Source organism: Paenibacillus sp. Marseille-Q4541 (assembly GCF_018310695.1).
Classification (GTDB): Bacteria; Bacillota; Bacilli; order Paenibacillales; family Paenibacillaceae; genus Paenibacillus.
This window is the reverse complement of the sequence record NZ_JAGXCY010000030.1, coordinates 1-53408: the sequence shown is the minus strand read 5'-3', so window position 1 is coordinate 53408 and position 53408 is coordinate 1. Positions and strand designations below refer to the sequence as shown.

The following is a 53408-nucleotide window of genomic DNA, read 5'->3' as shown; positions in this document are numbered from 1 at the left end:
CTATAAGATTCGGCAGTATAATCTTTCTCGTATAGATAATTATTATAAAACTGATCTATCTTCTCTCTATAAGTTATTAATTGGGGTATTCTAGCTGCAAAAAAATGGATACCCATCATTGTTTCCCAAATATTTAAATCACCATGATTTAATTTACGGAACTTAACATCTAAAGAATTCATTACGTCTTCCAGTTCCTGTTCTTCAGGTAAACCATTTTCAAAGTGTTCTTCCAGCCATCTGAAGTTGTGACCAAATAAAATTTTGAATATTGAGTTGACTCTTTGTTCCGACTCACTAACTCGTTTCGATTTAAATGGAGCTGTTATTATGAAGAAGTTTGAACTTACTCTATTAATCTCAGATATGAATGACTTCCTCTTCGAAGCAGGAATATGTTCATATACATCAAGAGCGACTACTACATCAAAGCTCTTGTCAGGAAATTCCATTTTTGTAGCATCACCCAGAAAATAATTTGGGTTAGAAAGCAATCTTTCAGGGAGTTCTACATCTAAATACTTTATGTCATCATTTGGTAAAAATTTTTCTAAATTCTGATGCTCGTTCGCACCAACCTCTAATATTTTCAAGCAGCTTGTTCCATCCCTCATGCTTTGAATAGCATCAGCAACATTTTTATAACGCTGATATTGATCAAATAATAAATCATTCATTTTACCACATCCCATTTATGATCAATATATACAAAACCTTCCGATATATATTTGTTAGATATTTGGAAAGTCACAATATTCTCCTTATAATGTAGACAAACTATTCCTTCATTATTGAAAAGACCGACATCAACACAAAACGCCCCCCCTAATAAAGGAACCTTCGGGATTTTATATTTAATTTTATGAGCTCCCATATTATTGGGTATCTGAACCTTTTCAAGGAATGTATTCGGACCAAACACATACTCTCTATTTGGTGTATATATAGCTACTCCTATTAACAAGTCCTCTATAAACGGTTTGTAAACATCATAGTCTATCTCTACTTCTATTGAATCGAACGTTCTTATTTTCTCCTTACTTATTTTCACATTGTTTATATAAGCTAATATATCTGGGTTCTCAGGCATATTAAAATCTTGTTTATCTTCAATACTTTCTTGAACAATTTCATCTTTATATTGTGAATACTTACTATCACCTGTACTATTTTTCATATAATCCTCATAGATATCTACAATCTCACTTGCTTCTCCCTCAGCTTCGATAACCCCGTCCTTAATCCAAATCGCTTTATTGCAGAAACGTTTTACTTGTTCCGTTGCATGAGAGACAAACAGAATAGTAGTTCCTTTGGACTTTAATTCTTTCATCTTTTCTATACATTTGGTTTGAAAACGAGTGTCTCCGACTGCTAATGCTTCATCTACAATTAATATATCAGGATCTACATTAATAGAGACAGCGAAGGCTAATCTCGCAAACATACCACTAGAATATAACTTTACAGGCTGTTCAATAAAATCACCGATATCAGCAAACTGAATAATGCTTTCAATCTTCGAGTCCATTTCTTTTCGATCTATCCCCATCATCAAGCCATTTAAATAGATATTCTCTCTCCCCGAATATTCAGGGTTAAATCCTGCTCCCAATTCCAGAATGGCAGAAACTTTACCATTCACTCTAATTTCTCCACTAGTAGGAGTAAGTACCCCGGTGATCATTTTTAGTAAGGTAGATTTACCAGAACCATTTTTTCCTAAGATTCCGAGTGCATCCCCTGCGTTGACAGAAAAACTAATACCTTTAAGTGCACTAAAATCAACATGATATTTTCTTTTAGATAAAGAGAATGTCTCCTTTAAGCGATCCTTGGGTTTATCATATAACTTGTAGGTTTTAACTATGTTTTTAATATCAATCATCGTCTGCATTCAACTCATCCTCCTATAATACATCCGAAAAGTGAGGTTTTAATTTTTTGAATATAACGATGCCTGCTGTCAAAATAAAAAGACAAAGTACCCAAAAATAAAGTGTTTGATAAGGATGCTCATAAAATAGAACTTTATCAATAAACGAATCTCTGTAACCTTGCACAATGTAGTACATTGGATTTAGTTTAAAAATAAATGCCCAGAAGTCAGAAAGCATACTCGTTGACCAACCGATCGGAGTAAACCAAAATCCCATCTGCAGTATGATAGCGATGATCTGATTAAGATCTTTGAAGAACAGCACTACTGCAGAAGTAAGAATAGTCAAGGAAAACAATAAAAAAACAAGACATACAATGTAATAAAACAATTGTAAGTTATATAAGTCAGGATAATATCCGTAAAAAGAGTAAACTACAAATATAAATCCTATAAAGAATAACTGTACAAAAAGCGCTGAAACAATCTTAACAGATGGTAATAGTTCGATTTTGAAAACTACTTTCTTTACTAAGTAGCTGTATTCAGACAGTACATTAGTAGCCCCTGAGAACGCGTCAGAAAAAAAGAACCACGGAATAATCCCTGCGATAAACCACAGAATGAAAGGAACTTCAGCAACATCGCCGCTCCTTAAACCTACTTGAAATACAAACCAGTAAGTTGCTATCGTTAATAGTGGATGTATAAACCCCCAAATAACCCCCAGATACGAAGATGCATATTTTGTTTTAAAATCATTACGCGCTAAATTTAAAATCCACTTTCTATTTTTGAAAACTTCACGAATATAGAAAATAGTCTCTTTTGAATACCGAGCTGAATATGTGGTTATACCTCCCAGTAATAAACTCAAAATAATATAAAATAGCAAGGTTATTATATTTATTCCATCCATAGAAGCTGTAATATACGATCCGATATTAACTATTAAGTAAGGATCTCCATTATCCGCAACATATTCATTTACCTCATTACCTTGACTCTTTATCTTAAGGTCATTAAAACTAACAAAAGAGCTAGACTCAGTAATAAACACTTCTTTATTGGATTTTAATGCCAATCTTTTAATTTGAATATTTGCTTTCTTATCACCAGTATCTAGCCTAATCGCCATAGTATCATTCGGAATATGGAATTCTATAGATTTCCAACCATCTACAACTTCATAATTCTCCTTAAAAGAATTATCTTCTTTCCACTCCGGTTTATCTGCATCATTACTATAAAAGAGCTGATATTCGCCAGATACATCAGACTTAACTTGGAAATGCACTATTAATTTTAAATTTGACTGATCATATACTTGTAAAATCCCAAAAAATAAACAAGTAGAGATGATGGCAATAACGGTAAGTGCTATCTTTTTGTATAAATGCATGTGCTTCTCCTTGATAGTTCAATATCTAAAATCTAAAGTTATTAATTTATTTATTCTATATTAAAGAAAATGTTTAACATTCATTTTTATACGTATTATGCTAAAATAATGTCGTATCTACTAGAAAAGGAGAATTCTACCTTGTCGAATCCAGTATACGGCAACACTACCAAATCAACCAATAGTAGTAAGCCGAAAAAACAACGATCTATGCTTGAATGGCTCCTTGTTGGAGGCCTTGTTTTGTTCCTGATCTGGGCTCCGTTCCAGATTGCCTTGTTTAACGGTCAGATGTTGAATTTTGAAAAGCCGCTCTATTGGGCTGTCCTAATCTCATCCCTGCTCATGTTCCTATGGATAGCGAACTATTACAGAGAGATTAAGCTAGAAACGCAGAGAGATTGGCTGCTTGTGGCTGTCCTACTGTTACCTCTTACTTATGTACTTTCTCTCATCTCTGCAGCGTCGGAATATCTAGCAATGAATATGGTATTGATCCAATGCATCTATGCGGTCATATTTGCCATTGCAGTGTTTATTCTCCAAAACAAACAAATTAATCATATCATACATTTGGGAATTTTGGGGATTTCGTATGTTATTGTCGGATTTGGTCTACTGAACTGGCTAGGAGCGTCCCATTTGGCCGCAAATCTTGTCGGCTGGTTTACAGGAGCTGTTCAGAATGGGATCTACGTAGATGCCGTGATGGTCGATTCCAACGGACCGCGGCTTACATCGGTATTTCAGTACGCGAATACATATGCAGCTTTTCTTATGGCTCTGCTATTTGCATCCATCTTTAGTTTGGTGAAATCAAAAAAATGGATTGGCCAGTTAACACACGGCTTCATGCTTGTTCCCATTATTATCTCGTTACTGCTCACGTTATCGAGAACAGGACTTGTCCTGCTACCCGTTGTTTTTGTCGTACTTCTACTCTTTTTAAAACCAGCGAAGCAGATTCTATGGATTATATACTGTCTTATTGCTGGAGGAGCTACGATTGCCGTTCTTAATCCAATTACGACGATAGGTCTACAGCTACATGAACAATATTCTGCCTCCGCAGCTTTAGACGGTTGGATCTACCTTTTAGTTGCATCGATCATTACAGCGGTCCTTGCATGGAGCATCCAAAAGTATCTGGCACCTCGCCTGACAAATGGGGTACAGCGCTGGGCAGACCGGAAGTATTCGAACCTTTGGATTCCAGTAGGTTCCTCTGTTATTGCAGGAATTATGGGAGGATTACTTTTAGGTACTGGACTCAAAAGCATTTTACCGCAAAGCATTCAAATTAGACTTGAGAACATTAACTTTAATCAGCACAGTGTGCTAGAGCGTTTTACTTTTTATAAAGATGCAATGAAACTACTCGGTGATTACCCGATCGTTGGTGCGGGTGGGGGAGCTTGGGCTTCGTTATATGAAACGTATCAGAACAACCCATACACGAGCCGTCAAGCACATAACTTTTTCATGCAATATCTTGTAGAAGTCGGTATTATTGGTTTCATTATTTTTATGAGCTTTATGATTTTCATTATTTATAAGTATGTTAAAGGATATATCCGATCCTCTGAAGAGAATAGAGAGTCCCATTTTCTATATTTCATTATTACTTTCTCGATTCTTACGCACAGTATTTTAGACTTTAATATGAGTTATGTATTCATGGGGATTCTCGTATTCCTAGGTTTTGGAGGAATGGCTGCGGTTATGGATAACAAACCTGTGAAAAAACTTCGTTTTACAGGAAATGGTTCACGTTATGCTTACCTTGGTGTTGTAGGAGTCCTGTCTATTATCGTATTGTTTACCTCTGTACGTTATTTGCAGTCCAGCTATGCTGCGGTAGAAGCACAGCAAGTTGCACAGAACAGCCAATCTTTTGAAGAAATTAAAACAGCACTAGATAAAGATTTATCCACACGCAAAACACATCCTGATTCGTTGTTACTTATGGCAGAAATTTATCAACAAGTTTATGTCCAAACTCAGGATGAACAATTTTATAACGAAGGAATGGCTTGGCTTGAACGAGGACTTGCGGCTGAACCCTTTAACAAAAAGATGCTGAGGCAGCAGATTTCCCTCTATCAGGCCAAAGGAGAGAATGAAAAAGCTTTTGCCATTCAAAACGAGCGGGCCAAAAACTTCAACTGGGATATTACCTGGTATGAGACACTAATTAGTCAGGCTCACGATATTGGCTATCAGGCACTCGGAAATCAAGACAATGAGAAAAAAGAAGAGTACTTCAAAGCAGGTCTTGCTGCTTATGAACATGTAAAAGAAGGAATTGAACATCTTAAGACATTACCAGAAGGACAGCTGCAAGGGCGAGCTTTTGAAATTACTCCTTCCATTGCGCTGAGTGCAGGTAAAATTGAATTTATGCAAAATCAACCTGCTGAAGCTGCAGCTACACTGAAGCAAGGACTTAAGGAAGATATGAATGACCCAACAAATCAAGAGATCGCTAGATGGTATCTCGCTTCCTTGAAAAAGACGGGCCAAACAGACGAACAGATCATGAATCAGCTCGTTGCTGTTCAGCCCGAAGCACAACAACAAGTAGAACAATTGGCTAATGTTAATTTCTAAGAAAAATAGATGTTTGTATCAAAATAAAAGAGGGGGATCACAGTCAATAAAAGACTGTGATCCCCCTTTTTTCATAACCTATTTATTTTACAAGCTGACCACGAGTTACACCCAGCTGATTCGTTGCTTTCAACGTCTTCCATACCTGCGTTCCGCTAATCTCTCCGCGCAGTGCACGGTTATACAGATCAATCACTTCGCGCACTTGTTCTGGAGTTTCTTCCAGGAACTCTACGCGGTAGCGGGATACCCCCAGATCCATAAAGTTGGTCAGGTATTCCGCGCCGGATTGCTCAATCGCATTGTATACCGTGTTACGGCAGCCTTCATCTACACGAACTGGATGGGACATACCAATACGGTCTTGCAGGGATACGCTGTGATCTTCACAAGGACGGCCACAATTCGTATAATCCGTTCCTTCGCTCAGGAACGTACAATATACGCAGTGTTCCGTATGGAACATCGGCAAATGCTGATGAATAACGACTTCCATTTTACCTGTCTGAGAACGCTCAAGCAGATCCACCATTTGCTGAATGTTCAGATCGTATGATGGTGTAACATAATCGCAGCCTGCCTCTACAAACAGTTCAACCGCTTTGTGGTTGGCAATGTTCAGAGAAAAGTCTCCAATAAGTTCTGGATGCTCAACGTCTGGGTTCTCCATCCGATGACGAAGGTAGAAGTACAGCGCACCTGTGTTGCGAACAAGCACGGCGTCAGGTTTCAGACGCAAGATGTTGTTATGGTACCCGTTCTCGCCTGGCATATGAATACGCGGTGTAGCGAGAGCGATTTTCTTGCCTGCCGCGTGGACCATCTCTACTGCTGCAGGGAACTGCTTAATGAACTCGAAATCGGCATAAATCATACCGATTCCCGCCTCAATCGCAGCTTCCACCTGCGGAAGGCTGCGGCAGAGCGCGGTCAGCTCGGCCTCGCCGCGCTTCACAGGCGCTGCAGGCACAGCTGCATCGCCGTAAACTTCGACCTCCCGTTTTACGTAAACAGGAGGTTTTGGACGCTCGCCCGCGAGCAACTCCACCGCACGGCGGCGGATGCTGTTCAGCTCGCGCATCGGAACGATGACGTCCCCATGAAGCTGGACGTCGAGTTCCTCCAGCTGGAACACCGTGCCTCCGAGGCGCCCAAATTGCTCTTCGAGCAATTCCCGATTCATCGGGCGCTTCTTGGCAATTTCCAGTTCCAGCTCAGAATCAACACGGACTGTCGTGCCTTTTTGCACATCAGTCCATGTTGTTTCAAGCACGCCCCCTGGGCGACCGACAACACTCACATGCACAGGGAAAACCCGATAAGGCTTCTCGGTGTCATAGCTTTGACGCAGACGTTTGTCGAGCGCTGGGTCATTTGTTTTCCAGATGCGATCACCTTCGTGCAAACGACGCAAGTCCACATCGCTGCGGCCAGGTACGATATCGATGATCCAGCCTTCGCCAGCTTCTCCCTCGATTTTCACCCCTTGACGGCGGATGTCGTATACACGACCTCCCTCTTCACGCTGAGTTGGGTCCCCTGCATCAAACACGATTCCATCTCCACGTTTCAGCGGAGCTTCAATCTTACATACGACGCCATCACGCAAAATCTTCTCCACGCGTCCAAGATACACCCCACGGCTTTTCGGGAACGTTCCATCCACCAACTTTTTGTTGTTAGTTCCTTCCAAGAAACCATGCGTAAATCCACGGGAAAAGCTTTGCTCGAGCTCACGAATTTCTTCCTTGCTTACCGGGTTCTGAATACCGTCAAAATAACCGTCAATCGCTTTGCGGTATTTACTTACGACGTTTGCCACATACTCCGGCGTTTTGAGACGTCCCTCGATTTTAAAGGAAGTTACACCTGCTTCAATCAGCTCAGGCATAATATCAATAGCAGCAAGATCCTTAGGAGATAGCAGATACGCTACGTCTCCCATCGGTTTTTGCTCCCCATCCACCATCAAATCGTACGGAAGACGGCAAGCCTGTGCACATTCCCCACGGTTTGCAGAACGTCCGCCCCACATTTCCGAAGTCAAGCATTGACCTGAGTAGGAAACACACAAAGCACCATGGACAAATACTTCCATCGGCAAACGAGCTTGCTCGCCAATTTTCTGAATCTGTTTCAGGTTATTTTCTCGTCCAAGCACAACGCGTTCAATATCAAAAGGTTTCGTGAACTCAACCGCTTCTGGTGAAGTAATCGTCATCTGTGTAGACCCATGAATCGGAAAGTCAGGAGAAATTTCGCGAATCATTTTCACAAGACCCAAATCCTGAACGATAACAGCATCAACCCCTGCTTCCACACAAGCGTCAACGAGTTCCTTCGCATCCTTAAGCTCATTCTCAAACACCAAAATATTAAATGTCAAAAATCCTTTTACTCCATAGCTATGCAAAAACGCCATGATTTCAGGTAGTTCTTCCATACGGAAGTTATTTGCTCTTGCCCGGGCATTAAATTTCTCAACACCAAAAAATATGGCATCCGCGCCATTGGCAACAGCCGAACGCATACAATCCCAATCACCGGCAGGAGCAAGCAGCTCCACATCTTCTCTTCTTAATGCTTTAATATCCATATATCCTCCTAAACCCATAAATCTCGGGTTGCAATATAAAACTGAAAACGATATTCGTCTATCTTCATACGATTAGTTTAGCCAATCTATGAAACAACTATAATAGTGTATCAAATCCACTCTCTTTCCTCTACCACTTCCTGAAAAAACCGAAAATAAAGATAAAGTTCCATTTCCACTAATGTATACACCAAAAAACCAGCAAGCCGATTTCTCAGCCCACTGGTAATACAAAACCCTATACCTCTATTCATTAAAAGAGAATGATTCCATTGCACGATCCAGTGCACTCTTTTGTACTTCTGTACGGTTTGCGTCATTAATAACACTCGTTATGGTGTATGTCACACCCTTATGTTCAAATACAATTTGTTTACCTTGATGCGGCACCCCATTCTCCACCTCATGATAGCTAAAGGAGGTCGCTGGTTGTCCGGCAAAGGTAATACTTTCTGTTCCTGCTAGTCGAAAATCCTTCCGACTTTTTGCTGCTTCCGCATAAGATTCCTTCAACTGACTAACTGCCATTTCTACCGAAATCTCTTCCTTCGTCTGAATAGAGAAATATCCACCCGTGAATTGATAGGATATTTTAGACTTCTCGTATTGATCTTGCAGCGGCGTCCAGAAACGAGGAATATCCAGTGAATATTCATATTTTTTTGATGTTCGCGTTACGGACTTGGACTTGTCGATCAGGTATGGGTCTTCACCAAGACTACCAAAATTTTCAGTAACGGTGTCAAAATCAATCTTTAGCGACTTCAAGATGGAATCAAAACGCTCCATCTCTTCTTTGGCTTTTTCAGGTACCGCATACTCTAAGTAATATCGATAACCATTTTCCTGAATCAGAACATTATATTCCGTTGTCCAGCCATCTCCAAAGTTGTATTCAAACTTGTTAATCTGCGCATCTTTCCCTGCCACTGTAGCTGTGTAGGAATCCATTTCATGAAATGCATCTGTAACAAAAACATCTTTCATCCATTGTGCCAGCTTGTCGCTCCAGTCCTTTACCGATGCCCCTTTGGGAGCAGAAGTTACCTGCAGAGACAGATGAGTTCCCTTCTTGCTCTCATACACCATGTTTTGATTGTCCTTATCCCACTCAGCAGGTACGGATAATCCAATGCCATAATCGAGGTTATAGGCTGTCGTCATCCCCTGTTCTACGGTAGATAAATCCTTGACGGAACGATCTGATGTGTTGAATGAAGTTTTAAACGAGTTAAGCAAGGGTGCATACTTCTGTAGATCTTTATAGTTTGTCGCTTCGTTATCGGAAAAATACACTTCATACAGACGTCCATCATTATAGTATTGTCTTACTTCCCAAAATACGCCGTCTGCATCCTTCGAAACAATCCGTGCATAAGGTGCCTTTGCACTCGGGTAAGCTTCCCTGTCCATGACGGTTTCACCCATATTAGTAGCTTCCTGGACTAGCTGTTGCAACATATCTTCTGCATCAAGCTTTACTTCCTGGGCATTCACAAGGATCTCAAGATAATACGCACCCTCTGCATCCATAAAGTTAGTATAATCTTCGCTATCTCCATAAGAACTGCCAACCACAAGTCCAGATGGATAATTCATGGACCACCCATAATAGCTATTGCCTATCTTCGTTTTTCCAACGTCTGAATCAATACCGTCTTCGCCTTCATTGTGCTCAGCTCCATCATTTCCTTTCATACGCACAACGAGCTCACCGCTTGCATTCTTCTGGATACTTGCTCCCAGACCTTTCGCCACGGGGCGAAGTGGAACCATCAGTACATCTTGCTTCATTTCAGGCACTGCGCTCATCTCTACTTTTTTTCCATCGATCCAGGCAATAGAACTTCCAATAGTTAAAGCAACCGTATGAGGACCATCCATAATCTTGACGACGTCATCACCGCTGAGCTTAATTTCACTGTTGAACGTCTTTTTAAAAACGCCAAGTGGTACCATCAAGGTTCCTTTCTGAATATAGGGCTTGTGTATATTTTGTTTCTCTCCGTTGATAGCAGCAACCGTACTTCCTACTTTCACTCGAAGTTCATCCGTATGATTTGCTGCGGCAAGCATAGGAAGTGCCCCACCAAAAACAAGAGTTCCCGTAAGTATAAAAGTGGTGATAATCCGTGCCGATCTATAATTTTTCAATCCGTTTCTCCCCATTCTTCCACTCCAAACATGGAATATAATTCAGAACTGTTTATTCAAGGCCATTGAAAATTACTCGCCCTCAATAGCAGACTCTTCCTCTTCGGAATATACTTCTGTCTCTCCTTGGGTCAGAACCACTTGTCTTGTAACAATATCTCCACCCGATTGCATCAACAACTTCACTTTTTGACCGGGTAAATAGTTTTTAAGCAATTCGTTAATGTCTACAACCGAGGTGACGCGTTTGCCAGCGATACTATAAAGTTCATCGCCTTCCTGTATTCCCGCTTTCTTTGCCTCTTTGCTAAGGACACTTGTGATCGTTAGCGGATCTTCCGTCGGAAGCCCAACAATAGCAGACCAGCTCTCCTCGAGTTCAAGCCCCAAGCTAGCACGCATAACCTCGCCATACGTAAAATAATGCTTAATTACATAATTGACCGTTTCAGCTGGTATAGAGAATCCCGTATTTTCCACACCCAAAGCTGCAAACTTCATCGAATTGATCCCTACTACTTCACCCTTCAGATTCACCAGTGGACCTCCACTGTTACCTGGATTAATCGCAGTGTCACTTTGTATAAGTCTATAAGAGGCATTTACTCCGCGATTAAGCCCGCTTACAACCCCAACTGTAGCCGAGTTCCGCAAGGAAAATGATACTGGCGTTCCAATTGCAATGACGGTCTCCCCAACACGAGTCTGCTCAGAAGAACTAGCTAGTTTTGCTACCTTCAGTGATTTAGCATTGATTTTAATAATCGCAATGTCACTTACCGGGTCACTGTAGCTTTCGACGATTTTATAAGATTTGCCGTCTGATGTGACCACAACTGCTTCAGTTAACCCATCAATCACGTGTGCATTCGTTACAATCCATCCGTTCGATCTAATGATAACCCCTGTCCCATGGGTTAGGTTATAACGGTCTGAACCCCCCGTTTCTTCGCCCCCTTCAGGACGACCTATAATGCCCACAACGGAAGGTGATACTTTTTCAACGACTTCCGGCACCTGATCTTTTGCTGTATATATGTACTTTCCTGTCTTGCTATCGTATTTCCCAGTACCTCCAAGTTTCGCAAGCACTTCTTTGGAATTAATATAGATTTGTCCATCCTTTTGTGTAACATCTAAAGATACGCTTGCTGCACTTATTTCCGGGGTGGAAATAAAGGTCGTTGCCAATAAACAAGTAGCTGCGGTCAAACCAGCATTTCTGAATATGGGTTTCAAATCATTCACCTATTCCTCTCTCAACATCATACTCACTTCTCTATCCATCCATGTTCTGTATGCTAGTAAATCTATTTTTCTATTAAATTACAATGGGGACAAAAGAAAGGACTAAAAAACACCTTCCTAGTTATTTAGCGGAAAGTGTTCTTAATAATAGTAATGCTTTAATCCTATTAACTAAGCCAGTTTTTGATCATGGCGTAATCTGTGATCAGGAATACAAGCAAACTAACGATAGCAAACCCAATCGCAAATAAGTTTTTCTTAGGCGCTTTTATCAAACGGACCACACCAATAAATATAACGATGGTAAACAAGATGACAAAAATATCAAAACCATTAAATTTCGTAGTTGCACCTGCAGCTTCTGCTAACAGCATAAATGTGCCTCCTCTAGGTCGATTATCGTACACCGTACAAGCGTTTACACCTCCCTATATGTTATCTTCATAATCAAGGTTACGCAAGCCTTTTCATCCAAAAAATTCAAAATAATCCAGTTCTGTTTCTTCTCCCCTCTTAACCTCTCTTCCAGCCAAACAAAAAAAGCTGGAAAGACCATAAGTCTCTCCAGCTTGGAAACGCTATACTTCAGCTTTAATCAACCAATGAAGTGTGGTGAAGTTCAAGTGTCTTGCTGCGATCCGTATCCCGTTCAAGTACTGGTTTCAGATATTTACCCGTATACGAATCCTTCACTTCAACGATTTGCTCAGGAGTACCTGTACCTAACAGTGTTCCTCCACCGCTTCCACCTTCAGGGCCCAAATCAATTACGTGGTCTACGGTCTTAATTACATCCAGATTATGCTCAATGACAAGGACTGTCTCTCCTGAATCCACAAGACGGTGCAGCACAGTCAGTAATCGGTCAATATCGTCCACATGTAATCCTGTCGTAGGTTCATCCAAAATATATATTGTTTTTCCAGTACTGCGTCGATAGAGCTCTGATGCAAGTTTCACGCGTTGTGCCTCGCCTCCGGACAAGGTTGTCGCTGGTTGTCCCAGTTTGACATAACCAAGACCCACATCCATAAGGGTTTGCATCTTGCGATGAATCTTCGGAATGTTCTGGAAAAACTCTGTTGCATCCTCGACTGTCATTTCAAGCACTTCAGAAATGTTCTTACTCTTGTACTTCACTTCCAGTGTCTCACGATTATATCGTTTTCCCTTACATACTTCACAAGGAACGTAGACATCTGGCAAGAAGTGCATTTCAATCTTGATAATTCCGTCCCCTCGGCAAGCTTCACAACGTCCACCTTTAATGTTAAAGCTGAACCGACCTTTTTTATATCCACGAAGTTTAGCTTCATTCGTCTGTGAAAAGAGGTCACGAATATCATCAAATACACCAGTATACGTTGCCGGATTAGAACGAGGTGTTCGTCCAATCGGGGACTGATCGATATCAATGACTTTATCCACATGTTCTAAACCGCGAATTTCTTTATGCTGTCCAGGACGTACCTTCGCCCTATTAAGATCACGGGCAAGTGTCTTGTACAAAATTTCGTTAACAAGCGTAGATTTCCCTGAACCGGATACACCTGTTACTGCAGTAAATACACCTAGCGGTATTTTTACGTTAATGTTCTTCAGGTTGTTTTCCTTCGCCCCTCGGATTTCTAGGAAACGATCGTCCGCTTTACGTCTCTCTGCCGGAACCGGAATGAACTTACGTCCACTCAAATAACTGCCTGTTAGAGAGTTAGGATCGTCCATTATTTCTTTTGGCGTTCCTTTTGACATGATTTGTCCACCATGAATCCCCGCTCCAGGCCCAATATCAATAATATAGTCTGCAGCCATCATTGTGTCTTCGTCATGCTCTACTACGATGAGCGTGTTCCCAAGATCACGCATATGCGCCAAAGTAGATATCAACCGGTCATTATCTCTTTGGTGCAAACCGATACTCGGCTCATCGAGAATGTATAATACGCCCATGAGGCTTGAACCGATCTGAGTAGCCAAACGAATCCGCTGCGCTTCCCCACCAGATAAAGTTCCAGCAGCACGGCTCATAGTAAGGTAATCAAGACCCACATTTACGAGGAAACCTAAACGGCTATTAATTTCTTTTAGAATTAGATTTGCGATGGACTGCTCTTTTTCGGACAAAGTCAGCGAGTTAAAGAAGTTCATTGCATCTCCAATTGAAAGATCAGTTACGTATGCCATGTTATGTTCGTTAATGGTCACGGCAAGGATTTCTTTCTTCAAACGATGACCTTTACATGTTCCACAAGGCTTTGCACTCATATATCCTTCAATAAATTCCCGAATTCCTTCCGAAGCAGTATCACAATAACGACGTTCCAGATTCGGAATAATTCCTTCAAAAGAAACGAAAGCATCTTTTCGTTGACCAAAGTCATTTTCGTAACGGAAGCGAATCTTCTCACCATTCGTACCCCGTAACAGCTTATTCATCTGATCTGCAGGAAGCTCACTTACCGGAACATCCATCGGTATCTTGTAATGCTCACATACAGAACGTAAGAACTGAGGGTAATACGTGGACGTTCCTCCTGCCCAAGCATCAAAGGCTCCGTTTTCAATTGTTTTACTTGGATCAGGGACGAGCAATTCAGGGTCAACAATCATTTTGACACCGAGTCCGTCACAATCTGGACAAGCACCAAACGGACTGTTAAACGAGAACATCCGCGGTGACAATTCTTCCATACTGAACCCGCAAATCGGACAAGCGAAATTCGAACTGAAACGAAGTTCTTCCTGACCAATAATATCTACCAGCAGCTGACCACCAGAGATTTTAAGCGCTGTTTCTATAGAATCTGCTAGCCGAGCTTGTACATCTTCTTTCACTACAATTCGGTCCACTACTACTTCAATGGTATGCTTCTTGTTCTTCTCTAGTTCAATCGATTCCGAGAGATCGCGCATTTCTCCATCGATTCTTACGCGGACAAAACCTTGTTTTGAAATATCCGCCAAAATATTTTTATGTTCACCTTTGCGACCAGAAATAACAGGTGCTAATATTTGAAGTCTCGTTTTTTCCGGGTAATTCATAATTCGGTCAACCATTTGTTCAACCGTCTGTGAAGTAATTTCGACTCCGTGATCCGGACAATGTGGGTGACCAATTCGTGCAAATAGAAGCCGCAAATAGTCGTAAATCTCTGTTACCGTACCCACAGTGGAACGCGGGTTCCGACTCGTGGTTTTTTGATCGATAGAAATAGCAGGAGATAAACCCTCAATGGAGTCTACATCCGGCTTTTCCATCTGTCCAAGGAATTGACGAGCATAAGCAGACAAGGACTCTACGTATCTGCGCTGACCTTCCGCGTAGATCGTATCAAAAGCAAGTGAAGATTTACCGGAGCCACTAAGCCCGGTTAATACTACAAATTTGTCACGCGGGATTGTGACATCTATATTTTTTAGATTATGCGCTCTAGCGCCTTTAATAATAATATTTTCGCTTGCCACACGCTCATCTCCTTAATGGGGCAAAACCCAAGGCAAAATAGTATTTTACTTTCTGAAACGTAACTTCACCCACTTAAATCCTCCCTGACAGGGAGGACCCCAGAGGGGCGTCCCTCTGGACACCCGAAATTGGCCGCCTGGGATAAGGTTGTGTTGTTAGGGTGCTGTTGTTGTGAATGAGGCGCATCTTCCGTAAATGTATCTCTCCGCTGAAATCGATACATTTACGGGATGCTTCTCAGATGCTGATTGCTGGACGATCTGCTCCCTCCAGCGGCGGAACATTGCCCTCTCGGCTCGTTCCTTTAAAAGACAAGTACAATCAAGCTTTCTTTTACAGAGCAGTCTATTACCCCTAGGCTCAGTCCTTATCTATATCATTTAAACAATATATTTATAAGTATAGCCTGTGAACTTTATTTTCAACGGAAATCAGTATAAAGAAACAAAGAAGAGTACATAAAGAACAAACTTGTATGTACTCTTGAAGAAGAGAACGACCCCCACGGCCGTTCTCTTCAATATTATTCTGCCTTCAGTTCAAGAAGAGCATCACGCAATTCTGCTGCTCTCTCAAACTGCAAATTCTTAGCTGCATCTTTCATCTCTGCCTCGAGACGCTGAATCAGCGATTGGCGTTCGCGCTTCGACATTTTCTCGGCGCCACTTACGAGGTAATCGCTCTTCGATTCAGCAACCTTGGTTGCCTCGATAACTTCACGTATTTTTTTACGTATCGTCTGAGGAGTAATTCCATGCTTCTCATTATAAGCAATCTGCGTGGTCCGGCGACGTTCCGTTTCTTTGATTGCTTTATCCATCGAATCAGTTATCCTGTCACCATACATAATGACTCTACCTTCGCTGTTACGAGCCGCCCGCCCAATGGTCTGAATCAATGAGCGTTCAGAGCGAAGGAATCCTTCTTTATCAGCATCTAGGATCGCAACGAGAGATACTTCCGGTAAATCAAGACCTTCCCGCAGCAAGTTAATCCCTACGAGTACATGGAATGTACCTAGCCGCAAATCCCGAAGAATAGACATCCGTTCAAGTGTCTTAATATCAGAGTGCATATATCTGACCTTGATTCCGACTTCCTTAAAGTAATCAGTCAGATCCTCTGACATCTTCTTCGTCAATGTGGTAACGAGTACCCTTTCATCTTTATCCACCCGATCACGGATCTCATTAATCAGATCATCAATCTGACCTTTGGTAGGTCTGACTTCAATAATCGGATCGAGGAGCCCGGTAGGACGAATAATCTGTTGAGCCATATCACCTTCTGTATGTTCCAACTCATAGGGACCTGGTGTTGCAGATACATAAATAATTTGTTTCGTTTTCTCTTCAAACTCTTCAAACTTCAACGGCCGATTATCTAGAGCAGAAGGTAACCGGAAACCGTGTTCCACAAGAACCGTCTTCCGTGCTTGGTCACCATTATACATGGCGCGAATCTGCGGAAGTGTTACATGGGATTCATCCACTACAATTAGCATATCGTCTGGGAAATAATCTAAGAGCGTATAAGGTGTCGCTCCCCTTTCTCGGAATGTCAGAGGACCTGAATAGTTCTCAATCCCGGAACAGAAACCAACTTCCTTCATCATTTCGATATCATATCGAGTACGCTGTTCAAGACGCTGTGCTTCTAACAATTTCCCTTGCTCTTTAAGTTCGGCAAGACGCTCTTCCAGCTCACGTTCAATGTTAACGAGCGCAACTTTCATTGTGTCTTCATGCGTAACAAAGTGAGACGCTGGGAAAATAGCGACATGATCACGTTCACCAATGAGCTCACCGGTAAGTACATCAATCTCCGTAATCCGTTCAACTTCATCTCCAAACAACTCAACACGAATAGCATGCTGATCTTTGGAGGCAGGGAAAATTTCAACAACATCCCCTCTAACACGAAAAGTACCACGAACAAAATTAAGATCGTTCCGTTGGTACTGAATATCTACAAGCCGAGCTAAAATCTCATTACGTGGCTTCTCCATCCCTACCCGTAGAGATAACAATAAATTGGAATACTCCATCGGGGAACCGAGACCATAAATACAAGATACACTCGCCACAATGATGACATCACGACGTTCAAACAAGGAACTCGTAGCCGAGTGTCTCAGCTTATCAATTTCTTCATTTATACTTGAATCCTTCTCGATATAAGTATCGGAAGAAGGAATATATGCCTCTGGTTGATAATAATCGTAGTAACTTACAAAGTAATCCACCGAGTTATTCGGGAAAAACTCCTTAAACTCACTTGCCAGCTGTGCTGCAAGTGTCTTGTTATGCGCAATAACAAGCGTCGGTCTGTTCAGTTTTGCTATGGTCTGAGCAATTGTAAACGTCTTACCCGTCCCCGTAGCACCAAGCAAAGTCTGGTGCCTCTTGCCTGCACGCACACCTTTGACCAGTTCCTCAATTGCTGTAGGCTGATCACCCTGGGGCTGAAATTCCGACTCGAGTTCAAACGTCTTGTTGCTCATGACTATATCACTCATTGCCCAACCTCACCCTCATCGTCTAAAATAGATCTTACATTTATGTCGATATTTGCCGAAAAACCTTGTATCGGAAACATTCTTTAAATAGGAATACTTGTTCCCGTTTATTATACTCGGTTCAGGTCATTGATGCAAATGATAAGTAAGGTCAATTCAAGGAGGCGAAATCATTCATGGATATCGCGACCCTAATCGGTCTCATTGCCGGAGCAGTCGCCATTATCGGAGGTTTTTTATGGGAAGGAGGTCAAATTACAGGATTATTTCAGGTTACAGCAGCAATGATTGTTTTTGGTGGTACAATTGCTGCCATTCTGGTTAGTTATCCGATGCATCGTATTCGAACGATACCTGCAGCCCTGAGAATGGCATTCAGCAAGAGTACAAATGAAGCCAGCGTATGGATAGAAGACATTGTCGATATGTCCATGCTTGCAAGAAGAGAAGGAGTTCTAGCACTGGAACAAAAAGTGATAGAACACCCCAATGCATTTTTGAGAAATGGTGTTCAGATGGTCGTTGACGGAACGGATCAACCGGTTGTACAGCAAATTTTAGAGCTCGAAGTTGACGCCAAAGAACAGAAGTACGACGGTTATGCTAAAATATTCGAATCTGCCGGAGCTTATGCCCCAACTATGGGTATCATCGGAACGGTGATGGGGCTTGTTCAGGTGCTAGGAAGTCTGACAGACCCTACTCAGCTCGGCCCATCCATTGCCGTTGCTTTTATCGCCACTTTATACGGAGTCGCAAGTGCCAATCTTATATTTATCCCGATTGCATCCAAGATCAGATCAAAAAGTGAAGAAGAGATCTCAACCTTAGAAATGCTTTTGGAGGGCGTATTATCTGTACAAAATGGAGACAATGCGACACTCGTTCGTAAAAAACTCGAAACCTATGTACTTAAACATACGATCCCGCAAATGAATAGAAAGGGACAAGCCCATGAGAGATCGGAATAGACGCAGCCGTCTCAGACGAACACGTCAGGTGCGATCAAGTAACCCTAGTACTTCTCATGACCGCTGGATGATTACGTATGCAGACCTTATTACTCTTCTGCTCATTTTCTTCATAATGCTATATGCGATGAGTAGACTGGATGTTAATAAGTACGAAGATATTACAAGCTCTCTGCAAACAACATTCCAAAATTCGAATCATATTCTTGAAGGTAACGAAGGAATTACGGGAGACAAACCTTCCCCTAAGCATCAGAATCCGAATGGTATCGCAGATCAAACTGATGATAACCATAATGAAGCATCTGATTTCGAGAAAACGGAAACTGCTCATGAAGCCGCTTTTCGAGCACAGGAAAAAGAACTCCAGCAATTACTCAGCCAGATTGAGGGATACATAGAAGATAACAATCTGACAGATATGATTTTTGTAGAGGACAAGCCACAAGGTATATCTATCACGCTTAGTGAGCGCTTTTTATTCCGAAGCGGTGATGCCAGACTGATGGATGGATCTGCTCCCGTATTAGGCCAGTTGGCCAGCTTGTTCAGGGATCTCAGCATGAATATATCGATCGAAGGTCATACGGATAATACGCCGGTGATAAACAGCTCAACTTATAAAGATAATTGGGAATTATCCGGTGCACGGGCCCTATCCGTATTACGCTATTTTATGGATGAGGAAGGACTTGAACCCGATCATTTCCAATATGCAGGTTATGCCGATACGCGTCCAGCCAAGGATAACAGTACAGAAGAAGGTAAACAAAAGAATCGCCGGGTAGAAATTACCGTGTTGCGGCAGCTTCAAGAATAAAACAGTTCATCATATTATAAAAAATAATAGGTAACTAAAAAGAGACCCCCATTCTTCATTACATAGAATTGGAGGTCTTTCTTATATTCACAATTTTTATATTAAATATTTACATGTCTTGCCGGAAAGCATCCGCAAATCCTTCATTTGGATCTGTCTTACGCTGTGTCTGAAGCTTCATTCCGAAAATTTGATAGATAGATACCGGGCGCTCCTTAATAGCAGAACCTGTATCTGGATCAGGCGCTAATAATGCACCTAATTGATGATGCTCCCCTTCATAAATTGCACGTTGTAAAAACTTGCTCTCCCCGTTAATGTTACGTACCTCGAGCTTACAAAAGGCTGGATTCATTCGGAGACCACGGTGCAAGTCCGCAGGCGATTGAATAATCTGTCCATTCACTTTATAGATTACTTCACCAGGTGCCATTCCAAGTTCTTCTGCCGGACTTCCCGGAAGGATCGCCAGTATCTGCAATCCTTGCTTCGGATGAACATAGATGGGACTTCGATTTTCCTCCTCGTAGGAACTAATCCATACCAGAGCTTCATGTCCTAAAAATGCGAATACAATAGCAACGATAGAGATAGGACTCCACCACATAGACAAAAGCCCCAGCACAAGAAGCACGACACCGTAGAGGAATATCCGCTTTGAGGTCAGAGAAACCTTTTCTTCCGGAAGCATGCTTTTAGTCATCTCACCAAAACCGATTAGCAGTGGAAGCCCGAATAACATAAACTCTCCAGTGCCACCTGTAAATGCAGGGTTCCAGGGAAGGGTAGCTCCACTTCCTGATATGGCGGGAACAAGCAGCATTAAAGGAATCGGAATAAAATACTGCATTTGATATCCCCCAACGAGCTTCCCACGTTTCCCCTCAAAGTAAACCGGAGATGAGCCTTGTCCACGCTGGAGGCGAACGATAAGTGCATGAAAAAGATGAAGGACAGCTGACAGTACAAGAAGTGCGGATATGTCGAGTCTCTCAATCTCAAGAATGATACTCCCAATCCATCCCTCAGGCTGCCAATTGTTAATGAATCCTATGATCCACTGTATCAGCCCTAGTATGCTGATCGCATACACAGTATTTAAGTACCGGACACGGAACAGCATAAGAATGAACGAGGTTACCCAGATCAGCATAACACCTTGCCAAGAGAGCTGAATACCTAGGAACAAATATAAAATCGAGATGACAATCCCCATCAGGATACCTGTAAAAACAGCCCTAGCGGTAAGTAATGGCCATGCATTAAGACGAACGTGCAATAACTTTCGTTCTAGCATTCCTTGCCTGCGATACCAAAGAGCGATAATAATAATCCCAATATAATAAAATGGCTGGCTTAGTAAGTCGATACATGCATCCAAAATTAGCCACAGCCATGAGATAACTGCATTCAAATATACCCACGCCCCTTTTTATCCGTATCCTTTTTATACAATAAAACCAATAAAAAAAGAAGGCTGAACAGCAGCCTTCTTCTTGAAATCAGACAGTTGCGTAACTATCTGTATTCCTGATTTCGTTAAGAAAAACTTTTTCTGAACGCTAGATGTTCACCCTTGTTTTTCTTAAATTACTTCGACGTTGCTGAAGTAATTTCCTTCTTCATTTCGGAAACGGCTTTTTTGAGCTGGGTATCAAACTGCGGATTGCCGATTTTCTCAATAAGAGCTAATTCAAGCGCTCCTGCGGTTTTCTCATCCAAAGTACCGTTAGCTGTGAGTCCTTCAGCAGTCTGAAAAGCTTTCACCGCATTTTGTGTCTTCGCATCATAATACCCGTCTTTGCGATCCGTTGTGTAGCCAAGCCCCTCGAGCATCGTCTGTGCATTCTTTACATCCGTGCTATTTGAGTCAAGCTTGAGTGGTAAATTATCTTTGTTAATCGGAGCTACCGAGAAATATTCTGGCTGACTTACGCTAATATCAGGTTCAATACCTTTCTCGTGAATCCAGTCTCCGTTCGGTGTAAGCCATTTTGCGATTGTAATCTTCACAAGACTTCCGTCTCCAAGTTGGCGATCAAAGCTTGTTTGAACGGTTCCTTTACCAAAAGAATGTTCTCCTAGCAGTGTTGCTCCTGCCGACTGTTGCAATGCACCAGCCAGAATTTCAGAAGCACTTGCGCTACCCTTATTCATCAAGAGACTTACAGGGTAAGGTTTAGAAGAACCTTTTGATTCATTCTTTTCACGTGTACCGTTCTTATCTTCTACCTGAACAATGAGCTTACCTGATGGAACAAACTGTTCTGCAATATCAATAACGACAGACAATACACCACCAGGGTTATTTCGGACGTCAATGATAAGGCCTTTCATGTTCTGGCTTTCCAGTGTAGCTAACTCTTCCTTGAAGCGTTCAGCAGTATTCAGAGAAAACTGGGTAATGGTAATAATACCTATCCCATCATCCTGCATTTTCGAGTACACTGTTTCCAAATCAATGTCATCTCTTACGATTGTAAAATCGAGTGGTTCCGATGATCCTGTACGCTGAACAGATACCTTCGCTTCGCTGCCCTTCGGGCCACGAATCTTAGAGACAGCCTCATTAAGGTCAAGACCTTGCAGAGATTGGCCATTCACCGATACAATCACATCTTTGGCTTTAATGCCTGCCTTCTCGGCTGGAGACCCTTTAATCGGAGAAACTACGATTACATTGCCGTCTTGGGATGAAACCTCGGCACCAATTCCCGTAAAGGAACCCTCAATTGATTCTTCAAATTGCGCTGCTGTGTCCTTGCCCATGTAACTAGAATAAGGATCACCCAGTGATTCCATCATACCGTTAATCGCGCCGTCAATCAGTTTCGTACGATCAATGTCCTGATAGTAATTAGCCTCGATTAAATCAAGAGTTGTTTCGATTTTCGAAAGATCATTCTTCTGACTGCTCCCGGTTACACTGGCAAGCAAACCTTCTCCACCCTGACTATTCAGAGATGGGAAGCTCACAAATGCCAGTGTTAGCAAGCTCCCGCCCAATAGGGCAATGATAACCAGCATGAAAGCAGAACGCTTCTTCATCACGAGCGTCACCGCCCTTTCTATTCCGTCTAACTTACACTTCACCCTGATCTACCAGCAAGAGTATATGATAAGCTTGTACGGAATATGCCCTAAGTATGCCGAATCTTACAAATAATTCAGTGGGTTAGTGTGACTTCCGTTCACCCGCACTTCGAAGTGCAAGTGATTACCCGTTGAATTCCCTGTTGAGCCGACTTCTGCTATTTTCTGACCGCGTGATACACTGTCGCCTTCACTCACCTTGATTCCACCATTGCGGATATGTCCGTACAATGTCCACAGACCATCTCCATGGTCAACAATTACGGTATTTCCATAACCGCTTGTCCATTCTGCCACGATGACTACTCCACTCTCTGCTGCCATAATCGTCGTACCTTCAGGAGCTGCATAATCGATTCCGGCATGCATTTTACCCACTACACCTGTAATTGGGTGAACACGCGGACCATAACCTGATGAAACATAGGCTCCTGAAATAGGCATCCCGAACACTCCACTACCGCTAGAAGTGTTACTACTGGAATCATTGCTCGAGGACCCTCCGGAGCTAGAGTTTGAACTAGAACTAGAACTAGAGCCAGAGCCAGAATTAGAGCTGGAATTATTAGCGATAGAAACCTTTTTCTGTGCTTTCTTCCTAGCCGCTTCTTCTGCTGCTGCTTTAGCTCTCGCTGCTGCTGCCGCCTGTTCTGCCTTTAGTTTATTCTTCTCTTGAACCAAAGTTGAACGTTTGCTAGCAAGCGCTACGAGCATGCGATCCTGTTCTTCACTTAGCTCTTCCTGTGTCTCAATCTCACCATTATAACTTGCGATAAGGTTTTGCTTTTCTTTCTCTTTGGCATCGAGTTCAGCTTTACGTTCTTTTTTGTTAGCGTATAGCTGTTTATGTTCTTTGTATTGTTCTTCAAGCTCTTGTTTCTTCTGAACAACCAATTCTTTGTCTTTCTTATGTTCAACTAGCAGATTTTGATCTTGATCAACAATCATCTTGAGCGAGTCTGCACGCTCGAGAAAGTCTGAAAAACTAGTGGAGGAGAGTAAGACATCAAGGTAGGATACCGTTCCATCCGTATACATCAAACGCACACGCGACTCAAGCAGTTTCTCACGGGCTTTAATCCGTTCTTCCGCTTCACTCAGCTCTTTTTTGGTAAGTCGCAAATTTTCTTCTGTCAACTCAATTTGATAAGAGATGGTAACGAGTTCATTACTTACAATATTAATCTGTTCAAGTACTTTATTCAAATATTCCTTCGTTTTTTGCTTGTAGTGTTCCGCTTCTTCTTTTTTCTGAGCTGCCTTTTCCTGTTTTGTCTTGGCAGATTCAGATTGCTCCTCAAGCTTTTGAATTTCATTATCAATATCATCCAAGCTAGAAGCAGCGTAACCATAGGTAGGTGATAGAATTGTAGCAGTGAGTAAACTCATCGCAAGTGCAGTAGCCGTTTTTTTCAAGTTTTCTTCCCCATCCTTCATTAAAATTTATATATAAAACCGAATTATTTTCATTTCGTGATGAGCGGCCGTCCTTACAAAGGACCGCCGCAAATATTTACTGACAATTAGACATTAAGTGACTTACGAATAGACAATGTGCTTCCCAAAACCCCTACAAGTACTCCCATAATCACTAGCGAGCCTCCAAGCCATGACCACAGACTGGATAAAGGAACCAGGTTCAGCATGTTAATGATGATATCTTGCTGCACGGTCACGAGCAGCTGATTATAACCGACAAACAATATGCCGATCGTAATGAGAGAACCGATGAGACCAATAAGTGCACCTTCTACAAAAAATGGCCAACGAATGAAAGCATTCGTTGCACCGACCAGCTTCATAATTCCAATCTCCCGGCGTCTTGCCAGGATCGTCACGCGAATCGTGTTGGAAATCAAGAACATAGACATCAGTGCAAGTCCGGCAACAAATACAAAACCTATCGTACGGATAAGTCGTGTAATCTTGAATAAGGTCTCAACTGTTTCTTCTCCATAATTGACTTTCATAATAGGTTTTTCTGGATACTGCTCATTCAACGCCTCAATCTTATCCGCTACAAAAGTAACGGTATTCGGATCTATCAATTCAACTCGAATGGTGTCAGGAAGAGGATTGTTATCTTCATCAAAACCTTCCAACAGCTCCTGCTGATCCTCACCGAGCTTCTCTTTGAACTCAACTAAACCCTGTTCCTTCGGAACGAATTCAATTGTACTTACCTCAGGCATTGCTGCGATCTCATCCTGCAACGTTGTACGAAGCTTCTCATCTACGTTCAACTGCAGAAATGTACTAATCTCTACCTGGTTGTCCGCATCGTCGGCCATGGAATTCACATTCACGACCAAGAGTACAAACACTCCTAATATTAATAGTGAAACAATAATTGATGTTATGGATGCAATCGACATCCAGCCGTTGCGGAATATGCTTTTGAATCCTTCCCGCAGGTGGCGCAAGAAGGTACTAAAATTCATAGCCGTATTCCCCTCTCAACTCGTCTCGAACGATATGTCCCTGTTCAATGGCAATAACCCGTTTCCGCATTTTGTTTACAATGTCACGGTTGTGAGTAGCCATCACAATGGTTGTGCCTCGGAAATTAATCTCATCAAGGAGCTGCATAATTCCCCAGGAGGTTTCGGGATCAAGGTTTCCGGTAGGTTCATCCGCAATAATCACAGAAGGATTATTAACGATGGCTCTTGCAATCGCGATCCGCTGCTGCTCACCACCGGAGAGCTGTGCCGGCTCGCGGTCTGCCTTTTCCTTAAGACCAACAAGGTCCAGAACCTCCATTACACGTTTCTTGATATGTTTCTTAGGTGCTTCAATAACTTCCATAGCAAAAGCAACATTCTCAAATGCCGTCATCTTGGGAAGCAATCTGAAATCCTGAAAGACAACCCCGATATTACGTCTGACATATGGAATCTTGCGATGTTTCAACTTACCAATATTAAATCCGTTCACTGATATTTGACCTTTAGTTGGGACTTCTTCTCTGTAAATCAGTTTCATAAATGTCGATTTGCCCGCTCCAGACGGTCCGACAATATACACGAATTCATTGCGGTCAATCTTTACCGAGACGCCTTGGAGTGCATGCGCGCCGTTCGGATAGGTCTTCCACACGTCTTGTAACTCAATCACATCATCACTTCCCGTTGCATTAGTAGCTTCTTTGTCATTTCGACACTTTCCATTGATTTCCTTTAAAATCTCTTGAATTTCATCAAGATGTTTCTCATTGTAACAAATTTGTTACCTTTTGAGTAGCCGAAAGATTTTCTCTCCTTGCGCATATATTGAAATAGTGTTCCTAACACCGGTAAATCGGAAGTCTGAAGGGAGTTTTACATGAAAAAAATTCACATTTCGTTCATTGTTTTTGCGTTTTTCATCCTCCTTTTCGCTTTTGTTTTTGGCTGGCTTTACATGTATGCTCATCAGTCCAAAATCCCACCGGGAGTTCATTTATCCGACTGGTCTGTTGGAGGGCAAAATCAGACTACCGTGTTACATGAGCTTGATGAGAAACTGACAGCACTTGAAAACCTCCCACTTACAGTTCAGTCAGAAAACAACAATCTATCTGTGCCAGATCTTACTTTGGCTGATGCCGGCGTGTCCTTCAGCGCAGATAAGTTCAAGCAGGCTCTAAGTACACTTTCAGAAGGCGGGCTTATCCAAAGAGTAGTTCATCGCTGGCATTTCTCCGAGCAGTGGGAGATCGAAACCACCATGGATAGTGACCAGCTCAAACAAAAGCTAACTCCGGAATGGGAGAAAGAACAATTCGGAACTCCGGTAAATGCAGTCAGGCAAATTACACCGAACGATGAGGTCGTTTATGTACCCGAACAAAGTACACGACGCATCAAGTGGGACCAAATGAAAGAAAAATTATCTCAGGTCATACCTGATGATTTTTCTTTACTCGCTCAGAAAGACCAAACAACACCTAGTATATTTATCGACCTACCTCTCCAAGAGGTGAAGCCCTCCGTTACAATTGCGTCTCTAAAAGAAGAAGGGATTGAAAGAAAAATTATCGAGGTGACAACATCTCTTGGATCAAGCGGAGAAGGAAGAGCACATAATGTCAGTGCCGCTGCTAGCGCATTAAATGGCCTAGTTCTAAAGCCAGGAGATATTTTTGATTATGGCAGTATCGTGGAAAAGGCGGAGAAAGAAAGCGGATTTCAGGAAGCTCCTGTGATTGTGAAAGGTCAATTGGTACCCGGTGTAGGAGGAGGAATATGCCAAGTATCCAGTACGCTATATAATGCTGCCCTTAGAACAGGACTAGAAATCGTAGAAAGACGAAATCATTCACTTCCAGTCAGTTATCTTCCGAAGGGACTTGATGCAACATTTGCATCCGGATTTATTAATTTTCGTTTTAAAAACACGACCGGTAAATCACTCCTCATCAAAGCAGATGTAAAAGACCGTGAACTCCTCATTTCCTTCTTCGGAACATTTCCGGAGAATGTAAGTTATGAACTCGATACAAATCTACTCGAAACACTATCTGCCCCCCTTTCCTATGTAACCGATGCTTCGCTTTCCCCAGGAAGTGAGGTTGTGCGTCAGGCAGGATCCACCGGCTATGTCGTCGCTTCGTATCAAATCAAGAAGGTTGACGGAGAGGTTGTCTCCCGTAAGCTGATTTCAAAAGATACCTACCGACCGCAGGAACGGGTCCTTGCTGTAAATCGTAACACTCATCAGAAAGAGACGCCTAGCGATTCACCTGACATGGAGTCACCTCCTGTGGAAGATGGCGTTCGTACTGAAAACGGCAATTAATTTTTAAAAACAACAATAACCCGGTCCAGTACTTCAGGGCCCGGGTTATTTATTTATTTTTCATCATAATCATGGAGTATTTCATCCTACCCACTGAATTTATAAAGAACCGATCTGGTTGCATGCATCTATTTTAGCGTCCGAATGCTCTCTGTAGGATTCACTATACTCAACAAGCCCAATCTTGCATCCTGGTCCAATGTACACCTTGCGCCCTCTGACCACTTTGGCTTCCGTGTACTCCAAATGAATAACGTCTCCTTCGATTGTCTCTGCAATCAGATCTCTGTGACGGTTCTGACCAAACATATTTAGCAAGGAGGACATAAATGTTCTCTTCACCTTTATGGAATGACCACCGATTTCAGTAGCTTTGCAAAGCCCGTACAGTACAATATCAATATGTTCTGCATTAAGCATTCCAGAAGCTTGAATTTCTCCTCTAATTGTCAATTGTTCTGCATTACAGTCCCCATGAAGACGAACAGAGCCTGCCCCTTTAAAACTTTCACTCTGGATGGAATTTCTTACGGTGGTATCTCCATACAACTTCACCTGACGAACTTCAAGCTTACCTCCTACTTCTAACTGACCACTCGTTTTAATGGAGTCCCCATATATATCTCCCTGAACCTTGAGATTACCCGTAAGCTTAGTTTCATTGCTTCGAAGATGTCCATTCACCACCGCTGTTCCCGTACATTTAAAGAAACTGCTAACTACATCGCTATGAATAGTACCTTCACCCACAATTTTCACATTCTGAAATGTGCCGCCTGCTGAGCTTCCCGTACCTGTAATCTTGATATCCTTATCCATTCGTTCGCTCCTGTACCCTGTTATCATATATCCTAACTTCCTCCCTACGCCTTACACATGGATATGCTGTCTCACTTCGGATTCTGGATCCTGTTCGTAAGACACACTGTATTCCACTACACCAATTTCACAACCAGGTCCAATGGAAATCCGGCTTCCTCTGACCGTCTCTGCATGAGTATGCTCTAAATAAATATCGTCACCTTCAATGATTTTGGTCTTCAGCCTTGGTGTCATTGCCGGGACAAACTGATCCAGTAATCTTACCCTAGATTTACGGCGCACCTGAATTTGCTCTCCACCGATTTCTTCTACCTCACAACGATGATGGAGCATAATATCTACAGTACCTGCATTCAGCATACCCTTGATCTTAAAACCACCCTGTACTTCAATGGTCTCACATTCAACATCTTTCCCTATTGTGATTCCCCCTGCTATCTCTACATGGCTTGCGATCAATTTACCATCTACCGTTGCTTTCCCATTCACAATCAGTTTGTCTGTTTCTAGATTTTCTCTAATCGTACAAATCCCATCAATACGCGTCTGTTTCGTGTCTGCTCCGCCTTCAATCTTACTGCTTCCGTTTACTTGATATTCCTCAGCAATCATATTGCCTTGAACACTGGCTGCCCCATTCACCACGTACCGCTCACAGCGAAGGTTTCCTTGTAATCCCGAATTACCATTCACTTCGTAGCTCACACAATCCATATCACTTGAAAACTTTCCGACCCCATCCACTCGAACATGACGGTACACACCACCCGCTGATTTGCCAACACCTGAAATATTTAAGTCATGTCTGGTTTGTTCATTCATCATTTCTATCCCTCCGACTCACTTATTTTGACTTTCAGTTGCTCCAGATAGGTTCCCAGTGATAAACGCAATACTTCTTTCACTCCCGTGTCAAAGTACACATCACTCCCTGTACTTACGATGGTAAATATGGGAACTCCCATCTTACGGGTCAAAATCATGTCACAGCCCTTATCTTGAAACTTGGCGTAATACTGTTGAAACGTCTGCACGAGCAGAATGCCTTCCTCACGAGTCATATGACCACTGGCGAGAGCCTGGTCCAGAACATAGATGCACAACATTTCTTCAAAAGAAAAAGTCTGGTTCTCTTTTCCAAGCCCACTCTCCATATAAAGGTGTATTGAAATCGGTGTTACCAGATGTTTTTGTTCCATTTCCACTCGTGTAAGCACCTTATTACTCACCGATGGAGAGAACATATCTGCCAATTCATCTAAAGAAAGATCATCTTTCATATTTTTTATTCGGTCAATTCGTGATAAGATGCTTTCCCTAGGAAAAAAAGTCTCCTGTCCTGTAAAAGAAGATTTACGTATAAACCAATCCTCCGGAATTAGGTTTTTTCGCTTCCAACGATATAGTTGACCGTATGATATCCCAGTGATTTCCAAAAGTTCTTTCTTTGATATTAAATCTTCAGGCATTTGAAACCAACCCCCTGAAAACAATGTAACATAACATTGTTACGCTGTAAATGTGTGTTACGATCATTTTTACGATTTTTCTTGATACAAAGCCCTTTTTCTCTTGAATTCGAGAAATTAATTATAATAAATAAAATAAATATCTACTTATCCAGCTGTTGATAACTTTTCAAAAAACGTTGTTTTTCTCTCTGTTTATTCACAAATTGGCATTGAATTCGAAAAAATACCGTCTTGACTGTGGGTAATGTGCATAGATCTGTGCATAAATACGTAATGATCAATATCAGTTTGCGATTAGTATGTGAATAACACAATGTTATGCACAAGATGGGTATAACGTTGTGTATGAATTCCTTTTTTAAGCTACGTTTATTCAATAAGCTGTGGATTTTTACTTACCCTCATCACTTTATTGTATGGAGTTTCTCTAGAAGTTTTCGTTATAATAGATAGGAGTAACACCGTCTTTCATCTTGTAACAACGGAAGGAGTACAACTCATGGCACTTATGCAAAGTCATTTTTATTCGGAAATACTCGGTATAAATACTACGATGCACGTCATTTTGCCTCAGGAAACTTCTACACAGATTGGAGTCGACACCAAGCAAAGCAAAGGACTTCATAAGACACTATATCTCCTTCATGGTCTGTCTGATGATGATTCAATCTGGCTCCGCCGTACTTCCATTGAACGTTATGCATCCGCTTACGGCATTGCTGTTGTTATGCCAAACGTTCATCGCAGCTTTTATACGGATATGGCTGAAGGAAGCGCTTATTTTAAGTACATATCTGAAGAACTTCCAACTCTCGCCCGCTCCTTCTTCCCTTTATCTGCAGCACGAGAAGACAACTTTGTTGCCGGCTTATCTATGGGTGGTTATGGCGCGATAAAGATGGCTTTGAGTTTACCCGAATCGTATGCTGCAGCTGCAAGCCTATCGGGTGCACTCGACATGGCGAATCACTTGGAGCGGATGAAAGAACATCAGGGAGCGGACACGGAGTTCAAACGGATTTTTGGTGACCATATCAAAGGTACCGAGAATGATTTAATGTGGCTTCTGAAACAATGTGAACAAAAGGACGCCCCTAAGCCAAAATTGTTCCAGTGCTGTGGTACGGAAGACTTTTTGTATGAAGATAACCTTTCTTTCCGTTCAGCAGCAGAGCAAACAAACTTAGACTTCACTTACATTGAAGGACCAGGCGAACATGAATGGGGTTATTGGGATGCCCGCATCCAGGATGTGTTAAAGTGGCTTCCCCTCTAAGTATTTCCTTCAGTAAAGATTGAGATAAGGAAAAGCACATTAAAAAAGAGAGCAGCTCGGTAGGCTGCTCTCTTTTTTAATAATTGTTTATAACGCACGGGACACGCCCGTTCGTTATATTTTTACGCTTCCGCATGCTCAACAAGCCACTGGTTTGTTAGACGCATAATCGCTTCACTCCGCTTAATCGCATCGGATACTTGATCGGAAGCTGTTCCCCCGTAAACGTTCCGTGCATTCACTACCGCTTCCGGTTGCAGTACAGCGTATATTTCGTCGTCAAACAATTCTGAGAACTGTTTGAACTCCTCCAGCGAAAGATCTAGCAAATATTTGCCGTTCTGAATACAGTAGAGCACCGTTTTACCAATGACTTCATGAGCCTGACGGAAAGGAAGGCCTTTGTTTACAAGGAAATCCGCAATATCCGTTGCGTTAGAGAAGTCTTTATTTACCGCTTCACGCATACGACCTTTGTTCACTTTCATCGTGGCAATCATCGGAGCAAACAGCTGCAAAGCACCTTCTAGTGTCGCTACCGTATCAAACATACCTTCTTTATCTTCCTGCATATCCTTGTTATAAGCGAGTGGCAAAGATTTGAGGACCGTAAGCAGCCCTATGAGATTACCATAGACACGGCCGGTTTTACCGCGAACAAGTTCCGGTACATCCGGGTTTTTCTTCTGCGGCATAATACTGCTTCCCGTACAGAAGGCATCATCCAGCTCTACAAATCCGAATTCTGTACTGCTCCACAGCACAAGTTCTTCACTAAGACGCGACAAATGCATCATGATTAGTGATGCGTCCGCCAGGAACTCCACAATAAAATCACGGTCACTAACTGCATCCAAACTGTTCTCGTATACACGATCGAATTGCAGTTGCTCTGCCACAAAATGACGGTCGATTGGGAATGTTGTACCTGCAAGCGCCCCCGCACCGAGTGGAAGTACATTAATTCGTTTGTAACTGTCCATCAGTCTCTCTGCATCCCGCTGGAACATAGATACATAAGCCATCAGATGATGAGCAAACAAAATCGGCTGTGCTCTTTGTAAATGGGTATAACCAGGTACGATGGTGTCCACATTTTCTCTAGCTTGTCCAATGAGTGCCTCTTGCAACGTATGGAGCATACCGACAATTTCGATGACCCGCGCACGCAAGTATAAATGCATATCTGTCGCTACCTGATCATTCCGGCTGCGTCCAGTATGTAATTTTCCACCCACAGGACCGATTTGTTCAATCAGATTCTTCTCAATATTCATGTGGATATCTTCATCGGATACGGAAAATTCGATCTGGCCAGAACGGATTTTATCAAGTACCGTCTGCAAACCTTCTTTAATCGTCTCCACATCTGCCTGAGGTAAAATGCCGCATTTCCCTAGCATCGTCACATGAGCCAGACTGCCCTGAATATCCTCTTCTGCTAATGCTTTGTCAAAGTTGATGGATGCTGTATATTCTTCTACCAGATGGTTCGTCTGTTTGGTGAACCGCCCGCCCCATAGTTTACTCATGTCGCTGCCTCCCTTTCACATCTCATGGACAAAGACCGCCCCTGTTACTTATCAAGGAACGGCCTTTCGTCTCCTTACCTTATATAGCTGCTCTTATTGATTCTGTGCCACGCCGGATCCGACTTTCAGTCGAAGTGCATTCAAACGAATGAAACCTGTAGCATCCCCTTGGTCATACGCTTGGGTTGGATCAGCTTCCATTGTCGCAATGTCTGGATTATACAAGCTGACTGGGCTTTTCACACCAGCACCAATAATGTTACCTTTGAACAGCTTCACACGAACCGTTCCTGTTACGTTCTTCTGACTCTCTGTAACGAGGGCTTGAAGGGCAAGACGCTCCGGAGCAAACCAAAAACCGTTATACACTAGTGTACTGTAACGAGTAATCAGACTGTCACGCAGGTTCATCACTTCACGGTCCATCGTGATGGACTCCATTTTGCGATGAGCAGTGAACAAGATCGTTCCACCCGGAGTTTCATATACACCACGGCTCTTCATGCCGACAAAACGGTTTTCGACCATATCAACACGGCCAATTCCGTGTTTGCCACCAAGCTCATTCAGTTTCTCCATAACTTCTAGCGGACTAAGCTTCTCGCCATTCAAGGCAACACAGTCACCTTTATAAAATTCAAGCTCTAGATACTCTGCTTCATCCGGTGCATCTTCAGGATCATTACTTAGTAAGAACATTTCCTTATTCTCAGGAGCACTTGCATCAAACCAAGGATCCTCCAGTACACCACTTTCATAGCTGATATGTAATAGATTACGGTCCGTAGAGTATGGCTTCGCCGCAGATGCCGTTACTGGAATGCCATGTTGTTCTGCATAAGCAATCATCTCTGCACGTCCAGGAAACTGGTTACGGAACTCTTCCAGACGCCAAGGGGCAATAACCGCAATATCCGGTGTAAGTGCCGCTGCATTCAGCTCAAAACGAACTTGGTCGTTACCTTTACCTGTCGCTCCATGGGCAATCGCGGTTGCTCCTTCCGCAATCGCAATATCGACCATACGTTTTGCGATAAGCGGACGAGCAATACTTGTACCGAGCAGGTATTGTCCTTCGTACATCGCTCCTGCTTGGAACATTGGGTAAATGAAGTCTTTAGCGAACTCATCGCGGAGATCGTCAATGTATACTTTGGATGCTCCTGTAGCCAGTGCTTTTTCCTCTAGACCGTCTAACTCGTCTTTTTGTCCAATATCTGCGGTAAATGCAATAATTTCTGCGTCATATGTTTCTTTCAGCCATTTCAGAATGACGGACGTATCCAATCCACCAGAATAGGCTAGTACTATTTTCTCTTTTGCCATGTTGGTTCCTCCTCGTTCATTGCGACGGGCTCGTTATTGGTAATGCGACGGGCTCGTTATTGGCTAATTCACTCCGGTTGTTTTGCTTCGCAAAGCCAAAAGTCGTTCATTATCCAATAACTTCTCCCTGAAGTGGTATTACAAGCCTCAACATAAAAATAATAAAAAGAATCTAAAATTAAGTACCTTTGCACAGGCAGCTTGTGATCACTCGCTCACTGTGCTAAAACCTAAAGACCGTAAACCTTAAAAACTTAAACCTTAAAAGCTCAAACCTTTAAAACATAAATTAATTTCAATTGATTTTTGCTTACATCATCACTCAATCAGCACCAAGCAAGCCTATTCCATATTCTAACACCAAACGAGTATCCGTTTGTCATTTTTGTAAGAAAAAACTATGTTCTTGTACGATCATGGTAGAAAGCATACTCAAGTCAGAAACGTTATTAGCCCATTAATGCAGCCATTAATGCTTTCTGTGCATGCAGGCGATTCTCAGCCTGATCAAAGATGGCAGAGTTCGGGCCATCAATAACTCCTTCGCTTACTTCTTCACCGCGATGCGCAGGCAGACAATGCAAGAAGATGTAATCTGGCTTCGCCCCTTTTACAAGCTCCTCATCTACCTGATAGTCAGCAAAAGCAGCCTCACGCGCCTTCTGCTCCTCTTCGAAGCCCATGCTCGCCCAAACGTCTGTATAGATGATGTCTGCATCTTGTACTGCTTCCTGTGCACTATTGGTTACGACTACCTCAGCACCGGTCTCTTTGGCTATAACTTTCGCCTGATCCACAATAACCGCAGACGGTTCATATCCAGTCGGGCTCGCTACAGATACATGTACACCCAGCTTTGCAGCTCCCAGCATCAAAGAATGTGCCATATTGTTACCGTCACCGACATATGCCATTTTCAGGCCTTTCAGTTTGCCCTTATGCTCAAGTACGGTCTGGAAGTCAGCTAGTACCTGACAAGGATGGGCGTCATCGCTCAGTCCATTAATCACAGGAATATCGGCATATTTAGCGAGCTCAGTTACATTGCTATGAGCAAATGTACGGATCATGATCCCATCAAGGTAACGGGACAGCACCTGAGCCGTATCACTGATCGTTTCCCCGCGGCCCAGCTGGATATCATTTTTGCTCAAGAATAAAGCGTGGCCCCCAAGTTGAAACATACCTACTTCAAAGGACACACGAGTACGCGTTGATGATTTTTCAAAAATAAGTCCAATGGTTTTACCCTTTAGCGGTTGGTATACTTCTCCGCTTTTTTGCTTCTTCTTGATATCGATCGCAAGCTGCAGAAGATACTCAATCTCCTCACTTGTATAATCCGTAAATTCAATAAAGTCCCGGCCTTTCAGACTCAGTTGTGTAATCGCCATGTTATTCTCCTCCTATCGTTGCTTTGGCAGCGACATGTTCTTCAATCAACGTCACGATCAGCGATACCGCCGTATCGATCTCTTCTTTGGTCACGTACAGGTTCGGCAGAAAACGGATAACATCCGGTCCTGCGGTCACAAATAAGAATCCTTTTTTCTGTCCAGCAAGGACAATCTCGCCAACTGCTTCTTTACACGCGATTCCAACGATCAGGCCTTTTCCGCGAATCTCCGTAACAAAAGGTTGCTCTGCCAAGTGAGTACGTAGTGACTCCATTAAATAATCGCCCATCTCCGCAGCACGAGCAGGAAGGTTATCCTCAAGTATGGTCTCAACCGTTGCAAGAACCGCTGACATCGCTAGAGGAGTTCCTCCAAATGTCGTTGCATGACTGCCGGCGGTGAACGCTTCACGAAGATATCCTTTACCGAGCATCGCTCCCACCGGAAAGCCGCTTGCAATTCCTTTGGCAACAGTGAAAATATCTGGTTCGATTCCATAATGTTCGTGTCCAAACAATTTCCCTGTCCGGCCCATTCCCGTCTGAACCTCATCCATAATAAGCAACAGTCCATGTTCCTCACACAGAGCTTTGACTTCTGCCAAAAACGCTGGTTCAACGACATGAATTCCGCCTTCTGCTTGAATCATTTCGAGCATAATGGCCGCTGTATGCGGTCCAATAGCTTCTTTCAGAGCTGGAATGTCATGTAAAGGTACATGAACAAATCCTTCTGGAAGAGGAAGGAAACCTTCTTTAACCTTGTCCTGACCCGTTGCAGTCAATGTTGCGAGCGTACGTCCATGAAAAGATTGCTTGAAAGTAATGATTTCAAAGCGGCCCTTCCCAAGCACTTTTTGTTGATATCTTCTCGCAAGCTTAATTGCTGCTTCGTTCGCTTCAGCACCACTGTTACAGAAGAACACAGCATCTGCACAAGTGTTTGCCGTCAGCAATGCCGCTGCCTTTTCTTGAGCAGGAATATGGAACAGATTTGATACATGCCATAGTTCATCCAGCTGCTCTTTTACTTTGGCAATAACCCCGTCCGGTGCATGACCCAAATTGGTTACCGCGAGTCCGCTCATGAAATCAAGATATTGATTCCCTTGATCATCCCACAGATAACTTCCCTTCCCTTTCACAAGATTCAGAGGATAACGAGCATAGGTTGGAAAAAGGGAACTTTCAGAGGCCACCGTGCTTTGCTGATCTGCCTGCGATTCCGCAACACTGTGCTGAGATGGGTTGGTAACGGTCATTTTTTCACTCTCCTGTCCATGGATACGCGTATGCGTCTAGTTACTTAAGGCTTATTTATGAATTACATCTGTACGATTCGAGTTCCTATGGTTTCCCCTTTAACTACCCGACTGAGTACTCCAGGCTCGCTTCCGTCCACAATAACGACTTCCTTCACCTCACCGTGGATACATGCAATGGCTGCTTTTACTTTTGGAATCATTCCTCCGTAAATTTCTCCGGTCTGGATCATAGTCTGAATCTCTTGCACCGTTACTGAGGGCAATACTTCTTTTATTCCATTTACATTTTTCATAATTCCAGGTACATCTGTTACCACAATCATTCGTTCTACACCTAGGTGAGAAGCTACTGCTCCCGCCGCTGTATCTGCGTTGATGTTGTAGCGCTGACCCTCTTTATCTATACCAATAGGAGCAATGACAGGCATATATCCCATTTCAAGTATCCCTTGAATGATAGTTGCTTCTACTCCGGTTACATCCCCCACATGACCAACTTCTACATGATTACTTACAGGTTCTGCCTGAATGAGCCCTCCATCTACACCCGAGAGACCTAACGCTTTGCCACCAGAAGTTTGTATTAGACGGACAATCTGCTTATTAATGCTTCCCGCAAGGACCATCTCTACTACATCTAGTACAGGCTCCGTCGTTTTTCGCAAACCATTTACAAACTCCGTCTCAATCCCTAGTTTTGCTAGATTTTCTGAAATGGCAGGACCCCCGCCGTGAACAATAACAGGCTGCATTCCTTCCGTCTGGAGCTCATGCAAGTCTTCAAAAAAAGAGGCCGGTAGTGCAGCAAGCGTACTGCCTCCGCATTTCATAACAAAGGTACTCGCCGGTCCCTTCGCTAATGTTTCTGTTTGCTCACTCTTATGTGTTATCGTCACGTTTCTATCCCCTTCCTCGTAAAAAAGTTGCGACCGTCTTTTAGGTCCGGTAAGCTGCGTTAATTCGTACATAATCGTATGTCAGATCACAGCCCCAAGCAGTTGCCTTTCCGCTCCCGCCATGCAAATCCACGTAGATCTGAACCGAATCACCTTGTAAATAACGAAGCGCCTCTTCTTCATCAAAATAAACAGGACGTGATCCTGATAACACCAAAATAGATCCGAGCTTTACATCGACCTCATCCGGCTGAACCGGCTCCCCGGCACGGCCAACAGCGGCAATAATTCGTCCCCAATTTGCATCTGCTCCAAACATAGCGGATTTTACGAGACTGGACCCAATGACTGTTTTAGCAATCGCTCTTGCGGAGTCCTCAGATACTGCACCGTCAATATTCACCTCGACTAATTTGGTAGCTCCTTCTCCGTCTCTTGCTATCGCCTTAGCTAATACTTCGCATACATAACTGAATGCTTCTGCGAATGCTTGCCAATCCTTATGTTCTGGATGAAGCGACTCATTTCCGGCAAGCCCACTCGCCATAGCAATGAGCATGTCATTGGTACTTGTATCTCCATCAACCGTGATCATATTAAATGTTGCATCCGTAGACTTACCAAGCAGACTTTGAAGCGCAGCTTGATCAATCTCCGCGTCACAAGTAACAAAAGCGAGCATCGTCGCCATGTTCGGATGAATCATTCCTGAGCCTTTGGCAGCACCCGCAATCGTAACTTCTTTTCCGTCCACTAGAGTGCGAACGCAAACTTCCTTTTTCACCAAATCCGTTGTCAGAATAGCTTGCGAAAACTCATTTGCTTCTTCCGTTCCAGAACCTATTTTTGCAGGCAAACCTTTGATACCCGCATGCACCCGTTCCATATTTAACAATTCACCAATTACACCTGTGGAGGCAACCGCTATATTCTCTTCAGCGATACCGAGTTCTTTTGCAGTAGCTGACCTCATTGCATAAGCATCTTGTTCACCTTGCTGCCCCGTAACTGCATTCGCATTACCGCTGTTCACGACGATGGCCTGTAGTTTACCGCTCTGCAAACTCTCTCTTGTTACTTTAAGCGGTGCTGCTTGAAATACGTTTGTTGTATACACTGCCGCTGCATTCGCAAGAACTTCACATGTAATGACACCAAGATCGTTACGCTCTGCTTTTTTCAGACCACAATGTAATCCCCCTGCCTTAAATCCTTGCGGTGATACGATAGATCCCCCAGACACGACCTGAAACGCTTGATATGTAACCTGTCCCATAACCTCTCCCCATTCCATCAGATAAATGAAATAAAAACACAGCTGTCTCAACAACACGAACGTGTGAATAAACTCATCGCTTACGGTACGGCTATCCGATTCACTTTATGGATATACTGGTAAAAATCCGAGACCTGTCTGCTCTTCCCAGCCCATCATCAGATTCAAATTTTGTATCGCTTGACCAGCTGCGCCTTTAACGATATTATCGATAACCGAAATGATCGTAACCCGCCCAGTCCGTTCATCTACAGCAAAGCCAATATCACAATAATTAGAAGCAAACACTTCTTTCGTAGCTGGCCAAGAGCCTTGTTCGCGAATTCTTACAAACGATCTGTTCTCATAGTACTGCTTATATACATCTATAAAATCCTGATTGCTATAATTTCCACTGAGTTGTGCGTACATCGTGCTCATAATTCCTCTCGTCATCGGAACAAGATGTGTGGTAAACGTAACGGTAACCGGCTCGCCGGCCTGTTCGCCAAGAACCTGCTCAATTTCAGGAATATGCTGATGTTTGTTCACCTTGTAAGCTTTAAAATTCTCATTCATCTCTGCATAATGTGAAGTTAAACTCGTTCCCCGACCCGCACCAGACACACCTGACTTTGCATCTATAATAATGCTTCGGTAATCTATCATTCCTGCCTTGATCGCTGGAATCAATCCAAGAAGTGTCGCCGTTGGATAACATCCTGGGTTTGATATAAAAGAAGCACCCTCTACGTTCTCCCCATAGATCTCGCATAATCCGTACACTGCCTCTTCCAGATACTTATCTTCTGCTGGACTGTGTTTGTACCACGTTTCGTATTCCGAACCATCTTTGAGTCTGAAATCTCCAGAAAGATCAATCACCTTCAAACCTGCATCAAGTAGCTGCGGAACCAACTTTGTACTAACACCGGATGGAGTAGCTGTAAATACCAGATCCACCTGCTCTGCCATCGTCGCTATATCAATTCCATCTAACTTCTGATCTACAATACCATTTAAATGAGGGAACCCTTCGGCAATAGATACACCGCTTGTGGACGAAGAAATAACGGAAGTGATTTCCACTTTGGGATGATGATATAAAAATCGAATAAGTTCCACTCCACCATATCCTGTAGAACCAACGATGGCTACTTTACATTTCTGAGTCATATTGTGTTGTCTCCATTTCATAAAAGGTAGTATTTTCCTATGTATAAAAGAAACCATTTTCTAGGATAAAACTGCTAAAATAGACGTCCATAATTTATCGATGTGCATTATTATACATCCGCGTTTATATAAATACAATACTTTATACAATTATTCCATGTAATTGAAATCATTCTTATTAATTTAGTAAAATATATACTTTACAAAGAATGAAATATCTATTTCCGATGTCTTCAAGTGAGTGTTATGATGCTTAATAGGGTAATTAACCTCTATATCATACAATTTAAAGGGGCTATCACTTTGGATATTAATCACATCAGCTCTATTGTCTTCCTCGTTATTAACATGCTGTTTGCGGCCGCTGTTATTTTCTTGGAACGAAAGGACGCTACCTCGACATGGGCGTGGCTGCTCGTGCTCACCTTTATTCCGATTCTCGGATTCATTCTATACCTGTTACTTGGTCAAAATCTTACCCGTTATCGTCTCTTCCAATGGAAAGAACGGGCTAAACTTAACATCGATCAGATGGTCGTTGACCAAATTCATCATCTACAGGAAAAAGATTTCCCGTTTCGAAAACAGGACACCTTGGAATACAAAGACTTCATCTACATGCATCTCATTCAGAATGGGGCTTTGTTTACAGAAGACAACAAGGTAGATATCTTCGTAGACGGTCATCAGAAGTTTGATAATCTGCTTGCGGATATTGAGAATGCGAAAGACCATATTCACATCCAATACTACATATATCGGTCTGACGGTTTAGGGAAACGGATTCGGGATGCTCTCATTAAGAAAGCCAAGGAAGGTGTATATGTAAGACTGCTTTATGATGCACTTGGCTCTAGAACGCTAAGAAAACGTTTCTTTAAGGAATTGATTGAGGCTGGAGGTAAAGTAGAAGTATTTTTCCCATCTAAGCTGAGTCCAATCAACTTACGTCTAAACTACCGTAATCACCGTAAATTGGTCATTATTGATGGGAAAATCGGCTATACTGGCGGGTTCAACGTCGGAGATGAATACCTTGGTCTCGACAAAAAGTTCGGATACTGGCGCGATACGCACCTGCGTATTCAAGGAACGGCTGTTGCTACACTACAAGCTCGTTTTATAATGGACTGGAACGAAGCGTCTCGTTATCATGACATTATGTTTGTACCCGCTCATTTCCCTGAGCCGGAAGTAACAGGCCATGTTGGCATGCAAATCGTAACAAGTGGACCTGACGCAGAAATTGAACATATCAAGAATGGGTACATCAAAATGATTGCTGCAGCCAAAAAATCAATTATTATACAGACGCCTTATTTTATCCCTGATGCGAGCATGCTGGATGCGGTCCGAATTGCTTGTCTATCCGGAATTGATGTACGAATCATGATTCCCAATAAGCCGGATCATATGTTTGTATACTGGGCAACCACTTCCTATATTGGCGAACTAATCAAAGTTGGAGCAAGAATTTATGTTTATGACAATGGATTTCTCCACACCAAAATGATTATTGTCGATAATAAAATTGCAACGATTGGATCTGCCAATTTTGATGTACGCAGCTTCCGTCTGAACTTTGAAATCAATGCATTTATCTACGACGCTAGTATCGCTCAACAACTGACCGATGCTTTCGAAAAAGACTTGCAGCTCTCTGCCGAGCTGACAGAGGAACACTACAAACAGCGTTCCCTCTGGATTCGCTTCAAAGAGTCGATCTCAAGACTGCTGTCACCGATTTTATAAAATGATTTTTATGAATACCAAAAGGGGCAAACCGATGTTTACGGTCTGCCCCTTTTTTGTACTCTTATGAGCTTATTTAAAGATTAGTTTCTAGTGAATCCCTCACCTAGCACTTCATGTGCATTGGTAATCGTCACAAAGGCGTTGGGATCGACGGAACGCACCAGCGTTTTTAATCTTGCGATTTCATTCTGTCCAACAACCACCATAAGCACTGTCCGATCATCATCCGTATACCCTCCTTGTGCAGAGAGCTTTGTTAGACCACGATCCAGATCAGATAGAATAGCCTTCGTGATCAGCTCCGTATGATTGGAGATGATATAGGCAACTTTAGACGTCCCAAAGCCCATTTCCACCGTATCTATCATTTTCCCCGTAACATACAAGCTAATAAGGGCAAATAGTGAGTTCTCAAGAGATAGTACCCACCCCGCGAGGATGATAACTGCTCCATCGAGCATCATGATACACAGCGAGAGTCGCAAACCGCTAAATTTCTGAATGATTTGTGCTAGGATCGTAAGCCCACCAGTCGACCCTCGGCCACGATACACAATTCCGATCCCAAGTCCTACACCGATACCACCAAAAATGGATGCCAAAAGCGGATTACTTGTGGGCACAACCCAACTACTCGTCAAATAAACAAAGAACGGGAGCATAATGCTTCCTAGTAAAGAGCGAATACCGTATTGTCTGCCCAGAATGAGGTACCCGGCAATGAAGAGAGGGATGTTAAGTGCCCACTGGGTAAAAGCAGGCTCAAATCCTAGAGCTTCTTTGGCCAAAATGGAAATACCAGAAACGCCGCCTGATGCAATCTGATTCGGAACAAGGAATAAATTAAAGGCAATCGCCATAATAAATGCTCCAAACATAATTAAGATCGTATCAAGTGCTATCCTTTTCGGTCCATCGATCGGAATGATGGAGTTCAATCTTCTGTTTTTGGGTTGCTGTGCTTGCTGCATTGCTTTTCGTTCTCCCCTTAAGAAATAATAATTTCGCATTGATTTAAAATCCTTTTAATCAGCAAAAAAATTCCTACACGGTTACTTACTCTTTACCATGTAGGAATTTCCTATAAATTATTCAGACTCCACCTTAATTTGCTTGCGGAGATAGCTATCGATAAAAGGATCGAGGTCGCCGTCCATTACAGCACCTACGTTCCCTGACTCTACACTTGTACGGTGATCCTTTACCATACTATAGGGATGGAACACGTAGGAGCGGATCTGGCTGCCCCAAGCAATATCCGACTGTTCTCCTCGGATTTCATCCAGATGCTTTCTTTGCTCTTCTAGTTTACGTTCATAGAGCTTTGAACGAAGCATAGTCATGGCCCGCTCACGGTTTTTGATCTGAGAACGTTCATTCTGACACGTTACCACGACACCTGTTGGTAGATGGGTAATACGAACAGCCGAATCCGTCGTATTGATATGCTGTCCACCTGCACCACTAGCTCGGTACGTATCAATCTTCAAATCCTCAGTCCTGATGTCGACTTCCACGTCTTCCGTAATCTCCGGAACAACATCGCAAGATACGAATGAGGTATGTCTGCGTCCAGAAGAGTCAAATGGTGAAATCCGGACAAGTCGATGTACTCCTTTTTCTGCCTTCAGATAACCGTAAGCATTATATCCTTTAATGGAGAGGGTCACACTTTTGATGCCCGCTTCATCTCCGGCTAGATAATCTAATACTTCCACCTTGAATCCATGTTTCTCGGCCCAGCGTGTATACATGCGAAGCAGCATTTGGCCCCAATCCTGGGACTCAGTACCGCCCGCACCTGGATGCAGCTCAAGAATGGCGTTCATTTTGTCATAAGGCTGATCAAGCAGCAATTGAAGCTCGAAATCATCCAGCTTTTTAACAAGTGATTTCACGGTCTCTCCGACTTCTGCTGCGATATCCTCATCGCCTTCTTCATCAGCTAGCTCTATCATCATCGTAGCGTCATCATATTCCTGCTGTAACTTAGAATATTCATCTACGGAACCTTTTACGGCATTCATCTCGGAAATGAGAGCTTGTGCTTTATCACTATCGTCCCAGAAATCAGGAGCCGACATTTTCTCTTCAAAGTTAGCAATCATTTCATGCTTGAGGTCTAAGTCAAAGAGACCCCCTAAGGTTGGTTAGTTTCTTGCTAATTTCGCGCAAATCCTGTTTTACGGATGGATCGATCATACTGCAAATTCCTCTCTTTACTGTAGATAAAGCCCCATTAGAGCCTGCCGTCATTACTGGCAAGCTCCAAGGAGCTGTATGGGTGTTTCAGATGTTTATGTTATTGTATGGCCAATTACGAAGTTTGACCGTGGCACTGCTTGTATTTTTTGCCGCTACCACAAGGACAAGGATCGTTACGTCCGATCTGGTCGTCTACTTTTACCGGACGTTTCTCAGCAGGCTCCCCGCTAGTCGAAATCTTGTTCTCGTCAACTACCGCTTGACGCTCTTGGTTGCTCTCGATTTGAGCTCTCATCACATAGGTAGCAACTTCTTCCTGAATGGTAGAGATCATCTCGTTGAACATCGCAAACCCTTCAAACTGGTATTCGCGAAGCGGATCTGTACCGCCGTATGCTCTGAGGTGAATACCTTGACGAAGTTGATCCATCGCATCGATGTGGTCCATCCACTTGCTATCTACAGAACGAAGCACGATAACTTTCTCGAACTCACGAACCATTTCTTCTCCGATACGTTCTTCACGTGCATCATATTTCTCCTGTACCTTAGTGAAGATGAACTCGATAATCTCTTCAACTTCTTTACCCCATAGATCGTCTCTTGTAAGGGCGCCTTCTTCTAGCATCTTGCTGTTTATATAGTCTGCCACTTCTTGAAGTTCCCAATTCTCAGGAATATCGTCCGCACAGTGTGCTTCTACATTACGTTGAATGGTTCCGCGAATCATTTCCATAACAATGGTTTTGATATTCTCGGACTCCAGAACTTCACGGCGTTGTTTGTAAATAACTTCACGTTGTTGATTCATTACATCATCGTATTGGAGTACGACTTTACGCATATCAAAATTGTTGCCCTCAACCCGTTTTTGTGCGGATTCAACGGCACGCGTAATCATTTTACTCTCAATCGGTTGATCTTCTTCAAATCCAAGGCGTTCCATCATGTTCAGTACGTTATCCGCACCAAAACGCTTCATCAGTTCATCTCCAAGGGAAAGGTAGAACTGTGTTGAACCCGGATCACCCTGACGACCGGCACGACCACGCAACTGATTATCAATTCGACGAGATTCATGACGTTCTGTACCAATGATATGAAGACCGCCTAATTCAGCCACGCCTTCACCCAAAATAATATCCGTACCCCGTCCAGCCATATTGGTTGCAATCGTGACTGCACCCGCCTGTCCAGCACCGGAAATAATCTGAGCTTCTTCCGCATGGTATTTTGCGTTCAGTACCTGATGCTTCACGCCTTTGCGTTTCAGCATTTCAGAGAGAACTTCCGAGTTTTCAATCGAAATTGTACCTACGAGAACTGGCTGTCTTTTTGCATGACGCTCCACGATCTCATCAACAACGGCTTTAAACTTGCCTTCCACACTTTTGTATACAACATCCGCCATATCATCACGTTGGTTCGGACGATTCGTCGGTACTTGTAATACTTCAAGTCCATAAATCTTTTTGAACTCTTCTTCCTCAGTCTTCGCTGTACCCGTCATACCTGCAAGCTTCTTGTACATCCGGAAATAGTTCTGGAATGTAATCGTAGCAAGCGTCATACTCTCATTTTGAACTTGGATTGCTTCTTTTGCTTCAATCGCTTGGTGAAGACCATCACTGTAGCGACGTCCAGCCATTAAGCGACCTGTGAATTCGTCAACAATGACAACTTCATCATCAGCTACCACGTAATCCACGTCACGGCGCATGATTACATTTGCTTTTAGAGCCTGTACAACATGGTGATTCAGTGTAACGTTAGCTTGGTCATACAAATTCTCAATACCAAAAGCACGTTCTGCCTTAGCAACCCCTGCTTCTGTAAGAGCAACGGACTTCACTTTAATATCCACTGTAAAATCTTCTTCTGCAGTCAATTTCTTAACAAAACGATCTGCTGCAAAATAAAGTTCAGTTGATTTTTGTGCCTGTCCCGAAATGATAAGTGGTGTACGAGCTTCATCGACCAAGATGGAGTCCACCTCGTCAATAATACAATAGTAAAGCGGACGCTGTACCATTTGCTCTTTATAAAGCACCATATTATCGCGAAGATAATCAAATCCGTATTCATTGTTTGTACCGTAAGTTACATCGCAACCATATGCGGCCTGTTTAGAAGCATGATCCATTCCGTTAAGGTTAATTCCGACGTTCATTCCGAGGAATTCATAGATCTGTCCCATCTCCTGGCTGTCCCGTTGAGCAAGATAATCGTTGACGGTAACAACATGGACCCCTTTACCTAATAATGCATTCAGATAAACAGGAAGGGTACCTACGAGAGTTTTACCTTCACCCGTCTTCATCTCTGCAATACGGCCTTCATGAAGGGCAATACCACCAATCAGCTGCACATCATAATGACGTTTATTCAGGACCCGTTTGGACGCTTCACGCACCGTGGCAAAAGCTTCAGGCAATAATTCGTCGAGCGTAGCTCCTTTTTCAATACGAGAACGGAATTCCTCCGTTTTACCTTGTAGCTGAGCGTCGGAAAGCGCGGTAAATTCCGGTTCCAGTTTATTAATTACATCGACCGTCTTCATCAGACGTTTGACATCACGCTCGTTGGTGTCGCCGAAGATCTTCTTCACTAGTCCTAGCATGGTTAACCCCTTTCGTGCAAACAGATGTTATAATCAAACTCGGCATGCTAAGGGTAATGTTAGGAACTCCAATGTTGAATTCATTAAAAGTTCTTACATGCACAAGCTGATGTTACTATTTCATTTATATCGAAACATATCCATTATGAATTAAGTCCAAAACCCGGACTACAATCGAAAATGGTTTTGCCTAAATTGTAACAGTTTGTCAAGACTGTCGCAACACGGAGAACCCTTTATTTTACTCGATTTGCCCTCCATCTTATAGGATTTATGGCAAAGTCTCGGTTCTTACTCCATGTATATATATAGACGCAAAGCATGTTTCATATGTTTCGCTAATTTCACATACAATATGTGGAAATATAAAATCAAAAAAGAGCCCCATTCCGTAGAATGGAGGCTCTTACTATCACGATACAGAAACATTCATGCCTAGTCATAAGTGATGCATAAGGGAAATATCAGGAATGGAGCCTAATATTGTCGGCTATTTGCGTAAGCACTAAAAGATCTTATTCTTTCTCAATTAAGCCATATTTACCGTCATTCCGTTTATAAACGACGCTTACTTCATTATTCTCAATGTTGGAGAATACAAAGAAGTTATGGCCGACCATGTTCATTTGCAAGATTGCTTCTTCCACATCCATTGGTTTGAGTAAGAAACGCTTCGTGCGTACGACTTCCAGATCATCATTTTCCATATCAAGTTCCTCATCCGTTACCGGAGACGTGCTTGCTGGAACATCTTCTACAAAGAGAGTTTTCAAATTGCCCTCTTGGCGGAATTTACGATTGATCTTTGTTTTATGCTTCCGAATCTGACGTTCTAGCTTGTCCACTACCGCATCGATGGATGCATACATATCATTGCTCTCATCTTCTGCACGTAGCACAAGACCTTTCATCGGGATTGTTACCTCTACGGTGTGTAGGCCTCGATTCACGCTTAGTGTAACATTGCCATCAGAGGTAAGAGGTTCGTCAAAATACTTTTCCAGTTTATTCAGCTTCTTATCTACGTAATCTTTCAAAGCATCAGTAACCTCGATTTGTTGTCCTCGAATACTCAAATTCATAGGGCACTCCTCCTTTTCCTTTACACCCTGATTATAACATGATTGTTATGGCAAAGTAAAAAAATGAAGGCGTTTTACCTGCTGATAATAAAGAGATGTGACAATTTTATAAAGATCGTTTGAGAAGGGTTATATCCGGTTAATAGTAGAGTTAATTCTTCATATAATATCCCTTTTTGAGAGGGTCTTTACAAGCTCTTAATACGTCTATTAAATTTGAGTTTAACAGTAGAAAAACACCTCATATTATTGCTCTGTTCATCTTTAGAATTGGAAAAAACCACTAGGTTTATCTACATAAAAAATAAAAACCTTGAGACAGAAGTCTCAAGGTTTGACGCTAGCTAATATACAATTGTTAACCATCTAACCGTATATGTAGGTCGGGCTAAGCCGGGATGATTATAATTTGATTACGTTAGCTGCTTGTGGTCCACGCGCGCCTTCAACGATCTCGAATTCTACGGATTGACCTTCTTCCAAAGTTTTGAATCCTTCGGATTGAATTGCGGAGAAATGTACGAATACATCGCCGCCATCCTCAGTTTCGATGAAACCATAACCTTTTTCTGCGTTAAACCATTTAACTTTACCTTGCATGCACGAACATTCCCTTCGTCATCAAATGAAGTGAGCCTAGCTCACAATTCAGACTATACCACCCAAAGTTATCCATTGTCAATTGGAAAAGAAAATGATTACCTTCAAATATATAACATATCAATGTTAATATTTCATGCCGAATTAGTCCTTTTTCCACTTGTTTTTGGATGAAATGAAAAGTATGTCGAACTATGGAAATACTTCACCAGTCAGCGTCCAATTTCACAATAAACAACATTATGAATATGTCTTATCTTCATGTGAGCTAGAAAATTAATAATATTATTAATTTCATGAACCGAAATGCAACAATAAACACGCATCATCTGAGAAATCGAGAGATATCGTCAGGCTTTATTCCGCAATAGCACTCTTCAATGTGTAGTATTTAAAACCCTCTTTATCTGTTGCATCGTTTACTTCATATTGACTCTGTACATCATTAACTACAGGCACACTTCCGTTTGCAGGATCTGTCCAGATCGCTACAGCTTCATCATGCTTGCTTGTACCTGTAATCGTTAAGCTCGGCTGTTCCTGAACGTTAACACCTTTGGAGACTTCAATACCGCCCCAAGCATTACCTTTTGTAATTATTTTGTTTACAGTCACGCTAGCACTATTAACGAGTAAGCCACCCTTTTTAGAGCTGTCCAAGGTCACATTGTCCAATACTACATCAGTTGCGTTGTAAACTTGAACGTTATAGCCAGCTGAATTCGCGACAGTCAGGTTCATCACCTTGGTTCCACTTCCGAAAATGAGGAAGCTATTCCCTGCCTCTTTCAAACTCAAAGTTTTGTTATTACCTTCAATTACTACATTACTACCTATTACCTCAAGCAGCTTCCCAGTTTCAGTAATGGAAGTACCGAGCTTGATTTTGTTATTATCCACTTTAACTGCCGCAGACAATTCTTCAAATGTGTTGACTACTTGATATGCACTGTAGTTAGTGTATCCTTCTTTACCTTGACGGGTATCTGCTGAAGCATGATATTGATTTGCCTCATCAACAACTGAATTCCCTTCATTATTTGGGTTTACCGTCCAGATTGCCACATCTTCACTATGCTTATTGGTTCCTTCAACGGTAAGTGTTGATGCGGATAGATTTTCAGCTGAACCTTTGGAAACTTCAATACCGCCCCACTTGTTATTACTGGTTGTAATATTGCTAACTGTCACCGTGGAACCATTAATCAGCAAACCACCATTATCAGCATTTTCGAAAGTAACATAATCAAATTTCACATTTTGTGCGTTATACACATGAACATTGTATTTAGCAGAATCTTTTACAGTAAGTTTCACGATCGTAGCACCATTACCTGTAATCAAGAAACTGTTATTCGCGTCAGTAAGTGAAAGAGTTTTGCTACCACCATGAAGGGTTACATTCTCTCCTGTTAGTTCCAAAACCTTACCCTCTTCAGCAATATCGCTTCCAAGCATAACTTTATTGTTATTTACTTTTACCGCTGCAGACAGTTCGTCAAATGTGTTTACCACTTGGTATGCATTATTCAAAATATAATTGGTGTATCCTTTCTTACCAGGACGCGCATCTTCATAGGAACGATATTCTCCCGCTTCGTCTACTACTTGGTTGCCTTCACCATTTGGATTCACTGTCCAGATTGCCACATTTTCACTATGTGTATTCTTTCCTTCAACAGTAAGTGTTGATGCGGATAGATTCTCAGCCGAACCTTTTGCAACTTCGATACCGCCCCAGCTGTTATTGCTTGTCGTAATATCGCGTACCGTTACTTTAGAGCCATTAACCAACAGGCCACCCTTTTTAGAGTTGTTCAAGGTTACATTCTCCAAAACAACACCCTCGGCATTATATACGTGCAGGTTATATTCGGAAGAATCTTTCACAGTCAAATTACTGATCTTCACACCGTTGTTCTCGACAGTCATCTTGTTGCCTTTACCCGTGATTGAAATCGAGTGATTCGCTCCGTCGATCTCTACATTAGCACCACTGATTCGAACCGACTCTGCTCCAACTAGGTCAGCACCCAATTTTACTTTGTTGTTGTCCAAAGAAACAGCTAATTCAAACTCAGCAAGCGTATTTACCGTTTGATAGCTATCTTTCAGTACATAAGTGTAGAAGCCACTCACCGGACCCAGTTTACGATATTGATTGTTTACATCTACAATTTGAGGATTATCATTATTGTTTGCAGGATCTGTCCAAATAGCCGTATCCTCTGGATGCTTGCTTGTTCCTTTTATCGTTAGAACAGGATTACTTGTAACTTCAACACCTTTAGAAACTTCAATGCCGCCCCACTCATTCCCTTCAGTCGTGACGTTCTCTACTGTAACTTCTGCACCATTAACTAAGAGACCGCCTTTCTTCGAGTTCTTGAAGGAAACATCGGTAAGAACAACGCCTTCTGCCTTGTACACATGCAGATTATAATCATTGGAATTTTCAAAGGTTACATTGGAGATGGATACACTATTTCCAAATATAACGAATTTGCTGACAGTTTCATCAGACCAAGAAATCGTATGTGTATTCCCGTTAATTTGCACATTCTGGCCGTGAATCTCAATTCCTTCGCTGTCCACTACGATGTTCTCAGTCAGCTTGATCTTATTATTATCGATAGCTACAGCTTTTCTAAGCTCACTAACAGTAGCAACTTCCACTTCTTCAATAACGGATGCTTCAAATTTCTTAATCGCTGATTGCAAATCTGTGTTTGATGTTTGAACTTCGGTAAGTGTTGCTCCCAAGTTGTCGTAGACAGCACGCGATACTGTAATTACGTTTTCGAAAGCATCTTTTTCTTCAACTGGAACCTGACCCAACTGGCTACCCGCTTCATATTGGTTATTCAAACGAACTGCAATTTCGATGTTAGAGAACAACACTTGTTTCGCCGCTAGGATAGCTTCAGCTTCTTTTTGTTCATCAGTGATTACTGCTGCTCTGAACTCTTTAATAGAAGCATTCAAGTTTTCGTTAGCAAGATTAACTTCATATACACTAGAAGACTCATTGGCGTACACAGACTCCGCTACAGAGATGGCGCCATCAAATTGATCTTTTGCTGATTGAGAAACTTGTCCAACCTCATTACCAACTGAAATTCCTAAGTTTATTCCTTTGGCTTCCTCAATCGTAGAAAAGAGGGCTTGCTTAGCAATTTCAACTTCAGACTCACCCAGATCTTCTTTAATAATGGCATTCTTGAAAGTAGTAATCGCTGTGCTGAGATCTGCTCTTGCGTTAATGACGGTAGCTACTTCCGCAGCTTCATCCGCATATACAGCTTCGGCAACTTGGATCGCGCTTGTAAACTGATCTTTTGCAGACTGAGAAACATCCCCTATTTTTTCACCAACTGAAACATGATCGTTCAGGTTATTGGCCTCAAGAATAATAGAGAACAATTGCTGTTTCTCTGCTTTCAGTTCTTCTTTCTGATCTGTGTCTTCTTTAATAATGGCCGATTCAAACACTGTAATTGCTGTACTAAGTTTTGTATTAGCTTGATCTACGGTACTTTGCGTTGCAGAAGAATCAAGGTATACGATATCTGCGTTTGCAATTGCAGAGGCGAATACATTTTTACTATCCTGATCAACTTCACCTTTTGCCGTTCCTACTTCTACCGATTCATTCAGTTCTCTAGCTACCAATAAGGTTTGGAACAAAGTGGATTTGTCTACAACGACCGGAGTCGGGGTACTGCCTCCACCGCCGCCGCTTGTACCGCCTCCACCTGAAACTGGAGGAGCAACCGGAACAGTAACGTTGTCTTTTTGAGCTCCCTCTAACTGACCTGGTTTGGATTCAAAGGAAGATCCTGCCGCCCCTTCATTTACGATAGCTTTGTTGATGGTTCCAGAACCGAGTAGTTTAGTGATTGCATCGAGTACAAGTTGAATCACTTTCGCGTTGCTGCTAATCGTTATTGCGTTGTCTAATGCAGCTTTGTCAATTTGCATGTTTTCGATTGAACCCCGAACAAGCTCTACAGACATGGAAGTGGCATAAATATCAACATCATCAAAAGATCCGTTAAGTACTACCTTACTGTTTTTAGGAAGTTCTTTAGACAATTCAACATCAGTAAAGCCGGCGCCTGTTGCTTTATCCTCTTCTAGTTTTACAGAAGACTTCACCACTACGTTTTGAGTGGTCGTCGTTCCTTCTGCTACGATTCGAACCGTACCATCCTTTTTATTAACAACAATATTCAGAAGAACCGAATCGACTAAATGAATTGAATTTTCGCCGCCGCCTTCTACATTGGTCGTTCCATGTACCTTTACATTTTTAATCGTTACGTCTCCAGCGCCAATCCCTTTTGCAAACAGTAAGTCTCCTTTAATGACCGTGTTCTGCAGTGTAACTCCTGGTACATTAATGATTACGTTACCTTCGATGACTGTCTCTTTTGTCTCTGAGCCATAAATTCCTGCTTCGTCATATGTAATCGTGCTTAATTCTTTTTTGCTAGCTAGTGCATTATCTATTAAAACTACGGCTTCTGCACGGGTCAGCGACCGAAGCGGAGCAAATGTATCATTCGGATAACCTTTCATTACTTCTTGTTCTACAACAGAAGCTACCGCAGCCTTACTCCAGTTCGCTATCGTTTCACGATCTACAAATTGATTAAGAACATCATAATTATTATTCTGTACACCTAAAAGCTTCGAAATCATAACTGCTGCTTCTTGTCTAGTCACATTCGCTCCAGGGCGGAATGTATTATTCTCATAACCTTGAACGTAGCCTGCTTTGACTGCTTTCGCGATATCCGTATACGCCCAGTTCGTAGATGCTAGATCTTCAAAAGAAATATCGGACGCTTCATTGTATCCAAAACTACGGTTAATCAGAGAAATGAACTCTGCACGAGAGATAGTCTTATTCGGTTTTACCGATCCATCCTCATATCCATTCAAGTTGCCGTTATTGATCCAGTCTTGAATCTGGCTTCGTGCCCAATGACCCTCTAAATCATTTCCTTTTTGCGCAGCTTCCACTGAACCCAATGAACCAAGAAGCATACTAACACTTAACAACCCAGTAACCGTACCTCGTACCTTTTTACTCACAATATACCCTCCTGAAGTCCTGTTTTAGATGAGATAGATTCTTAAATCATATAATAGTCCTATAAAATCATGATTTTATAGGACTATTATATTG

The 53408-nt window shown here is 42.4% G+C and carries 36 protein-coding genes; 6 read left to right on the top strand and 30 right to left on the bottom strand.

Going from position 1 to position 53408, the window contains the following annotated elements; genetic code table 11:
- From KFT32_RS21795 to KFT32_RS21785, 3 genes are all read right to left on the bottom strand, one after another.
- Positions 1 to 677, bottom strand: a 677-nt coding sequence (locus tag KFT32_RS21795; protein WP_211749579.1) for a class I SAM-dependent methyltransferase, incomplete at its 3' end; no start/stop codon positions are given.
- Positions 674 to 1897 carry an ABC transporter ATP-binding protein gene (locus KFT32_RS21790; RefSeq protein ID WP_211749578.1) on the bottom strand — a complete coding sequence of 408 codons (1224 nt, stop codon included), beginning with the start codon at positions 1895 to 1897 and terminating at the stop codon, positions 674 to 676. The genes KFT32_RS21790 and KFT32_RS21795, both read right to left, overlap by 4 nt.
- 13 nt (positions 1898 to 1910) lie before the next feature.
- Positions 1911 to 3281: an ABC transporter permease gene (locus KFT32_RS21785; protein WP_211749577.1), complete on the bottom strand. Its 1371-nt coding sequence runs from the start codon at positions 3279 to 3281 to the stop codon at positions 1911 to 1913.
- A 141-nt stretch (positions 3282 to 3422) separates the two neighbouring features.
- On the opposite strand from KFT32_RS21785, the gene KFT32_RS21780 reads away from it, so the two are divergent.
- Positions 3423 to 5891, top strand: coding sequence for an O-antigen ligase family protein (locus KFT32_RS21780; protein WP_211749576.1), 2469 nt, complete (start codon positions 3423 to 3425; stop codon positions 5889 to 5891).
- A gap of 82 nt (positions 5892 to 5973) precedes the next feature.
- Here KFT32_RS21780 and KFT32_RS21775 read toward each other — a convergent pair whose 3' ends face one another.
- From KFT32_RS21775 to uvrB, 6 genes are all read right to left on the bottom strand, one after another.
- Positions 5974 to 8487: a U32 family peptidase gene (locus tag KFT32_RS21775; RefSeq protein ID WP_211749575.1), complete on the bottom strand. Its 2514-nt coding sequence runs from the start codon at positions 8485 to 8487 to the stop codon at positions 5974 to 5976.
- A gap of 246 nt (positions 8488 to 8733) precedes the next feature.
- Positions 8734 to 10641 (bottom strand): stalk domain-containing protein, encoded by a 1908-nt coding sequence (locus tag KFT32_RS21770; RefSeq protein ID WP_211749574.1) that lies wholly within the window; start codon positions 10639 to 10641, stop codon positions 8734 to 8736.
- Between the two features lie 72 nt (positions 10642 to 10713).
- Positions 10714 to 11889: a S1C family serine protease gene (locus tag KFT32_RS21765; protein WP_481856361.1), complete on the bottom strand. Its 1176-nt coding sequence runs from the start codon at positions 11887 to 11889 to the stop codon at positions 10714 to 10716.
- A 167-nt stretch (positions 11890 to 12056) separates the two neighbouring features.
- On the bottom strand, positions 12057 to 12263 hold the full coding sequence (locus KFT32_RS21760) for a hypothetical protein (protein WP_211749573.1): 207 nt from the start codon (positions 12261 to 12263) through the stop codon (positions 12057 to 12059).
- 217 nt (positions 12264 to 12480) lie between these two features.
- Positions 12481 to 15354, bottom strand: coding sequence for an excinuclease ABC subunit UvrA (uvrA, locus tag KFT32_RS21755; RefSeq protein ID WP_211749572.1), 2874 nt, complete (start codon positions 15352 to 15354; stop codon positions 12481 to 12483).
- 524 nt (positions 15355 to 15878) lie between these two features.
- The gene (gene uvrB / locus KFT32_RS21750; RefSeq protein WP_211749571.1) at positions 15879 to 17873 is read right to left on the bottom strand and encodes an excinuclease ABC subunit UvrB; all 1995 of its coding nucleotides are present in this window, start codon (positions 17871 to 17873) and stop codon (positions 15879 to 15881) included.
- Positions 17874 to 18049: 176 nt separating this feature from the next.
- Here uvrB and KFT32_RS21745 point away from each other — a divergent pair, with 176 nt between their 5' ends.
- Positions 18050 to 18844, top strand: coding sequence for a flagellar motor protein (locus KFT32_RS21745; protein WP_211749570.1), 795 nt, complete (start codon positions 18050 to 18052; stop codon positions 18842 to 18844).
- Positions 18828 to 19664, top strand: coding sequence for a flagellar motor protein MotB (locus tag KFT32_RS21740; RefSeq protein ID WP_211749569.1), 837 nt, complete (start codon positions 18828 to 18830; stop codon positions 19662 to 19664). Before KFT32_RS21745 ends, KFT32_RS21740 begins: the two co-directional genes overlap by 17 nt.
- Before the next feature lie 109 nt (positions 19665 to 19773).
- On the opposite strand, the gene KFT32_RS21735 is transcribed toward KFT32_RS21740, so the two are convergent.
- The 5 genes from KFT32_RS21735 to ftsE form a co-directional block, all read right to left on the bottom strand.
- Complete coding sequence (locus tag KFT32_RS21735; protein WP_211749568.1) at positions 19774 to 21078, bottom strand: PDZ domain-containing protein; 1305 nt, start codon at positions 21076 to 21078, stop codon at positions 19774 to 19776.
- Between the two features lie 176 nt (positions 21079 to 21254).
- Positions 21255 to 22715 carry a S41 family peptidase gene (locus KFT32_RS21730; RefSeq protein ID WP_211749567.1) on the bottom strand — a complete coding sequence of 487 codons (1461 nt, stop codon included), beginning with the start codon at positions 22713 to 22715 and terminating at the stop codon, positions 21255 to 21257.
- A gap of 105 nt (positions 22716 to 22820) precedes the next feature.
- Positions 22821 to 24173, bottom strand: coding sequence for a murein hydrolase activator EnvC family protein (locus KFT32_RS21725; protein WP_211749566.1), 1353 nt, complete (start codon positions 24171 to 24173; stop codon positions 22821 to 22823).
- Between the two features lie 107 nt (positions 24174 to 24280).
- Positions 24281 to 25198, bottom strand: coding sequence for a permease-like cell division protein FtsX (gene ftsX, locus KFT32_RS21720; RefSeq protein WP_211749565.1), 918 nt, complete (start codon positions 25196 to 25198; stop codon positions 24281 to 24283).
- On the bottom strand, positions 25188 to 25874 hold the full coding sequence (gene ftsE / locus KFT32_RS21715) for a cell division ATP-binding protein FtsE (protein ID WP_211749564.1): 687 nt from the start codon (positions 25872 to 25874) through the stop codon (positions 25188 to 25190). Before ftsE ends, ftsX begins: the two co-directional genes overlap by 11 nt.
- 207 nt (positions 25875 to 26081) lie before the next feature.
- Between ftsE and KFT32_RS21710 the strand changes: the two genes are divergently transcribed.
- On the top strand, positions 26082 to 27536 hold the full coding sequence (locus KFT32_RS21710) for a VanW family protein (RefSeq protein ID WP_211749563.1): 1455 nt from the start codon (positions 26082 to 26084) through the stop codon (positions 27534 to 27536).
- Between the two features lie 99 nt (positions 27537 to 27635).
- Here KFT32_RS21710 and KFT32_RS21705 read toward each other — a convergent pair whose 3' ends face one another.
- The 3 genes from KFT32_RS21705 to KFT32_RS21695 are packed head-to-tail and all read right to left on the bottom strand — an operon-like array spanning position 27636 to position 29827.
- Positions 27636 to 28355 carry a hypothetical protein gene (locus KFT32_RS21705; protein ID WP_211749562.1) on the bottom strand — a complete coding sequence of 240 codons (720 nt, stop codon included), beginning with the start codon at positions 28353 to 28355 and terminating at the stop codon, positions 27636 to 27638.
- Positions 28356 to 28406: 51 nt separating this feature from the next.
- Positions 28407 to 29183 carry a cytoplasmic protein gene (locus KFT32_RS21700; protein ID WP_211749561.1) on the bottom strand — a complete coding sequence of 259 codons (777 nt, stop codon included), beginning with the start codon at positions 29181 to 29183 and terminating at the stop codon, positions 28407 to 28409.
- Positions 29184 to 29185: 2 nt separating this feature from the next.
- Positions 29186 to 29827 (bottom strand): YhbD family protein, encoded by a 642-nt coding sequence (locus tag KFT32_RS21695; RefSeq protein ID WP_211749560.1) that lies wholly within the window; start codon positions 29825 to 29827, stop codon positions 29186 to 29188.
- A 502-nt stretch (positions 29828 to 30329) separates the two neighbouring features.
- On the opposite strand from KFT32_RS21695, the gene KFT32_RS21690 reads away from it, so the two are divergent.
- Positions 30330 to 31106 carry an alpha/beta hydrolase gene (locus tag KFT32_RS21690; RefSeq protein WP_211749559.1) on the top strand — a complete coding sequence of 259 codons (777 nt, stop codon included), beginning with the start codon at positions 30330 to 30332 and terminating at the stop codon, positions 31104 to 31106.
- A gap of 122 nt (positions 31107 to 31228) precedes the next feature.
- Here the strand turns inward: KFT32_RS21690 and argH are convergent, their stop codons facing one another.
- From argH to argC, 7 genes are all read right to left on the bottom strand, one after another.
- On the bottom strand, positions 31229 to 32638 hold the full coding sequence (gene argH, locus KFT32_RS21685; RefSeq protein ID WP_211749558.1) for an argininosuccinate lyase: 1410 nt from the start codon (positions 32636 to 32638) through the stop codon (positions 31229 to 31231).
- Positions 32639 to 32731: 93 nt separating this feature from the next.
- A complete protein-coding gene (locus KFT32_RS21680; protein WP_211749557.1) occupies positions 32732 to 33964 on the bottom strand; it encodes an argininosuccinate synthase in 1233 nt (410 codons plus the stop codon).
- A gap of 449 nt (positions 33965 to 34413) precedes the next feature.
- Positions 34414 to 35358: an ornithine carbamoyltransferase gene (gene argF, locus KFT32_RS21675; protein ID WP_211749556.1), complete on the bottom strand. Its 945-nt coding sequence runs from the start codon at positions 35356 to 35358 to the stop codon at positions 34414 to 34416.
- Position 35359: 1 nt separating this feature from the next.
- Positions 35360 to 36622 (bottom strand): acetylornithine transaminase, encoded by a 1263-nt coding sequence (locus tag KFT32_RS21670; RefSeq protein ID WP_211749555.1) that lies wholly within the window; start codon positions 36620 to 36622, stop codon positions 35360 to 35362.
- Between the two features lie 62 nt (positions 36623 to 36684).
- Complete coding sequence (argB, locus tag KFT32_RS21665) at positions 36685 to 37455, bottom strand: acetylglutamate kinase (protein WP_211749582.1); 771 nt, start codon at positions 37453 to 37455, stop codon at positions 36685 to 36687.
- Positions 37456 to 37561: 106 nt separating this feature from the next.
- Positions 37562 to 38797: a bifunctional glutamate N-acetyltransferase/amino-acid acetyltransferase ArgJ gene (gene argJ, locus KFT32_RS21660; RefSeq protein WP_211749554.1), complete on the bottom strand. Its 1236-nt coding sequence runs from the start codon at positions 38795 to 38797 to the stop codon at positions 37562 to 37564.
- 105 nt (positions 38798 to 38902) lie between these two features.
- The gene (gene argC, locus KFT32_RS21655; protein WP_211749553.1) at positions 38903 to 39952 is read right to left on the bottom strand and encodes an N-acetyl-gamma-glutamyl-phosphate reductase; all 1050 of its coding nucleotides are present in this window, start codon (positions 39950 to 39952) and stop codon (positions 38903 to 38905) included.
- A 303-nt stretch (positions 39953 to 40255) separates the two neighbouring features.
- Here argC and cls point away from each other — a divergent pair, with 303 nt between their 5' ends.
- A complete protein-coding gene (cls, locus tag KFT32_RS21650) occupies positions 40256 to 41704 on the top strand; it encodes a cardiolipin synthase (protein ID WP_283246461.1) in 1449 nt (482 codons plus the stop codon).
- Between the two features lie 83 nt (positions 41705 to 41787).
- Here cls and KFT32_RS21645 read toward each other — a convergent pair whose 3' ends face one another.
- The 6 genes from KFT32_RS21645 to KFT32_RS21620 form a co-directional block, all read right to left on the bottom strand.
- The gene (locus tag KFT32_RS21645; RefSeq protein WP_211749552.1) at positions 41788 to 42678 is read right to left on the bottom strand and encodes a YitT family protein; all 891 of its coding nucleotides are present in this window, start codon (positions 42676 to 42678) and stop codon (positions 41788 to 41790) included.
- Positions 42679 to 42795: 117 nt separating this feature from the next.
- Positions 42796 to 43909, bottom strand: a protein-coding gene (gene prfB, locus KFT32_RS21640) for a peptide chain release factor 2 (protein ID WP_211749580.1) whose coding sequence is annotated in 2 segments (ribosomal slippage) — positions 42796 to 43836 and positions 43838 to 43909 — 1113 coding nt in all. Because the reading frame shifts where the segments join, the coding sequence is not laid out codon by codon here.
- Positions 43910 to 44024: 115 nt separating this feature from the next.
- Complete coding sequence (gene secA, locus KFT32_RS21635; protein WP_211749551.1) at positions 44025 to 46532, bottom strand: preprotein translocase subunit SecA; 2508 nt, start codon at positions 46530 to 46532, stop codon at positions 44025 to 44027.
- Between the two features lie 515 nt (positions 46533 to 47047).
- Positions 47048 to 47614, bottom strand: a complete 567-nt coding sequence (hpf, locus tag KFT32_RS21630; RefSeq protein WP_211749550.1) for a ribosome hibernation-promoting factor, HPF/YfiA family — start codon at positions 47612 to 47614, stop codon at positions 47048 to 47050.
- A 402-nt stretch (positions 47615 to 48016) separates the two neighbouring features.
- On the bottom strand, positions 48017 to 48214 hold the full coding sequence (locus tag KFT32_RS21625; protein ID WP_009594275.1) for a cold shock domain-containing protein: 198 nt from the start codon (positions 48212 to 48214) through the stop codon (positions 48017 to 48019).
- Between the two features lie 357 nt (positions 48215 to 48571).
- Positions 48572 to 53314, bottom strand: a complete 4743-nt coding sequence (locus tag KFT32_RS21620; RefSeq protein ID WP_211749549.1) for an S-layer homology domain-containing protein — start codon at positions 53312 to 53314, stop codon at positions 48572 to 48574.
- Positions 53315 to 53408 lie beyond the last annotated feature (94 nt).

Coding starts and splice junctions, on each gene's coding strand:
- argH (WP_211749558.1), bottom strand. CDS start 32,638: ATGAGTAAACTATGGGGCGGGCGGTTCACCAAACAGACGAACCATCTG.
- KFT32_RS21700 (WP_211749561.1), bottom strand. CDS start 29,183: ATGATGAATGAACAAACCAGACATGACTTAAATATTTCAGGTGTTGGC.
- KFT32_RS21740 (WP_211749569.1), top strand. CDS start 18,828: ATGAGAGATCGGAATAGACGCAGCCGTCTCAGACGAACACGTCAGGTG.
- argJ (WP_211749554.1), bottom strand. CDS start 38,797: ATGGGACAGGTTACATATCAAGCGTTTCAGGTCGTGTCTGGGGGATCT.
- KFT32_RS21695 (WP_211749560.1), bottom strand. CDS start 29,827: ATGCCTGAAGATTTAATATCAAAGAAAGAACTTTTGGAAATCACTGGG.
- secA (WP_211749551.1), bottom strand. CDS start 46,532: ATGCTAGGACTAGTGAAGAAGATCTTCGGCGACACCAACGAGCGTGAT.
- KFT32_RS21690 (WP_211749559.1), top strand. CDS start 30,330: ATGGCACTTATGCAAAGTCATTTTTATTCGGAAATACTCGGTATAAAT.
- KFT32_RS21705 (WP_211749562.1), bottom strand. CDS start 28,355: ATGGATAAGGATATCAAGATTACAGGTACGGGAAGCTCAGCAGGCGGC.
- ftsX (WP_211749565.1), bottom strand. CDS start 25,198: ATGAATTTTAGTACCTTCTTGCGCCACCTGCGGGAAGGATTCAAAAGC.
- KFT32_RS21710 (WP_211749563.1), top strand. CDS start 26,082: ATGAAAAAAATTCACATTTCGTTCATTGTTTTTGCGTTTTTCATCCTC.
- KFT32_RS21645 (WP_211749552.1), bottom strand. CDS start 42,678: ATGCAGCAAGCACAGCAACCCAAAAACAGAAGATTGAACTCCATCATT.
- KFT32_RS21790 (WP_211749578.1), bottom strand. CDS start 1,897: ATGCAGACGATGATTGATATTAAAAACATAGTTAAAACCTACAAGTTA.
- hpf (WP_211749550.1), bottom strand. CDS start 47,614: ATGAATTTGAGTATTCGAGGACAACAAATCGAGGTTACTGATGCTTTG.
- KFT32_RS21760 (WP_211749573.1), bottom strand. CDS start 12,263: ATGCTGTTAGCAGAAGCTGCAGGTGCAACTACGAAATTTAATGGTTTT.
- argF (WP_211749556.1), bottom strand. CDS start 35,358: ATGGCGATTACACAACTGAGTCTGAAAGGCCGGGACTTTATTGAATTT.
- KFT32_RS21745 (WP_211749570.1), top strand. CDS start 18,050: ATGGATATCGCGACCCTAATCGGTCTCATTGCCGGAGCAGTCGCCATT.
- KFT32_RS21625 (WP_009594275.1), bottom strand. CDS start 48,214: ATGCAAGGTAAAGTTAAATGGTTTAACGCAGAAAAAGGTTATGGTTTC.
- KFT32_RS21680 (WP_211749557.1), bottom strand. CDS start 33,964: ATGGCAAAAGAGAAAATAGTACTAGCCTATTCTGGTGGATTGGATACG.
- KFT32_RS21670 (WP_211749555.1), bottom strand. CDS start 36,622: ATGACCGTTACCAACCCATCTCAGCACAGTGTTGCGGAATCGCAGGCA.
- argB (WP_211749582.1), bottom strand. CDS start 37,455: ATGAAATGCGGAGGCAGTACGCTTGCTGCACTACCGGCCTCTTTTTTT.
- argC (WP_211749553.1), bottom strand. CDS start 39,952: ATGACTCAGAAATGTAAAGTAGCCATCGTTGGTTCTACAGGATATGGT.
- KFT32_RS21775 (WP_211749575.1), bottom strand. CDS start 8,487: ATGGATATTAAAGCATTAAGAAGAGAAGATGTGGAGCTGCTTGCTCCT.
- KFT32_RS21785 (WP_211749577.1), bottom strand. CDS start 3,281: ATGCATTTATACAAAAAGATAGCACTTACCGTTATTGCCATCATCTCT.
- uvrB (WP_211749571.1), bottom strand. CDS start 17,873: ATGAGTGATATAGTCATGAGCAACAAGACGTTTGAACTCGAGTCGGAA.